54 protein-coding genes and 3 pseudogenes (1 of these 57 only partly in view) are annotated in these 55,926 nt (G+C 67.6%); 28 read left to right on the top strand and 29 right to left on the bottom strand.

Features of this window, described 5'->3' with window-relative positions; translation table 11 throughout:
- The 13 genes from AAG565_RS12085 to hyfB all read right to left on the bottom strand — a co-directional run.
- Positions 1 to 867: the 5' portion of a sensor domain-containing diguanylate cyclase gene (locus AAG565_RS12085; protein WP_348819846.1), read on the bottom strand. 168 nt of this gene lie to the left of the window's left edge; the window shows 867 of its 1,035 coding nt (coding positions 1-867); it begins with the start codon at positions 865 to 867; its stop codon lies beyond the left edge, outside the window.
- A gap of 72 nt (positions 868 to 939) precedes the next feature.
- Positions 940 to 1,197, bottom strand: a complete 258-nt coding sequence (locus AAG565_RS12080; RefSeq protein WP_348819845.1) for a phosphopantetheine-binding protein — start codon at positions 1,195 to 1,197, stop codon at positions 940 to 942.
- Positions 1,194 to 2,384 (bottom strand): dihydrolipoamide acetyltransferase family protein, encoded by a 1,191-nt coding sequence (locus AAG565_RS12075; RefSeq protein ID WP_348819844.1) that lies wholly within the window; start codon positions 2,382 to 2,384, stop codon positions 1,194 to 1,196. The genes AAG565_RS12080 and AAG565_RS12075 overlap by 4 nt, the downstream gene beginning before the upstream one ends.
- The gene (locus AAG565_RS12070) at positions 2,377 to 3,306 is read right to left on the bottom strand and encodes an alpha-ketoacid dehydrogenase subunit beta (protein ID WP_348819862.1); all 930 of its coding nucleotides are present in this window, start codon (positions 3,304 to 3,306) and stop codon (positions 2,377 to 2,379) included. Before AAG565_RS12070 ends, AAG565_RS12075 begins: the two co-directional genes overlap by 8 nt.
- 58 nt (positions 3,307 to 3,364) lie before the next feature.
- The gene (gene pdhA, locus AAG565_RS12065) at positions 3,365 to 4,300 is read right to left on the bottom strand and encodes a pyruvate dehydrogenase (acetyl-transferring) E1 component subunit alpha (RefSeq protein ID WP_348819861.1); all 936 of its coding nucleotides are present in this window, start codon (positions 4,298 to 4,300) and stop codon (positions 3,365 to 3,367) included.
- Positions 4,301 to 4,350: 50 nt separating this feature from the next.
- Positions 4,351 to 6,123: an acetate--CoA ligase gene (acsA, locus tag AAG565_RS12060; RefSeq protein WP_348819843.1), complete on the bottom strand. Its 1,773-nt coding sequence runs from the start codon at positions 6,121 to 6,123 to the stop codon at positions 4,351 to 4,353.
- Positions 6,124 to 6,232: 109 nt separating this feature from the next.
- Positions 6,233 to 7,105: a spermidine synthase gene (locus AAG565_RS12055; RefSeq protein ID WP_348819842.1), complete on the bottom strand. Its 873-nt coding sequence runs from the start codon at positions 7,103 to 7,105 to the stop codon at positions 6,233 to 6,235.
- Entirely contained in the window at positions 7,102 to 7,611 is a 510-nt protein-coding gene (locus AAG565_RS12050; protein ID WP_348819841.1) for a formate hydrogenlyase, read from the bottom strand. Before AAG565_RS12050 ends, AAG565_RS12055 begins: the two co-directional genes overlap by 4 nt.
- Before the next feature lie 55 nt (positions 7,612 to 7,666).
- Positions 7,667 to 9,178 carry an NADH-quinone oxidoreductase subunit C gene (locus tag AAG565_RS12045; protein WP_348819840.1) on the bottom strand — a complete coding sequence of 504 codons (1,512 nt, stop codon included), beginning with the start codon at positions 9,176 to 9,178 and terminating at the stop codon, positions 7,667 to 7,669.
- Complete coding sequence (locus AAG565_RS12040; protein WP_348819839.1) at positions 9,175 to 10,626, bottom strand: hydrogenase 4 subunit F; 1,452 nt, start codon at positions 10,624 to 10,626, stop codon at positions 9,175 to 9,177. The genes AAG565_RS12045 and AAG565_RS12040 overlap by 4 nt, the downstream gene beginning before the upstream one ends.
- Positions 10,627 to 11,289, bottom strand: a complete 663-nt coding sequence (locus tag AAG565_RS12035; RefSeq protein WP_348819838.1) for a formate hydrogenlyase — start codon at positions 11,287 to 11,289, stop codon at positions 10,627 to 10,629.
- Positions 11,286 to 12,242 carry an NADH-quinone oxidoreductase subunit H gene (locus AAG565_RS12030; protein ID WP_348819837.1) on the bottom strand — a complete coding sequence of 319 codons (957 nt, stop codon included), beginning with the start codon at positions 12,240 to 12,242 and terminating at the stop codon, positions 11,286 to 11,288. The genes AAG565_RS12035 and AAG565_RS12030 overlap by 4 nt, the downstream gene beginning before the upstream one ends.
- Complete coding sequence (gene hyfB, locus AAG565_RS12025) at positions 12,239 to 14,221, bottom strand: hydrogenase 4 subunit B (protein ID WP_348819860.1); 1,983 nt, start codon at positions 14,219 to 14,221, stop codon at positions 12,239 to 12,241. Before hyfB ends, AAG565_RS12030 begins: the two co-directional genes overlap by 4 nt.
- Before the next feature lie 170 nt (positions 14,222 to 14,391).
- Between hyfB and AAG565_RS12020 the strand changes: the two genes are divergently transcribed.
- The 3 genes from AAG565_RS12020 to AAG565_RS12010 all read left to right on the top strand — a co-directional run bounded on the left by AAG565_RS12020 (position 14,392) and on the right by AAG565_RS12010 (position 16,028).
- Entirely contained in the window at positions 14,392 to 14,607 is a 216-nt protein-coding gene (locus AAG565_RS12020; protein ID WP_348819836.1) for a ribbon-helix-helix protein, CopG family, read from the top strand.
- Between the two features lie 209 nt (positions 14,608 to 14,816).
- Positions 14,817 to 15,041 (top strand): hypothetical protein, encoded by a 225-nt coding sequence (locus AAG565_RS12015; protein WP_348819835.1) that lies wholly within the window; start codon positions 14,817 to 14,819, stop codon positions 15,039 to 15,041.
- A gap of 15 nt (positions 15,042 to 15,056) precedes the next feature.
- Positions 15,057 to 16,028, top strand: a complete 972-nt coding sequence (locus tag AAG565_RS12010; protein WP_348819834.1) for a CorA family divalent cation transporter — start codon at positions 15,057 to 15,059, stop codon at positions 16,026 to 16,028.
- Positions 16,029 to 16,046: 18 nt separating this feature from the next.
- Here AAG565_RS12010 and AAG565_RS12005 read toward each other — a convergent pair whose 3' ends face one another.
- The 4 genes from AAG565_RS12005 to AAG565_RS11990 form a co-directional block, all read right to left on the bottom strand.
- Positions 16,047 to 17,591 carry a mechanosensitive ion channel family protein gene (locus AAG565_RS12005; protein WP_348819833.1) on the bottom strand — a complete coding sequence of 515 codons (1,545 nt, stop codon included), beginning with the start codon at positions 17,589 to 17,591 and terminating at the stop codon, positions 16,047 to 16,049.
- Between the two features lie 18 nt (positions 17,592 to 17,609).
- Complete coding sequence (pap, locus tag AAG565_RS12000; RefSeq protein ID WP_348819832.1) at positions 17,610 to 19,097, bottom strand: polyphosphate:AMP phosphotransferase; 1,488 nt, start codon at positions 19,095 to 19,097, stop codon at positions 17,610 to 17,612.
- 414 nt (positions 19,098 to 19,511) lie between these two features.
- Positions 19,512 to 20,438, bottom strand: a complete 927-nt coding sequence (locus AAG565_RS11995) for an IS5 family transposase (RefSeq protein WP_348819831.1) — start codon at positions 20,436 to 20,438, stop codon at positions 19,512 to 19,514.
- Between the two features lie 134 nt (positions 20,439 to 20,572).
- Positions 20,573 to 21,478 carry an AraC family transcriptional regulator gene (locus AAG565_RS11990; protein WP_348819830.1) on the bottom strand — a complete coding sequence of 302 codons (906 nt, stop codon included), beginning with the start codon at positions 21,476 to 21,478 and terminating at the stop codon, positions 20,573 to 20,575.
- 85 nt (positions 21,479 to 21,563) lie between these two features.
- Here AAG565_RS11990 and AAG565_RS11985 point away from each other — a divergent pair, with 85 nt between their 5' ends.
- From AAG565_RS11985 to AAG565_RS11915, 15 genes and pseudogenes are all read left to right on the top strand, one after another.
- Positions 21,564 to 22,613 (top strand): methyltransferase domain-containing protein, encoded by a 1,050-nt coding sequence (locus AAG565_RS11985; protein WP_348819829.1) that lies wholly within the window; start codon positions 21,564 to 21,566, stop codon positions 22,611 to 22,613.
- 2 nt (positions 22,614 to 22,615) lie between these two features.
- Positions 22,616 to 23,644: an arsenosugar biosynthesis radical SAM (seleno)protein ArsS gene (arsS, locus tag AAG565_RS11980; RefSeq protein ID WP_348819828.1), complete on the top strand. Its 1,029-nt coding sequence runs from the start codon at positions 22,616 to 22,618 to the stop codon at positions 23,642 to 23,644.
- 10 nt (positions 23,645 to 23,654) lie between these two features.
- A complete protein-coding gene (locus tag AAG565_RS11975; RefSeq protein ID WP_348819827.1) occupies positions 23,655 to 24,491 on the top strand; it encodes a peroxiredoxin-like family protein in 837 nt (278 codons plus the stop codon).
- A gap of 7 nt (positions 24,492 to 24,498) precedes the next feature.
- Positions 24,499 to 26,655, top strand: coding sequence for an FAD-dependent oxidoreductase (locus AAG565_RS11970; RefSeq protein WP_348819826.1), 2,157 nt, complete (start codon positions 24,499 to 24,501; stop codon positions 26,653 to 26,655).
- 30 nt (positions 26,656 to 26,685) lie between these two features.
- Positions 26,686 to 27,462 carry a DUF547 domain-containing protein gene (locus AAG565_RS11965; protein WP_348819825.1) on the top strand — a complete coding sequence of 259 codons (777 nt, stop codon included), beginning with the start codon at positions 26,686 to 26,688 and terminating at the stop codon, positions 27,460 to 27,462.
- 9 nt (positions 27,463 to 27,471) lie between these two features.
- Positions 27,472 to 28,152 (top strand): TIGR04282 family arsenosugar biosynthesis glycosyltransferase, encoded by a 681-nt coding sequence (locus AAG565_RS11960; RefSeq protein WP_348819824.1) that lies wholly within the window; start codon positions 27,472 to 27,474, stop codon positions 28,150 to 28,152.
- 1 nt (position 28,153) lies between these two features.
- Positions 28,154 to 28,711: a CBS domain-containing protein gene (locus AAG565_RS11955; protein WP_348819823.1), complete on the top strand. Its 558-nt coding sequence runs from the start codon at positions 28,154 to 28,156 to the stop codon at positions 28,709 to 28,711.
- The gene (locus AAG565_RS11950) at positions 28,708 to 29,544 is read left to right on the top strand and encodes a methyltransferase (protein ID WP_348819822.1); all 837 of its coding nucleotides are present in this window, start codon (positions 28,708 to 28,710) and stop codon (positions 29,542 to 29,544) included. The genes AAG565_RS11955 and AAG565_RS11950 overlap by 4 nt, the downstream gene beginning before the upstream one ends.
- 6 nt (positions 29,545 to 29,550) lie before the next feature.
- Positions 29,551 to 30,402 (top strand): phosphate ABC transporter substrate-binding protein, encoded by an 852-nt coding sequence (locus tag AAG565_RS11945; RefSeq protein WP_348819821.1) that lies wholly within the window; start codon positions 29,551 to 29,553, stop codon positions 30,400 to 30,402.
- Positions 30,383 to 31,252 (top strand): phosphate ABC transporter permease subunit PstC, encoded by an 870-nt coding sequence (gene pstC / locus AAG565_RS11940; protein WP_348819820.1) that lies wholly within the window; start codon positions 30,383 to 30,385, stop codon positions 31,250 to 31,252. The genes AAG565_RS11945 and pstC overlap by 20 nt, the downstream gene beginning before the upstream one ends.
- Entirely contained in the window at positions 31,245 to 32,075 is an 831-nt protein-coding gene (gene pstA, locus AAG565_RS11935; RefSeq protein ID WP_348819819.1) for a phosphate ABC transporter permease PstA, read from the top strand. Before pstC ends, pstA begins: the two co-directional genes overlap by 8 nt.
- A 59-nt stretch (positions 32,076 to 32,134) precedes the next feature.
- Positions 32,135 to 32,890, top strand: a complete 756-nt coding sequence (locus AAG565_RS11930; protein ID WP_348819818.1) for a phosphate ABC transporter ATP-binding protein — start codon at positions 32,135 to 32,137, stop codon at positions 32,888 to 32,890.
- On the top strand, positions 32,887 to 33,138 hold the full coding sequence (locus AAG565_RS11925; protein WP_348819817.1) for a hypothetical protein: 252 nt from the start codon (positions 32,887 to 32,889) through the stop codon (positions 33,136 to 33,138). Before AAG565_RS11930 ends, AAG565_RS11925 begins: the two co-directional genes overlap by 4 nt.
- A gap of 112 nt (positions 33,139 to 33,250) precedes the next feature.
- Positions 33,251 to 33,916 (top strand): annotated as a pseudogene (locus AAG565_RS11920) (IS1595 family transposase); the annotation flags it as partial.
- Positions 33,913 to 34,205: pseudogene (locus AAG565_RS11915) on the top strand (IS701 family transposase); the annotation flags it as partial. The pseudogenes AAG565_RS11920 and AAG565_RS11915, both read left to right, overlap by 4 nt.
- On the opposite strand, the gene merR reads toward AAG565_RS11915, so the two are convergent.
- A complete protein-coding gene (gene merR / locus AAG565_RS11910) occupies positions 34,202 to 34,612 on the bottom strand; it encodes an Hg(II)-responsive transcriptional regulator (protein WP_348819816.1) in 411 nt (136 codons plus the stop codon). The pseudogene AAG565_RS11915 and the gene merR overlap by 4 nt on opposite strands.
- An 86-nt stretch (positions 34,613 to 34,698) precedes the next feature.
- On the opposite strand from merR, the gene merC reads away from it, so the two are divergent.
- The 3 genes from merC (at position 34,699) to AAG565_RS11895 (ending at position 36,257) form a co-directional block, all read left to right on the top strand.
- A complete protein-coding gene (gene merC / locus AAG565_RS11905) occupies positions 34,699 to 35,115 on the top strand; it encodes an organomercurial transporter MerC (protein ID WP_348819859.1) in 417 nt (138 codons plus the stop codon).
- Positions 35,112 to 35,348, top strand: a complete 237-nt coding sequence (locus tag AAG565_RS11900) for a GDCCVxC domain-containing (seleno)protein (RefSeq protein ID WP_348819815.1) — start codon at positions 35,112 to 35,114, stop codon at positions 35,346 to 35,348. The genes merC and AAG565_RS11900 overlap by 4 nt, the downstream gene beginning before the upstream one ends.
- 108 nt (positions 35,349 to 35,456) lie before the next feature.
- Positions 35,457 to 36,257: an alpha/beta fold hydrolase gene (locus AAG565_RS11895; protein ID WP_348819814.1), complete on the top strand. Its 801-nt coding sequence runs from the start codon at positions 35,457 to 35,459 to the stop codon at positions 36,255 to 36,257.
- Positions 36,258 to 36,293: 36 nt separating this feature from the next.
- Here the strand turns inward: AAG565_RS11895 and AAG565_RS11890 are convergent, their stop codons facing one another.
- Positions 36,294 to 36,863, bottom strand: coding sequence for a carboxymuconolactone decarboxylase family protein (locus tag AAG565_RS11890; RefSeq protein ID WP_348819813.1), 570 nt, complete (start codon positions 36,861 to 36,863; stop codon positions 36,294 to 36,296).
- A gap of 134 nt (positions 36,864 to 36,997) precedes the next feature.
- Positions 36,998 to 37,636, bottom strand: a complete 639-nt coding sequence (locus AAG565_RS11885) for an ABC transporter substrate-binding protein (RefSeq protein ID WP_348819812.1) — start codon at positions 37,634 to 37,636, stop codon at positions 36,998 to 37,000.
- A 253-nt stretch (positions 37,637 to 37,889) separates the two neighbouring features.
- Between AAG565_RS11885 and AAG565_RS11880 the strand changes: the two genes are divergently transcribed.
- The 5 genes and pseudogenes from AAG565_RS11880 to AAG565_RS11860 all read left to right on the top strand — a co-directional run.
- Complete coding sequence (locus AAG565_RS11880) at positions 37,890 to 38,546, top strand: DoxX family protein (protein WP_348819811.1); 657 nt, start codon at positions 37,890 to 37,892, stop codon at positions 38,544 to 38,546.
- Positions 38,543 to 38,887 carry a hypothetical protein gene (locus AAG565_RS11875; RefSeq protein ID WP_348819810.1) on the top strand — a complete coding sequence of 115 codons (345 nt, stop codon included), beginning with the start codon at positions 38,543 to 38,545 and terminating at the stop codon, positions 38,885 to 38,887. Before AAG565_RS11880 ends, AAG565_RS11875 begins: the two co-directional genes overlap by 4 nt.
- Before the next feature lie 165 nt (positions 38,888 to 39,052).
- Positions 39,053 to 39,652, top strand: a complete 600-nt coding sequence (locus AAG565_RS11870; protein ID WP_348819809.1) for a peroxidase-related enzyme — start codon at positions 39,053 to 39,055, stop codon at positions 39,650 to 39,652.
- Between the two features lie 2 nt (positions 39,653 to 39,654).
- Positions 39,655 to 40,515 (top strand): patatin-like phospholipase family protein, encoded by an 861-nt coding sequence (locus tag AAG565_RS11865; protein WP_348819858.1) that lies wholly within the window; start codon positions 39,655 to 39,657, stop codon positions 40,513 to 40,515.
- Between the two features lie 109 nt (positions 40,516 to 40,624).
- A pseudogene (locus AAG565_RS11860) lies at positions 40,625 to 41,223 on the top strand (transposase); the annotation flags it as partial.
- A gap of 9 nt (positions 41,224 to 41,232) precedes the next feature.
- Here AAG565_RS11860 and AAG565_RS11855 read toward each other — a convergent pair.
- On the bottom strand, positions 41,233 to 42,429 hold the full coding sequence (locus AAG565_RS11855; protein WP_348819808.1) for a ribonucleotide-diphosphate reductase subunit beta: 1,197 nt from the start codon (positions 42,427 to 42,429) through the stop codon (positions 41,233 to 41,235).
- 353 nt (positions 42,430 to 42,782) lie between these two features.
- The gene (locus AAG565_RS11850; RefSeq protein ID WP_348819807.1) at positions 42,783 to 45,761 is read right to left on the bottom strand and encodes a ribonucleoside-diphosphate reductase subunit alpha; all 2,979 of its coding nucleotides are present in this window, start codon (positions 45,759 to 45,761) and stop codon (positions 42,783 to 42,785) included.
- Positions 45,762 to 46,135: 374 nt separating this feature from the next.
- On the opposite strand from AAG565_RS11850, the gene AAG565_RS11845 reads away from it, so the two are divergent.
- Positions 46,136 to 48,157 (top strand): site-specific recombinase, encoded by a 2,022-nt coding sequence (locus AAG565_RS11845; RefSeq protein ID WP_348819806.1) that lies wholly within the window; start codon positions 46,136 to 46,138, stop codon positions 48,155 to 48,157.
- Between the two features lie 9 nt (positions 48,158 to 48,166).
- Here AAG565_RS11845 and AAG565_RS11840 read toward each other — a convergent pair whose 3' ends face one another.
- On the bottom strand, positions 48,167 to 49,111 hold the full coding sequence (locus tag AAG565_RS11840; RefSeq protein ID WP_348819805.1) for a DUF1338 family protein: 945 nt from the start codon (positions 49,109 to 49,111) through the stop codon (positions 48,167 to 48,169).
- A 13-nt stretch (positions 49,112 to 49,124) separates the two neighbouring features.
- Complete coding sequence (locus AAG565_RS11835; RefSeq protein WP_348819804.1) at positions 49,125 to 50,054, bottom strand: FHA domain-containing protein; 930 nt, start codon at positions 50,052 to 50,054, stop codon at positions 49,125 to 49,127.
- A 118-nt stretch (positions 50,055 to 50,172) separates the two neighbouring features.
- Between AAG565_RS11835 and AAG565_RS11830 the strand changes: the two genes are divergently transcribed.
- Positions 50,173 to 51,354 (top strand): serine/threonine-protein kinase, encoded by a 1,182-nt coding sequence (locus AAG565_RS11830; RefSeq protein WP_348819803.1) that lies wholly within the window; start codon positions 50,173 to 50,175, stop codon positions 51,352 to 51,354.
- Position 51,355: 1 nt separating this feature from the next.
- On the opposite strand, the gene AAG565_RS11825 is transcribed toward AAG565_RS11830, so the two are convergent.
- From AAG565_RS11825 to AAG565_RS11805, 5 genes are read right to left on the bottom strand one after another with little or no spacing between them, the layout of a single operon-like run.
- Positions 51,356 to 52,552 carry an ABC transporter permease gene (locus tag AAG565_RS11825; protein ID WP_348819802.1) on the bottom strand — a complete coding sequence of 399 codons (1,197 nt, stop codon included), beginning with the start codon at positions 52,550 to 52,552 and terminating at the stop codon, positions 51,356 to 51,358.
- Positions 52,549 to 52,671, bottom strand: a complete 123-nt coding sequence (locus AAG565_RS11820) for a hypothetical protein (protein WP_348819801.1) — start codon at positions 52,669 to 52,671, stop codon at positions 52,549 to 52,551. Before AAG565_RS11820 ends, AAG565_RS11825 begins: the two co-directional genes overlap by 4 nt.
- Before the next feature lie 8 nt (positions 52,672 to 52,679).
- Positions 52,680 to 53,837 carry an ABC transporter permease gene (locus AAG565_RS11815; protein ID WP_348819800.1) on the bottom strand — a complete coding sequence of 386 codons (1,158 nt, stop codon included), beginning with the start codon at positions 53,835 to 53,837 and terminating at the stop codon, positions 52,680 to 52,682.
- 10 nt (positions 53,838 to 53,847) lie between these two features.
- On the bottom strand, positions 53,848 to 54,537 hold the full coding sequence (locus AAG565_RS11810; RefSeq protein WP_348819799.1) for an ABC transporter ATP-binding protein: 690 nt from the start codon (positions 54,535 to 54,537) through the stop codon (positions 53,848 to 53,850).
- Between the two features lie 32 nt (positions 54,538 to 54,569).
- Positions 54,570 to 55,787, bottom strand: a complete 1,218-nt coding sequence (locus AAG565_RS11805) for an efflux RND transporter periplasmic adaptor subunit (protein ID WP_348819798.1) — start codon at positions 55,785 to 55,787, stop codon at positions 54,570 to 54,572.
- Positions 55,788 to 55,926: the final 139 nt, after the last annotated feature.

Genomic DNA, 55,926 nt, shown 5'->3' with positions numbered 1-55,926 from the left:
ATAGTCGATGACGACCTCGCCGTATTCGAAACGCCCGGTCGTCGCGGCTTCGAGCTGCCGCCGCAGGGCATCGTCGTCGCAGCCGGTGGTGACGACGACGAACTCGTCGCCGCCATTGCGCGCGACGAAGTCACCGGGCTGCATCGTCGCCTGCAGGCGCTTGGCGATGTGGATGAGGAAGCGGTCGCCGACGTCATGGCCGTGGCGGTCGTTGATCGCCTTGAAGCCGTCGAGATCGATGAACGCGACCTGCAGGGTTCTGCCGGCGGGCTGCGCGGCGCCGAGCCTGCGGCGCAGCTCGATTTCCAGCGCGCGCCGGTTGGCGACGCCGGTGAGCGCATCGGTCAGCGCGTGCGCCGTCAGTTCCGCATGGGCCTTGCGCATCTCGCGCACGGCCCGTTCGCGGTCCACCTGGTGGGCGATCAGCTGCGCGAACAGGCCGAGGATCTTCAGGGTGTCCGACCTGATCTCGACCTTGCGCGGGCTGGCCGCGCACAGCGTGCCGTACAGCTGGCCGTCCGCGGTGCGCACCGGCTGGCTCAGGTAGGTCTGAATGCCGAGCGCACGGGCCGCGTCCGAGTCGCCCCAGTGAGCCGCCACGTCCGCGCAGTACGGCAGGTTCTCGTCGAGGGCGCGCTTGCACAGGGTGTCGCCCCAGGGCACCGACAGACCTTCTGGAATCTGCATGCGGCTGGTGTTGCGCGAGAACAGGACGTGCTGCACGCCGGCCGCTTCGTCGATCGTCGTCAGGTAGGTCGATTCCAGTCCGGTGACGGCCTCCAGCAGTTCCAGCAACGGGCGCGTCAATCCCTCCAGCTCCTGGGCATCGGAGACGGACCGGGCCAGCCGCAGCAGGATGTCTTGCATGCGCCCCGATTCTAAGGCCGCCGGTGCACGATGTTGCCCGCGGCGACGAACGCGGCGACGAACGCGGCGGAGTCAGCGGCGAGCGGCGTCCAGCTTGCGCGCGAGGTAGGCGGTCATGGCGTCCAGGGTCTGCATCTGCGCGTAGTCGGCCTCGGGAATGTCGATGCCCAGGCGCTGGTGCAGCGTGGTCAGCAGGTTGAGGAAATCGACCGAGTCGATGTCGAGCTGCTCGCGCAGGCTGCGTTTCGCGTCGAGGGCTGCGGATGCGGCTTCCGGGGCGATGCTGGCCAGCGCGTCGAGCACGGTGGCACGGAGTTCGGATTCGTTCATAGCTTCTCGGGTGTCTGCAGCCAGCGTTCGATCGCGGCGAGGAACAGGCCGCCGCGGTGGCCGTCGCCGACGCGATGATCGGCGGCCAGCGTCGCCTGCACGACCGGATGCGCGGCCAGGCCGCCGTCGGCGGTGACGACGGGCTTTTGTGCGACGCGGCCGAAGCCGACGATGGCGACCTGCGGCGGGTAGATCACCGGGAACACCGCATCGACGCCGCGCTCGCCCAGGCTGGTGACGGTGATCGTCGCGTCGGCCATCTCCGAGGCGCGCAGGTGACCGCTGCGCGTGCGGGTGACGAGGTCCTGGAACGCACGCATCGCGTCGCCGATGCTGCCGCGGTCGGTGTCGTGCAGCGCCGGTGCGACGAGGCCGCCGCCGCGCACGGCGATGGCGACGCCGACGTGGATGCCGTCGGCGGGCACGAAGGCGGCGTCCCTGTAGAAGCCGTTGAAGTCGGGGAACTCGGTCAGCGCCCTGGCGACGGCGCGCACGAACAGCAGGCCCGCGAGCAGGCGTTCGGTCACCGGGCGCTCGCGGTTGTAGTCGCTCATCCAGTCGAGCGCCGCCTTGAGATCGATCGCCGTTGCCAGGTAATAGTGCGGGATCTCGCGCTTGGACCGCGTCATCGCCGCCGCGATGGTGGCGCGCATGTTCGCCGCCGGCGGCGGACTGGCCGGCGGCACCGTGGTCGGTGCCGGCGCGGTCGCGCGCTCGACGTCCTCGACGGTGATGACGCCGTGCGGGCCGCTGCCCCGCACCTGGTCCAGTGCGACGCCGAGTTCGGAGGCGCGCTTGCGCGCGGCAGGCGAGGCGCGGACGTGCCCGGCGTCCGGCTCCGTGCGGGTCGGCGCCGCAGCGCCGGCGGGTGCGATCTCCGGTCCGACCGGTGCGGCGGCGGCCGCGGCTGCCGCCGCTGCCTCAGCGGGCGGGTGCGGTGCGGCGCCCGGCGCGTCCGTCCGGATCTGCGCGAGCGCGGTGCCGACCGGGATGTGTGCGCCGGGTTGCACCAGCAGGGCTTCGACGACACCGGACTCGAAGATCTCGATGTCGATGATGCCCTTGCTCGTCTCCACCGACGCGACGATGTCGCCGCGCTTGACGCGGTCGCCGGGCTTGACGCGCCACTCGACGAAAGTGGCCGCGTCCATGTCGGCGCCGAGCGAGGGCAGACGGTACTCAGCCACGGTTCATCACCGTCTGCGCGGCGCGCACGATCTTGTCGGTCTGCGGCAGCGCGGCTTCTTCGAGATGTTTCGCATAGGGGATCGGTACCTCCTCGCTGCAGACCCGGACCGGCGCGGCATCCAGATCGTAGAACGCGGTTTCGGTGATGCGCGCGATCAGCTCGCCGGCGAGGCTGCCGCTGCGCCAGCCCTCATCGACGACGACGAAGCGGCGTGTGCGTGCCACCGAGGCGAGGAGCGTCTGGTCGTCGAGCGGGCGCAGGCTGCGCAGGTCGATCACCTCGGCGTCGATGCCTGCGGCGGCGAGTTGAGTTGCGGCGTCCATGCACTTGGGCAGGCTGCCGCCGTAGGTGATCAGGGTGAGGTCCTTGCCCGACCGGCGGATCGCCGCGCGCCGCAGATCCACCGCGCCGGCGTCCGCGGGGAGCTCGCCTTCGAGGTTGTACAGCGTCGCATGTTCGAAGATCACCACCGGATCGGGGCAGGTCAGCGCGGTGGTGAGCATGCCGCGTGCGTCCTCGAGCGTGGCGGGTGCGACGACGCGCAGTCCGGGGATGTGCGCATACCAGTTCTCCAGGCTGTGCGAATGCTGCGCGGCGAGCTGGCGGCCGGCGCCGGTGGCCATGCGGATGATCACCGGCACGCTGAACTGCCCGCCGGACATGTGGCGGATCGTCGCCGCGGTGTTGAGGATCTGGTCGAGCGCGAGCAGGCTGAAGTTCACCGTCATGATCTCGACGATCGGCCGCAGACCGTTCAGCGCGGCGCCGATGCCGGCGCCGACGAAGGCGGATTCCGACAGCGGCGTATCGCGTATGCGCTCCGGACCGAACTCCTCCAGCAGGCCGAGACTGACGGCGTAGGCGCCGCCGTAGCGGCCGACGTCCTCGCCCATCAGGAACACGCGCGGGTCGGCCTGCATCGCCTCGCGCAGCGCGCTACGCAGGCATTCGCGGTAGGTGGTCTTCGCCGTTGCCACGTCAGGGTTCCTGCCAGGGCGTATGGACGTCGCGCGTCAGTTCGGCGACCGGTTCCCACTCCGAGGCCTCGGCGAAATCGGCCGAGGCCTGGATCTCGGCGGCCACCGTCCGCTCCAGCGTCTCGATGTCCGGCTCGCCGAACCATCGTTCCTGCTTGCCGCGGGCGATGAAGCGGGTCAACGGTCCGCCCGCCTTCTTGCGCGCCTCGACTTCGGCCTTGTCGCGGTAGCGCTCGGGATCGAACATCGAGTGCGCGCGGAAGCGGTAGGTGCGGATTTCCAGCAGCTGCGGACCGCCGCCACAGCGGATCGCATCGACCGCGCGGCGCACCGCGTCCTCGATCGCCAGCACGTCCATGCCATCGACGACGCTGCCACTCATGCGATAGGCGGCAGCCTTGAGGTGCAGGTCGGTCTCGGCCTCGGAGCGTTCGAGCGCGGTGCCCATCGCATACAGATTGTTCTCGCACAGGAACAGCACCGGCAGCTTCCACAGCGCGGCCAGATTGAGGCTCTCGTGAAACTCGCCCTCCGCCGCCGCGCCTTCGCCGAAGAAGCAGGCGGTGACGCGCGGGCGGTTCTGCATGCGGTCGGCGAGCGCCAGGCCGACAGCCAGCGGCAGGCCGCCGCCGACGATGGCGTTGCCGCCGTAGAAGCGGCGCTGCGCGTCGAACAGGTGCATCGAGCCGCCGCGGCCGCGCGAACAGCCGCTGGCCTTGCCGTACATCTCGGCCATGATCGCGGTCATCGGCAGGCCGCGCGCCAGTGCGTGGCCGTGCTCGCGGTAGGTCGCAACGATGGCGTCGTCGTCGGTCAGGGCGCGCATCGCGCCGACCGCGATCGCCTCCTCGCCGATGTACAGGTGCAAAAAGCCGCGGATCTTCAGCTGGCCGTACAGCTCGGCGCACTTCTCCTCGAAGCGGCGGATGCGCAGCATGCCGTGCAGCAGCTGCAGCGCGTGCTCGCGGTCCGGTGGTGCGGTGTCGCTCACGCGCCGGACTCCAGCGTCGAGGTGTCGCCCTCGGGCAGGCCCAGTTCGCGTGCCTTGAGCAGGCGGCGCATGATCTTGCCGGAGCGCGTGCGCGGCAGGTGCTCGACGAAAGCGATCTCCTTGGGCGCAACGGCCGGGCCGAGGCGCGTGCGGACGAAGCCGAGCAACGCGCGACGCGTGGTCTCGTCGGGTTCATGGCCCTGGCGCAGCTCGACGAAGGCCTTGACCGTCTCGCCGATCACCGGGTCGGGCTTGCCGATCACGCCGGCGCCGGCGACCGCGGGGTGTTCCATCAGCGTGCTTTCGACCTCGAACGGACCGATCAGGTGGCCGGCGGACTTGATCACGTCGTCGGCGCGGCCGACGAACCAGTAGTAGCCGTCGGCGTCGCGGCGCGCCAGATCACCGCTCAGGTACCAGCCATCGACGAAGCACTGGCGGTAGCGTTCCTCGTTGTGCAGGTAGGCGCGGAACATCGATGGCCAGCCGGGACGCAGCGCCAGTTCGCCGTCGGTGTCGGGTGTCGTGACCTCCTCGACATGTCCATCCTCGCGGTGGCGGACGATGCCGGCGTCGATGCCCGGCAGCGGCTTGCCCATCGAGCCGGGAAGCACGTCCATCGACGGGTAGTTGGCGATCATGATCGCGCCGGTCTCGGTCTGCCACCAGTTGTCGTGGAACGGGATGCCGAACATGGTCTGGCCCCAGACCACCGCGTCGGGATTGAGCGGTTCGCCGACGCTGCACAGGTGGCGCAGGCGCGACAGGTCGCAGCCCTGCGCGGCGTCGGCGCCGACCTTCATCAGCATGCGGATCGCGGTCGGCGCGGTGTACCAGACCGTGACCTTCTCGTCCTGCAGGATGCGGTACCAGCGCTGCGCGTCGAACTCCTCGCGATCGACGATCATCGTCACGCCCAGCACCAGCGGCGCGATGATGCCGTAGGAGGTGCCGGTCACCCAGCCCGGATCGGCCGTGCACCAGAAGACGTCGTCGTCGTGCAGGTCGAGCGCGTAGCGCGCGCTGGCGCTGTGCGCGACGACCGCTTCGTGGACGTGCACCACGCCCTTGGGCTTGCCGGTCGTGCCGCTGGTGAAATGCAGCAGCGCCATGTCCTCCGGCGCGGTCGCGGCGATGGCGAAGGCCGGCGCGGCGGCGTCGAGCAGTGGCGCCAGGCGGTGGATGCCGGGCTGCAGCAGCAGGTCCGCCGGATCGCTGCCGTCCTCGGCCAGCAGCACGTAGCGCAGCGTCGGCAGCTCGGCGCGCACCGGCAGGACCTTGCGCCGATACAGCGCGGACGTGGTCACCAGCACCGCGCCTTCGCCGAGGTTCATCCGCGCCTTGATCGGCTCCGGCCCGAAGGCGGAGAACAGCGGGCTGAACACGCAGCCGGCCTTGAGCGTGCCCAGCGCGGCGACATACAGCTCCGGAATCCGTTCCGACAGCACGAACACACGCACACCGCGTTCGACGCCGAGCGTGCGCAGCACGTTGGCGAAGCGGTCGGTCAGTTCGCGCAACTGCGCGTAGCTGATGTCACGCGGCGCGTGGTCGCGTCCGAGGAAGCGCAGCGCGGTCTTGTGCGCGCGTGCTCCGGCCGCATGGCGATCGACGGCCTCGTGGGCGATGTTGAGACTGCCGCCGGGGAGGCCGTCGAGCATGGCCCGTGCATCGGCCCAGCGGAACGTGCGGCGCGCCGCCTCGTAGTCGGCCAGCAGCGGCGCCGGTGCCGATGCGTGCTGCGTCTTGCGGATGGCGTCCCAGCCCATCGATGCGTCCCCTGTATCCCGTAGCGCATGGTGCGGGGACAGCGGACGGATGGCCTTGATGCAGGTCAACGGACCGGCGGCGTCTCCGCGAACGATCAGGATGAGTGGGTCAGTCGTCGCCGGCGTCAGCCGCGACGCGCCGGCAGTTGCGCAAGCGCGCCGCGCAGGCCGCGAAGTCCAGTCCGTACAGCGCTTCCAGCCGCCGCGCGACGCGCTGGATCGCGATCCAGTCGGGCCGGAACGTGGCGTCGCGGAACGCGAACGCGATGCGGTTGCCGCCGTGGTTCATGCGCCGCACCAGCACCGGTCCGGCGAAGACCTCGGCGAGCAGGTTCAGGTGTGCATCGATTTCGCGGCCCGGGCCGATCAGGTTCATCACCAGCACGCCGTGCGGCCGCAGTCGCGCGTGGATGTTGCGGTAGAACTGCGCGTCACGGAAGCCGGCACAGATGCCGCTGCGGTCGCAGCCGTCGATGAGGACGACGTCCATGTCCTCTTCGGTCGTCGCGAAGTGATCGACTGCGTCGGCATGGATCAGCCGCAGGCGCGCGTCGGGTTCCGGGACTTCGAACTGGGTGGCGAAGCCGAGCACGTCGGCGTCGATCTCGATCGTGGTGATGCGCGCCGCCGGCAGCTGGCGGTAGCAGAACTTGGTCAGCGAACCGCCGCCCAGGCCGACCAGCACGACGTGACGCGGCCGGGGGACGAACAGCAGGAAGGCCATCATCTCGCGCGTGTAGGCGAAGTTGAGCGCGTCCGGGTCACGCAGGCTCATCTCGGACTGCACGTAGTCGAGGCTGAAGTGCAGGCGCCGCGATCGGCCGTCATCGACGACGAAGGGTTTTGTGTACTCGTTGGCGCGCAGGCGGCGCACGATGTCCGGGATGTCGGCCGTCATCGGCTCGCGCAGGCGCAGCGTGCCGGGCTCGGCGACCAGCCGGCCGGGCAGTTCGAGCCAGCGGTCGGTGAAGCAGATCGTCATCGCGGCAGCGTCACCGCGCGCAGGATGCCGCGCAGGATCTCGACCGGTGCCGGCGGACAGCCTGGCACGGTCACATCCACCGGGATCACGTTGGCGACGCGACCGCAGCTGGCGTAGGACGCGCCGAAGATGCCGCCGTCGCAGCCGCAGTCGCCGACGGCGACGACGCGCTTCGGCTCGGGCGTCGCGTCGTAAGTGCGTTGCAGCGCGATCTCCATGTGCTTCGACACCGGACCGGTGACCAGCAGCAGGTCGGCGTGGCGCGGGCTGGCGACGAAGCGGATGCCGGCGCCTTCGAGGTTGTAGTAGGGATTGTTGAGCGCGTGGATCTCCAGCTCGCAGCCGTTGCAGGAGCCGGCATCGACCTGGCGGATCGTCAGCGCGCGGCCGAGCACCGCGAAGATCCGGGCCTGCAGATCGTCGGCTTCGGCCTTGAGATCGGCGAGTGTCGGCAGCGGTTCGCTGACGATGCCGGTTGTCGCAATCCGCTTCAGTATGGAAAGCATGGCTTGCTTGCCTTGGGTCCGCGGGCCATGGATGGCCTGCTCTTGAACAGGGCGTTCATAGATCCTGGCCGCTGTACGACAGGTTGAAGGACTTGTTGATCAGCGGGAAGTCCGGGACGATGTTGCCGATCACCGCGTGCTCCAGCAGCGGCCAGTTCTGCCAGGACGGATCGTGCGGATGGCAGCGGCGGACCGATCCGACGGGGCCGGTCTCCAGCGCGACGAGGATCGGTCCGCGCCAGCCTTCGACCAGACCATAGGCAATGCCTGCCGTGGGTTGCGGCAGGTCCACCCGCGCCGCACCGGACGGCAGCGACTGCAGCAGTTCCCAGCACAGGCGCAGCGATTCGAGCGTCTCGTCGAAGCGCACGGCGACGCGCGCGGCGACGTCGCCTTCGCTGCGCATCGCGACCTGCACGCCGAGCCGATCGTAGGGCGAGCAGGGCAGGTCGGCGCGCAGGTCGCGCGCCTGGCCGCTGGCGCGGGCGGCCAGCCCGATCAGGCCGAGCTCGCGCGCCAGCTCGGGCGTGACGATGCCGCAGCTGCGGAAGCGGTCCTGCACGCCGGCGTGGTCGTCGTAGATCGCGCGCAGCGCGCGCACCTCGGCTTCGAGGCTGCGCGTCTGCGCCAGCAAGGTCTCGACCGCCGCGGCATCCAGTTCGCCGCCGACGCCGCCAGGCAGCACGTAGTCCATCAAGTAGCGGGCACCGAATGCGCGTTGATTGACGCGCAGCAGGTCTTCCTTGAGGCGCATGAACTGTGACAGGCCGAAGGCGAAGCCGGCGTCGTTGCCCAGCGCGCCGAGGTCGCCCAGATGATTGGCGATGCGCTCGCGTTCCAGCGCGATGGCGCGCAGCGCCGCGCCGCGTGGCGTGATCGTCGCTCCCGCGAGGGTTTCGAGCGCCTGGCAGTAGGCCCAGGAGTACGCGACGGCGCTGTCACCGGACACGCGCGCGGCGAGGCGGCGACCTTCGATGGCAGACAGCTGTTCAAGGCGCTTCTCGATGCCCTTGTGCACGTAGCCGAGACGCTGCTCCAGCCGCAGCACCTTCTCGCCGACGACCGAGAAGCGGAAATGGCCGGGTTCGATGATGCCGGCATGCACCGGCCCGACCGGGATCTCGTGCACGCCCTCGCCTTCGACGCGCACGAAGGCGTAGTCCTCGGTCTGCGGCGCCACCGATCGCGCGGGATCGAAATCGCGGCGCAGCGGCGATGCGCCATCCGGCCAGGCGGCATGACGCAGCCACGGCCGCGCATCGCCGCCCTCGGCGCGCAGGCCCAGCAGGTCCTGTACCGCACGTTCCATGCGCGCCGCCGACGGGAACATCGGCGCGAGGCTCGGGAAGCCGGCCTCGCGTTCGCCGACCGGTAGTTCCAGCACGCGCAGCCGGTCGGCACGCAGGAAGGCGGCGCGCAGGACGCCGCCGCCGCCGCGGTCGCGCTCGTCGCTGGCCCACAGCGCCAGCAGCACGCCGCCGGCGTCGCGCTCGGCGCGCGCGTGCAGCGTCCACTGGCCGCGCAGCAGGCGTTCGATCTCGATGGGGCGGGAGGCGGGTGCGTTCATCCGATCAGCGCCGCGGCGAGGCGGAACCAGTGCGCCAGGAACGGCGGGATGTAGAGCCCGAGCATCAGCACCAGCGCCAGGTGCACGAACACCGGCACCAGCGCCGGCGGATGCGGCAGCGGTTTCGCGGTGGTCTCGCCGAACACCATCGGCTGCACGCGGCCGAAGATCGCGGCGAAGGCCACGCCCAGCGCCAGCAGCAGGATCGGCGTCGCCCACGGCTGCTCGCGCATCGCCGTGGTCAGGATCAGGAACTCGCTGGCGAACACGCCGAATGGCGGCATGCCCAGGATCGCCAGCGCGCCGAGCATCAGGCCCCAGCCGACGGTGGGGGAGAGCACCAGCAGGCCGCGGATGTCGTCCATCAGCTGCGTGCCGGCCTTTTGCGCGGCGTGGCCGACGGCGAAGAAGATCGCGCTCTTGGTCAGCGAGTGCACGGTCATGTGCAGCAGCGCGCCGAAGTTGGCGACCGGCCCGCCGATGCCGAAGGCAAACGTGATGATGCCCATGTGCTCGATCGACGAGTAGCCGAACAGACGCTTGATGTCACGCTGCCGCCACAGGAAGAACGCGGCGACGACGACAGACATCAGGCCGAATGCCATCAGCATCTGGCCGGGGAGTTCCGAGCGGATCGAGCCCTCGACCAGCACCTTGCAGCGGATCACCGCATACAGCGCGACGTTGAGCAGCAGCCCGGACAGTACCGCCGACACCGGTGTCGGACCTTCCGCGTGCGCGTCCGGCAGCCAGTTGTGCAGCGGCACGAGGCCGACCTTGGTGCCGTAGCCGACCAGCAGGAAGACGAAGGCGATCGCCAACACGGTCGGTTCGAGCTGGCCCTTGACCGCGTCCAGGTGTGTCCACAGCAGCGCACTCATGCCCTCGTGGCCGAGCAGCTTCTCGGCGGCGAAGTACAGCAGGATCGTGCCGAACAAGGCCTGCGCGATGCCGACGCCGCAGAGGATGAAGTACTTCCACGCCGCTTCGAGGCTGGCGTTGCTGCGGTACAGGGATACCAGCAGCACCGTGGACAGCGTCGCCGCCTCCATCGCCACCCACAGGATGCCCATGTTGTTGGTCAGCAGCGCCAGCAGCATCGTGAACATGAACAGCTGGAACATGCTGTGGTACAGGCGCAGGCGGCCGGAATTGACCCTGCCGTGATGCGCCTCGACGCGCATGTATGGCCGCGAGAACAGCGCGGTCGTGAAGCTGACGAACGCGGTCAGCGCGACGAGGAAGACGTTGAACGGATCGATGAAGAACTGCTCGGCGAGCGCGAGCATCGGCCCGTCGGCGATCACGCGCGCGGTCAGCGCGCAGCCGGCGACGAAGGTCAGGAAGCTGATGCCGACGTTCAGCTCCGGTGCCCAGCGGTGCTGACCGAACAGCGCCAGCAGCAGCGCGCCGACGAGCGGAAGTCCGAGGAGGATCAGCAGTTCCACTCATTCCTCCTTCAGCGATTCCAGATGGTGCAGGTCGAGGCTGTCGAACTGCTCGCGGATCTGGAAGAAGAAGATGCCGAGGATGAACACGCCGACCAGCACGTCGAGCGCGATGCCCAGTTCGACCACCATCGGCATGCCGTAGGTCGCGCTGGTCGCGGCGAAGAACAGGCCGTTCTCCATCGCCAGGAAGCCGATCACCTGCGAAACCGCCTTGCGCCGCGTGATCATCATCAGGAAGGCCAGCAGCACGACGGCGATGGCGATGCCCAGCGTGCTGCGTGTGAGCGTGCTGGCCAGCTGCGAGATCGGCTGCGCGAGGCCGAAGGAGAAGATCACGACGAGCAGACCGAGCAGCAGCGTGGTCGGGATGTTGACGAGCGTCTCGGTATCCCACTGCACCTGCAGGCGCCGGATCAGCCGGTGCAGGATGTACGGAAGCAGCAGGACCTTGAGGATCAGTGTCAGACCGGCCGACCAGTAGAGGTGGTGCTGGCCGCTGCTGTACGCGACGACCGCCGTCGACGCGACCAGCATGGCGCCCTGCAGCGCGAACAGGTTGACCAGAGACAGCACGCGGCGCTGTGCCAGCATCGCGAACGACAGCAGCAGCAGCGCGGCCGCGAACAGGTGGATCAACTGCGCGGACAGGGGCAGCGTCATCGGCCGTTCCCTAGCAGCAGGCTGACCAGCAGTCCGAGCATCGCCAGCAGGAAGGCCATCGCCAGGAACTCGGGTGCGCGGAAGATGCGCAGCTTGGCGCTGATCGTCTCCAGCAGCGCGAGCCCCGCACCGGCGAGCAGCAGCTTGACGACGAGCACCGGCAGCGCGAACAGCAGCGGCAGCCAGCCGCCGCCGGTCGGCGCCAGGCCCCATGGCAGGAACAGCGCGAAGCCGATGCAGGCGTAGTTGAACAGCTTGAGCGCGCTGGCCCACTCGATCAGCGCGAGGTGGCGCGCCGAATATTCGAGCACCATCGCTTCGTGGATCATCGTCAGTTCCAGGTGCGTCGCCGGGTTGTCGATCGGGATGCGCGCGTTCTCGGCGAGCAGCACCATGACGAACGCGACCGCGGCGAACGCGAGGCTCGGGTAGATCTGCAGCTCGCGGCCGGCGAGCGTGCCGGCGATCGACGGCAGCGCGGTGCTGCCGCAGATCAGCGAGGCGGTGAACACGACGGTCAGCAGCGCCGGCTCGGCGAGGAAGCCGACCATCATCTCGCGGCGCGCGCCGAGCGTGCCGAAGGCGGTGCCGATGTCCATCGCCGCGAGAGAGACGAACACGCGCGCGGTGGCGAACAGGCCGACCAGCGCGATCGCGTCGGCGGCGCCCGCAAAGGGCATGTCGGTACCGAGCGCCGGCACGATCGCAGCGGCGGTGACCATCGTGCCGAACAGGACGTAGGGGACCATGCGGAACAGCGGCGAGGCGTTCTCGGCGATCACCGCATCCTTGTGCAGCAGCTTGCGGATCATCCGGTACGGCTGCAGCAGCGGTGGCGCGGAGCGGTTCGCCAGCCAGGCGCGGCACTGGTTGATCCAGCCGATGAACAGCGGCGCGATCAGCACGCCGAGTGCGACGTCGAGTAGTTGCGTGATCAGGCCGGCGATGGTCACAGCACGATCACCAGCAGTGCGACGAGGGTCAGGAAGCTGTACAGCAGGTACACCGAGATGCGGCCGCGCTGCAGGCGGCCGACGAAGCCGGCAAGCGCCTTCACGCCGCCGGCGACCGGCAGATACAGCGCGTGCCAGAAACGGTCCTCGACTTCGACGCGGTAGCGCGGTGCGCTGTCCAAGGGCGACGGCAGCTCGCGGCGCATGCGAAAGAACGGATCGAAGATATGGCGGATCGGCTGGCCGAAACCCTCGGCGCTGTCCTGCATGCGCGCAGTCTGCAGCGGAAAGCCGCAGTCCCAGGGCGCCGCGCGGCGGATGCGGCCGTGGTAGAGCCGGCGCACGGCCCAGACGGTGAGCAGCACGCTGCCGCCGATGCCGACGAGGAACAGCAGCGGGCTGTAGCTCGCGCGTTCGGCCGACACGGGCACCAGCAGCCACGATCCGGTGCTCTGCGTGCCCAGGCCGCTGCCGAGCAGCAGCGTGCCGACCGGGTCGAGCGCCTGCAGCATCAGCGCCGGCGTCAGGCCCAGCGCGACGCAGGCCGCGGCGAGCCAGGCCAGGCCGATGCGTTCGAGGATGCCGCAGTCGTGCGCCTGCGCCAGCTGCGGTTCGCGCATCCGGCCGAGGAAGATCACGCCGTAGAACTTCACCATCACGTAGCCGGCCAGCGCCGCGGTCAGCGCCAGCGCCGGCGCGCCGAGCGGGATCAGCATGTTGGCGAACGGCTGCGGAATCTCCGGCGTGAACAGGAAGGCCTGCAGCAGCAGCCACTCGGAGACGAAGCCGTTGAGCGGCGGCAGGCCGGCGATCGCCAGCGTGCCGACCAGCGCCAGCCACGCGACCCAGGGCATGGTGCGAATGAGACCGCCAAGCTTGCCCAGACGGCGCTCGCGCGTCGCGTGCAGTACCGATCCGGTGGCCAGGAACAGCAGGCTCTTGAAGAACGCGTGATTCAGGCAGTGGTAGAGCATCGCCGCGAGTGCCAGCGCGGCGAGCTGCGGCATCGCGAAGCAGTGGAACAGGATCGAAAGGCCGAAGGCGGCAAAGGCGATGCCGATGTTCTCGATCGACGAGTACGCGAGCAGGCGCTTCATGTCGGTCTGCACCGCCGCGAAGACCACGCCGAACAGCGCGCTGAACAGGCCCAGCGCCAGCGCCAGCGCGCCCCACCACCACAGCGGTGCACCCAGCAGGTCGAAGCTGACGCGCAGGATGCCGTACAGCGCGGTCTTGAGCATCACGCCGCTCATCAGCGCCGACACCGGCGAGGGCGCCGCCGGATGCGCCTCCGGCAGCCAGACGTGCAGCGGCACCAGTCCGGCCTTGGCGCCGAAGCCGAACAACGCCAGTCCGAAGGCGATGCTCGACCACAGCGGCGACAGCTCGGCGGCGCGCATCGCGTCGAAGGTGAACTGCCAGCTGCCGCCCTGCAGCACGCCAAAAGCGAGCAGGATGCCGATCGCGCCGACGTGCGCGATCAGCAGGTACAGGAAGCCGGCGCGGCGGATCTCGGGGATGCGGTGCTGCGTCGTCACCAGGAAGTACGAGGACAGCGCCATCGTCTCCCACGCGACCATGAAGGCATAGGCGTCGGCGGCGAGCAGCACGAACACCATGCTGGCGAGGAACACGTGGTACTGCAGGCACAGCAGGCCGGGTGCGGTGCCCTCACCGCTGCGGAAGTAGCCGGCCGCGAACACCGAGATGCCGGCCGACGCGGCGCCGAGCAGCAGCAGGAAGAAGGCGCTGAGCGCGTCGAGGTGCAGGTGAAAGGGCAGGTCGGGCAGGCCGATCGCCAGCGTCATCGATGCCGGCGGTGCGGACAATGCAGCGAGGCCGGTGAGCGCGAGCAGCAGACTCAGCGCGGCGCCGAAAGGGAACAGCACGCGGCCGACGAACTCGACGCTGTGCAGCCGCAGCAGACCGGCGAGGCCCAGGATCAGCCAGCCCAGGGCGAGCAGCGCAGCCGCCGCCAGCGCCGGCTCGGAGTTTGCCCAGAACTCAGCCACGTCCACCCTCTGCGACCACATGCTCCATCAGGCCCGGACTCCGGAATCAGGCGCCGCGGCAGCCCCGCCGGCGCGTTGACTTATGTGAATTATATTATCATAGTAGGCACATAGACTGTAAATACGGTGTTGCCGCAATGGGCGTCGAACAGCGCACCGCGCGACTGACGGTACTGATCGATCCGGACAAGAAGGCGTTGTTCGAGGAACTGTGCGCGCGCGACGACCAGACGCCGTCACAGGTCGTGCGCAGGCTGATCCGCGACTACATCGAGCAGAAGCTGGGGCAGCCGTGGACACCGGGCCAGACCGCGGCAACGGTACTCGGACGCCGGCGCGGCCGGGGCGGCTGATTCCTTCTCGCTGCCGGTCTGCCATCCCGCCGGCCGCTACGAGCACGGCGCGGACATCGCTTGCGTCCGCGACGAAGCGCCGGATGCTGTTACCTCGACCCGACCGTCGGCGATATGCTCGGCCGTGGTTCCGCCAGCCCCCTTCGTCTCGATCGGCCTGGACCTCCGTTTCGATCCCTTCCGCAGACCCTGATGCATCCGGAGACGCCGTGACCCAGAATCCCCGCCGCAAGAAGAGGCGCAGCATGGAAAACGAGGTGATCGTCTCCGTGATCCTGCTCTACCTGTTCATCGCCGTGACCATGCTCGCCGTGCATCATCTGCAGCCGGCGGGACAGGAGACCGTGACTTCGTCGCAGTCGCCCTCCCACGAGCACTTCGCCGCGCCCGCGCTGCAACGGCAGCCGCCGGCACCGGCCACCGCGACCCCCTGACACCCGGACGTCCCCATGATCCGCAACATCACCTTGCACAATGGCCAGATCCTCGTCCGCGACGGCCTGCCGCCGGCGGACGAGGCCACGTCGCCGTTCGTCTGGCTCGACGTCTCGCGCCCCACCGAAGTGGAGCTGGCCGAGATCCGCGGCCGCTACGGCATCAGTCCGCGCAGCGACGCGCCGGGCGTGCTGGAGGAGGGCGACTACCTGTTCGTGCGCACGCTGCTCGCGGCACCCCGCGCCGGCCACGACCCGGACTTCCATCCCGTCACCTTCATTCTCGGCGGGTCGCTGGTCGCCAGCTTCTCTGCCGAACCCTACGCGCCTTTCGAGCTGGCGCTGCAGCGCATGCAGCGCCGCCCGCGCCAGGTGGACGGACCGCGCGACGTGCTGCGGCGGCTGCTGCAGGCCGCCAACGACGCCAGCACGCTGGCGGTCGAGCAGCTGGCCGATGCACTGACCCTGTCGTCGGAGCGCATCACCCAGCTGTCCACGGGCTATAACGAAGCCGGACAGGAGCTCGGCGTCAGCGATCTGACCGACACGATGCTCGAACTCAACGAGCGCGAGGACGTGCTGACGCAGTTCATCGAGGCGCAGCTGACGCTGCATCGTGCCGTGCGCTACCTGAGCGGCGAAGTCGATCACAAGACCGAAGCCGACTTGCAGCAGCTGGTGCATGAACTGCTCGAGGACGTGCGCGGCACCAAGGAGCACGCCGCCTTCGAGCACGAGAAGGTGCGCTACCTGCAGAACGCCGTCACCAACATCCTCAACATCAAGCAGAACCAGATCGTCAAGGTGTTCACGATCATCACCGCCGTGTTCCTGCCGCCGACACTGGTCGGCACGTTCTACGGCATGAACTTCTCGGTCATGCCGGAGCTGTCCTGGGAACACGGCTTTACCTACTCGATGTTGCTGACCCTGCTGTCCGCCGTGCTGCCGCTGATCTACATCAAGCGCCGCGGCTGGCTGCGCTGAAGGGGACCGCGGCGCGCCTCACTTGCCGCCGGGACGGTCGAGTCCGAAGAACGCGCGGATGCGTTCGAGCAGCTTGTCCGGCGCGGCGCGCGGCAGGCTCGCCTGCGCGGCGGCCTCCTCGGCGGCGCGGCTGAGGTCGCCGGCGCGCGCAGCGAGCACACGCGAGACTTCCTCGGCGATCGCCGGACGCGCGCGCAGGATGTGCTCGAAGCCCTTCTTGTCCAGCCGGTAGCATTCGACGTCGGTCTTGGCGGTGACGGTCGCGCGCCGCGGTTCGCCGGTCATCATGCCCATTTCGCCGAACACGGTGCCGGGCGTCAGCGTCGCCAGCAGCTGGCGGCCGTTGTGTCCGGTTTCCAGCCAGACCTCCACGCTGCCGCCGACCAGCAGGTACAGCCAGTGCGCGATGGCACCCTGGCGGGTGATGACCGCGCCCGCGGCGAAGGGCGCATGCACCAGGTAGCCGGCGAGCGCCTCCAGCTCCTCGCGCGTCAGGCTGGCGAACAGTTCGACGCTTTGCAGTGCGTGGATGCGGGCCTCGAGTTCCCGCGCACGCAGCATGCGCTGGTGCGCCTCGTCGTCGGCGACGCGATAGATCACCGACTTGGGCAGGGCCAGCGCGATGCCCGCCCGTTCCAGAGCGGCGCGCAGATGCAGCCGCACGACCGAATCGGTCGCGTCGTCCGGCTGCGGGTCGATCAGCCAGTAGCGCAGCGCATAGCGGTGCTGGCTCGGGCCGAACTCCAGCAGCACGCACTGCGGCGGCGGGTCGGTGGCGACGTTGACGATGTCGGCGTCGCGTACCGCACGCTCGGCGACAGCCAGCACCTGTGCGGGCGGCGTGTCGAAGCCCACCTCGAAGCGCACCCAGCGGCGCCAGCGCACCCGCTCCGTGTCCGGATTGCCGATCACGGTGAAGCGCGACTTCATCAGCGCGCTGTTAGGCACGATCACGGTTTCGCCGTTGCGCGTGCGGATCGCGGTGTGGCGCCAGCGGATGTCGACGACGCGGCCGGACAGGTCGTCGAGCTGGATCCAGTCGCCGACCGTCAGCGAATCGTCCAGTTCGAGGAACAGTCCGCCCAGTACGTTGCCGAGCGTGTCCTGCATCGCGAAGGCCAGCACCGCCGTGATCACGGCCGAGGTCGTCACCAGGCTGCCGAGATCGACGCCGGCCATGCGCAGTCGCACCATGCCCCAGGCCAGCGCGGCGATGACGAGTGCGACGTCTTCGACGATCCGCGGCGTGGTTACGCCGATGCGCGGCAGCAGGGCGCGGAACAGGCCCAGGCCGACCAGCCGGATCAGCGCCAGCCCGGTGGCGAGGATGCCCGCGTTGCGCGTCAGCGGCCCCGCGTGCGGCGCGCCGGCCGCTTCGAGCAGGGCGCCGGCGAGTTCGACCAGCAGGCACAGGCCGAAGAAGATCAGCGCGCCGCGCAGGGACTGGCGATCGGCGGGCGCACCGCGTCGCAGCAGCAGCGCCACGACTGCAGCGACGGCGATCAGGAACGGCAGCTCGGGGCGCGCGAACAGCGCCCAGGCAGCACCCGCGATCGGTGTCATGGACGGTGCAGCCGGCGGTCAGCGCGCGTCGAGCGCGGATTCGATGGCATCCGTCAGGGTCTCCAGCACCTTGATGCGCGCATGGTACTTGTCGTTCGACTCCACCAGCGTCCACGGCGCCTGCGGCGTGCTGGTGCGCTCGATCATGTCGGCGGCGGCGACCTGGTAGGCCTCCCACTTCTCGCGGTTGCGCCAGTCCTCCGGCGTGATCTTGAAGCGCTTGAAGCGCGTCTTCTCGCGCTGGCGGAAGCGCCGCAACTGCTCGGACTTGCTGATCTGCAGCCAGAACTTGGCGACGACCGTGCCGCTGCGCGTCAACTGTTCCTCGAAGTCGTTGATCTCCGAGTACGCGCGCAGCCAGTCGGCCTCGCTGCAGAAGCCTTCGACACGCTCGACGAGCACGCGCCCGTACCAGCTGCGGTCGTAGATGGTGACGCGGCCATGGCGCGGCAGGTGTCGCCAGAAGCGCCACAGGTAGGGTTGCGCGCGCTCCTCGTCGCTGGGTGCGGCGACCGGGATCGTGTGATAGAGCCGCGCGTCGAGCGCCGACGTGATGCGCCGGATCGCGCCGCCCTTGCCGGCGGCGTCCATGCCCTCGAACACGCAGACGACGTTGTGCCCGGAGAAGCGCTTGTGCCGCGTCGCCATCGCCAGGCGGCGCTGCAGCTTGACCAGCCTGCGGCCGTACACCTTCTTGTCCAGCTTCAGGTCCAGATCCATCCGCTGCAGGATGTTCAGGTGATCCGGCGCATGGACGATCGGCGGCGCCTGCGGTCGCGGCCGGCGCCGCTCGACCACCTGCAGGCGCTTGCGCATGGCATCCAAGAGGGCCTGGCCGACGGCGATCGCGCGGTACTCGGGATCCGAGCCCTCGATGACCAGCCACGGCGCATGCGCGCTGCTAGTCTGGCGCAGGGTCTCCTCGCTGATGTTGTAGAAGCGGTCGTAGCGCTTGAGGAAGTCCCAGTCGCGGTCGGTGACGCGCCAGCTCGTCTCGGCGTCCGACTGCAGCGTGCGCAGGCGTTTCTCCTGCTGCTTGCGCGACAGATGGAACCAGAATTTCAGGATCAGGGCGCCCTCGTCGGCGAGCATGCGCTCGAAGCGGTTGATCTCCTCGATCGCACGCACCAGATCGCCGTTACGGTTGCGCTTGAACACGCGGTCGATGATCGGCGCGGTGTACCAGGAGCCGAACAGGATGCCGATGCGTCCCTTCGGCGGCAGCGCGCGCCAGAAGCGCCACATGTACGGCCGCTCGCGCTCCTCGTCGGTCGGCGAGTCGAAGGCGTGAGTGTGGATGTGGCGCGGGTCCATCCACTCGTTGAGCAGATTGACCGTCTCACCCTTGCCGGCACCGCGGACGCCGGATATCAGGACGATGACCGGAAAGCGGCTGTCCTTGAGCAGGTCGTACTGCGCGTCGAGCAGGTCGGCGCGCAGCCCGGGCGCGATGCGCTTGTACTCGCTCTTCGACAGCTTGTGGCCCAGCTCCGCGCTCTCGAACATGCGACCGCCTCCGATGATGCCCCGGCGCGACCGGCCCGTCGCGCGTCCGTCGATTGTGTCGGATGAGGCTTTGCCTTGACCAGGCTGCGGACCTGCTCCGGGGAAAATCCGACCCACCCGATCGAAGCCGTAGTGCGCCAGAAAAAAGTGATAACGAAGGTCACACGAAAACAACAACGTAGCGCGGCGCTCGCCCGATGAGTTGCGTGCAACCAGCCAGAAATGTCGAAACTATGTGACAGTGCTGGTCAGCGGTGCGGATGACGTGAGACCTCTGCACAACCCATCAAATTTTCCGCACCGATGCGAAACGGCGCGCGGAATCGTCGAACTGGGCAGGACGTGACCACGTCACGGCCTTGGCATGGGCGGTTTTCACCGCTTTCGTCCGCGTTTGGCGCATCGCGGACACACCTATCCTGTGGCCGCCAGTGGCGGCGGCATCAGATTGACTGCGCGGCGCAGGTTGTACGCCATCGCCAGCACGTGCGCGTGCACCTGGTTGGCGATCACGCCCAGATACCGGCATCGCGGCATCCGGTTCTTCGCCTTGAACCAGCCTGGCACCCGCTCGATGCCCGCGCGGATCGCCGAGTGCCGCCGGTTGTGCGCGCGATCCGCTTCCGACAGCGGCCGGTTGCGTCGGCCGCGCCTGAGGATGCGATTGTCGATGTCCAGGCTTTCCAGAAAGTCGGCGCGCGCACGGCTGTCGTAGGCTTTGTCGGCATCGACGGCCTGCTCGTCCTGCTGGATCAGGCCGTTCGCCGGTACGCTGTCGTGGACATGCGCCGGCGTGACCGAGACCGCGCGCACCAGGGTGTGCGCTTCATCCGCGGCGATATGCACCTTGAAGCCGTGCACCGGACGATCCTTCATCGCTTGCCAGGTCGCTTCGGGATCGGAGGTGTCGCGCGCGCCCTCCTGCTTCGGCGGGGCTGTGCGCGCGCTCTTGACCACGGTGGCGTCGATCAGTGTGCCGCGCTTGACGATCAGGCCCCGCGCCTCGAACTGCTCGTTGAGCCAGTCCAGCAGGCGCTGCATCAGTCCGGCGTCGGCCAGACGTTGCCGGAAGCGCACCAGGACGGTTTCATCGGGCACGGCATCGGTCAGACTCAGGCCCAGAAAGCGCCGGAACGACAGCCGGTCGCGGCAGGCGTCTTCGCATTGCGGATCGGACAGGCCGTACCACTGCTCCAGCAGCAGCATCTTGAACAGCACCAGCGGCGGGTACGACGGGCGGCCGGTGTGCGCGTACAGCGTGCCCAGCGCCGATTCGATCCGGATCCAGTCCGCCAGACGCTCGACGTCCGCAAGAAAAGCGTTGGAGATCGCCCCAGTCACCGCTTCATCCCCGAACCCAAATTGCCGCCGACGTGTTCCGCGCATCGTTGCCTGTCCTCACTCCCTTACGGTGCACCTTCAGACCAGAGAAATCTTGGCGGGTTTCGCAGCGGGCTCCTACAGTTTCCCGCGAATCAGCTGAGCTTCTCTCGAAACCAGCGTCTAATTGACCCCGGGCCAACACCATGCACGCGCTTGAACGCCTTGCGGAAAGCGGCCTCCGTCTCGTAGCCGACGCGCTCCGCCGCGGTCGCGACCGACATCTGCGGATTGCGCAACAACAGCTCCGCCTGCGTCATCCGCCACCGGGTCAGGTACTCGATTGGTGTCGTGCCGACGAGCTCTGAAAAGCGCTGAGCAAAGCTGGCCCTCGACATTCCACAGATCTGCGCAAGACTCTCTAGTGTCCAGGCGGCGGCGGGTTCGCGATGAATCGCAGCCAGTGCCTTGCGTAGCCGAGCGTCGGCCAGTGCTGCGAGCAGTCCACGCTGATCCGCCAGCTGACCGATGTATTGGCGCACGACCATCACGAACAGCGTGTCGGCCAGCTTGTCGAGCACGGTTCGCGTGCCGATACCTTCGCCCTGCGCTTCCTCCAGTAGCAGCTGACCGATGACTTCGAAATTCCGTCCCGCGGACTCGCGCCGCACGACGATGACCTCCGGCAGTGCGTCGAGGATCGGATTCTTGTCGCCGGCCTGGAACTCGAAGTAACCGCAGACCAGCGTCGTGAACGGGCCTTCGCCGTCCATGGCCATGACGTTCTCTTCGCCGTGCAGCTCCGGCGTGCCCGTCAGCATGTGCCAGGCGTCGTGCGGGAACACGACGAGGTCGCCCCCCTGCAGCGACTCCGGCGCTTTCGTGCCGCGCATGTGGAGCCAACAATTCCCTCGCCCAACGAGGTGGAATGCCGCGCGCTTGTGGCCGGAGGTGCCCATCTGCCAGATCCCGCACAGCTGGGGATGGCCGTAGACGCCGGCACGCAGCTGGTAGGCGTTCAACACGGACGACAACAGGTCGTCCTCTGGACTCTCGGACATAAAACACGGACTCCAAACCGTTCAAGCAGTTGCGCGTGGCGACCTAGTATCGCCGCATTCGACTTGAATGCGAGGTATGGATTCCATGGCGGACGCACACGAATCGCTGGACGCGGTCCGGCACTACTACGGCGAGGTGCTGAGATCGTCTGCGGACCTGCAGACCTCGGCCTGCTGCCTGGCCGACGCGATGCCCCGGCATCTGGCGGCTCTCCTCGGCGACATCCACCCCGAAGTTCGCGACCGCTTCTACGGCTGCGGCTCGCCGCTGCCCTCCGCACTGGACGGCGCGACGGTGCTCGACCTCGGCTGCGGCTCCGGCCGCGACTGCTACCTGCTGTCGCGTCTGGTCGGCGCGCAGGGCCGCGTGATCGGCGTCGACATGACGGACGAGCAACTGGCCGTCGCGCGTCGCCACGTCGGCTATCACGCCGACAAGTACGGCTACGGCAACGTCGACTTCCGCCACGGCTACATCGAGGACCTTGAGGCAGCTGGCATTGCCGACGATTCGGTCGACGTCGTCGTCTCCAACTGCGTGCTGAACCTGTCGCCGGACAAGGCACGCGTATTCCGCGAGATCTTCCGTGTGCTCAAGCCCGGCGGTGAGCTGTACTTCTCCGACGTGTTCGCCGACCGCCGCATCCCGGCGGCGCTGGCCCGCGATCCCCTGTTGCTGGGCGAGTGCCTGGGCGGCGCTCTGTACGTCGAGGACTTCCGCCGGCTGATGGCGCAGGTCGGCTGTCTCGACGCGCGCGTGGTCACCAGCGCGCCGCTGGCGATCAACAATCCGGACATCGAGCGCATGATCGGCTTCGTTCGCTTTCACTCGATGACGATCCGGGCGTTCAAGCTGCCGCTCGAAGACCGCTGCGAGGACTTCGGCGAGGTCGCGACCTATCTGGGCACGCTGCCTGAGCATCCGCACGCCTACGTGCTTGACGATCACCACCGCTTCGAGGCGGGCCGGCCCATGCTGGTCTGCGGCAACACGGCCGACATGCTGCGGCGCAGCCGCTACGCACCGCACTTTCGCGTGACCGGCGACCGGTCCACGCACTTCGGACTGTTCGACTGCAGCACGCCGGCGATCGCACAGACCCCCTCAGTCGGCGCGAAGACCGGCTGCTGCTGATCATGAGTGCTGCATTTCCGCTGGTCGTGGAGACACACGACCCCGTCCCTGCGCGCCACAGCTTCACGCGGACCCTGTGCGAGCGTCGCGTCAACCTGACGCCCCTGAGTATCGACACGCTCCAGGTCAATCTGACCAAGCTGTGCAACCAGGCGTGCCGGCACTGTCACGTCGATGCCTCGCCGGCGCGGACCGAGGCTCTGTCGCGCGAAGGGATCGAGCGCATCGCCGCGATCCTCGCCGCGCATCCGCAGATCCAGACGCTGGACCTGACCGGAGGAGCGCCCGAGCTGCATCCCGACTTCGACTGGCTGGTCGAACGAGCCGCCGCCCTGCACCGCCGGGTGATGGTCCGACACAACCTGACGGTGACCTTCGACGGCCATCCGCAGAGCGGTGCGAGCAAGGCGTATCTGCCCGAGTTCTTTGCGCGCCATCGGGTCGAAGTGGTGTCATCCCTGCCGTACTACCAGGAACTGTTCACGGACAAGCAGCGCGGCAGCGGCGTGTTCGGGAAGAGCATCGACGGTCTCAAGCAGCTCAACGCGCTCGGCTACGGGGCCGAGAACAGCGGCCTGGTCCTCGATCTCGTCTTCAATCCGGTCGGCCCCTACCTGCCGGCGCCCCAGGCGTCGCTCGAAGCCGACTACAAGCGCGTCCTGCTCGCCCAATACGGCGTCGTCTTCAACCGGCTGTTCACGATCACCAACATGCCGATCAATCGCTTTGCCCTGCATCTGCGCAAGGCCGGGCAGTACGACAGCTACATGGACAAGCTGGTCGGCGCCTTCAATCCGTCGGCGGCAGAAAACGCCATGTGCCGCAGCCTGATCAGCGTCGGCCCGGACGGCACGCTGTATGACTGCGACTTCAACCAGCAGCTGGGCATGCCGGTCCAGCGCGACGCCAAACCCCTGACGATTTTCGATTTCGACGCCAAAGAGCTGTTGGCACGCCGCATCCGCGTCGCCAATCACTGCTTCGGCTGCACGGCCGGCGCGGGCTCATCCTGCGGCGGCGCCACCACCTGACGGGATCTCCATGAATCTTCTCAAGTCGATCTTCATCTCCTCGTTCATGACCGCCTTGGTTGCCGCGCTGGGGCTGGCGGCCTGGCGCCTGTTCCAGCTGCCGTCCGACGCGGCGTGGTGGGGCACCGTGATTGCCGCCGGGGTGCCAATGGTCTTCTTCGCGCGCCTGTTTCTCGCGCCGATCGCGCGCACCGAGGCGTCGCTGTGGTGGATGCCCGCGCTGGGCGTGGTCGGGACGCTGGTGGCCGTCGCGCTCGGTGGCTTCGCGCTGCCGGCGGCGATTGCACTGGGCCTTGCCGCGCTGTCGCTGATCTACACGCAGTGGTATTCGCGTTTCGCGCACCGGGAAGCGGGCGTGCTCGCGGTGGGCCGCGGCTTGCCGCCATTCGAGCTGGAGGACATCGAGGGACGCGTTCTGCGATCCGGAGATCTCACCGGCAAGCCGGCGCTGTGGATGTTCTTCCGCGGCAACTGGTGTCCGTTCTGCATGGCGCAGATCCGCGAGGTCGCGGCGCAGTACCGCACGCTGGCGGCCCGCGGTGTCGAGGTCTTCCTGATCAGCCCGCAGCCGCAGGACCACACGGTCGATCTGGCCAAGCGTTTCGATGTGCCGATGCGATTTCTCACCGACCGCGACAACCGCGCCGCCGCCTGCCTGGGCATCCTCGCCGAGAACGGCCTGCCGCTGGGCATGCAGGCGCTGGGCTACGACTCGGACGTGCCGATGCCGACGGTGTTCATCACGTCGAGCGGCGGGCGCGTGGTTTACAGCGACCTGACCGAGAACTACCGCATCCGCCCCGAGCCGGCAGAGTTCCTGGCCGCGCTCGATCGCGCCGGTATCTGAGGCCACGATGGCCAAACGAATCGTCCTGCTGCTTCTGCTCGCCAGCCTCGTCGGTGCCTTCTTCGCGCTCGGGCTGGACCGCTATTTCTCTCTGGAGTACCTGCAGTCCCAGCGCGGTGCGCTGGTTGCGTACCGCGACGCGCAGCCAGTCCTCGTCACCGCGGGCTTCTTCGGCATCTACGTCCTGGTCACGGCGCTGTCGATCCCGGGCGCTGCGGTGCTGACGCTCGCGGCGGGCGCGATCTTCGGTGTCATCTGGGGCACCGTACTGGTGTCGTTCGCGTCGACCGCCGGCGCCACCGGCGCCTTTCTGTTCGCGCGCTACCTGTTCCGTGACGGCATCGAGCGACGCTACGGTGACCGCCTCAAGGCGATCAATGCCGGCATCGCGCGCGACGGCGCTTTCTACCTGTTCACGCTGCGCCTGGTGCCGGCGATCCCGTTCTTCCTGATCAATCTGCTGCTGGGACTGACGCAGATGAGTGCGCGGACCTTCTTCTGGGTCAGCCAGCTCGGCATGCTCGCCGGCACCGTCGTCTATGTGAACGCCGGCACGCAGCTGGCGCAGCTCACGTCGCTGCGCGGCATCCTCTCGCCCGGACTGGTCGGCGCCTTCGTCCTGCTGGGGATCTTCCCGCTGATCGCGCGCAAGCTGGTGGACACGATCAAGGCGCGGCGGGTCTACGCGCCGTATCGCCGGCCCGCGCGTTTCGACCGCAACATGATCGTGATCGGCGGCGGCAGCGGCGGTCTGGTCAGCGCCTACATCGCCGCCACCGTGAAGGCCAAGGTCACGCTGGTCGAAAAGCACAAGATGGGCGGCGACTGCCTGAACACCGGCTGCGTACCCTCGAAAGCGCTGATCCGTTCGGCGAAGTTCGCCAGCCACCTGCAGCGCGCCGGCGAGTTCGGATTCGGGAACGTGTCCGTCAAGCCGGATTTCGCCCGCGTGATGGAACGCGTGCAGTCGGTCGTGCGCACCGTCGAGCCGCACGATTCGGTCGAACGCTTCACCGAGCTGGGGGTCGAAGTGCGCGAAGGCGCCGCGCGACTGGTCGATCCCTGGACGGTCGAGATTGCACTGCATGACGGACGGACCGAGCGTCTGACCGCACGTTCGATTGTCATCGCGGCCGGCGCGCAGCCCTTCGTGCCGCCGATTCCCGGCCTGGCCGAGGCAGGCTACCTGACGTCCGACACGTTGTGGGAACTGCGCGAGCTGCCACGTCGCCTGGTTGTGCTCGGCGGCGGGCCGATCGGCTCGGAGTTGACCCAGGCGTTCGCGCGCCTGGGTGCGCAGGTCACGCAGGTCGAGATGCTGCCGCGCATCCTGCTGCGGGAAGACCCGGAGGTGTCCGAGGCCGTGCGCAGGCGCTTCGTCGCCGAGGGCATCGACGTGCGCGTCGATACCAAGGCCAAGGCGGTCGTCATCGAGAACGGCGAAAAGCTCCTCGTCTGCGAGCATGCCGGAGCGGAAACGCGCATTCCGTTCGACCAGATCATCGTCGCCGTCGGCCGTGTCGCCCGGCTCAAGGGCTACGGACTCGAAGAGCTGGGCGTCAAGACGACGCGCTCGATCGAGGTCAACGAATTCCTGCAGACCAACTTCCCGAACATCTACGCCGTCGGCGATGCCGCCGGTCCTTACCAGTTCACGCACACGGCGTCGCACATGGCCTGGTACGCGGCGGTCAACAGCCTGTTCGAGCCGCTGCTGGCGCTGCGCGGTGGCAAGTTCAAGGTCGACTATTCGGTGATTCCGTGGGCGACGTTCACCGAGCCGGAGGTCGCTCGCGTCGGCCTCAACGAGACCGAGGCGAAGGAACGCAACATCCCGTACGAAGTCACGACGTTCGACATCGAGGAGCTGGATCGGGCGATCGCCGACGGCGAGGCGCACGGCCTGGTCAAGGTGCTCACGGTGCCGGGCAAGGACCGCATCCTCGGCGTGACCCTCGTCGGCGAGCATGCGGGCGACCTGATCGCCGAGTACGTACTGGCGATGCGTCACGGCATCGGCCTGAGCAAGATCCTCGGCACGATTCACATCTACCCGACGCTGGCCGAGTCGAGCAAGTACGTGGCCGGACAATGGAAGGCCGCGCACAAGCCGGAACGCTTGCTCCGCTGGGTAGAGCGCTTCCACGCTTGGCGAAGAGGTTGATCGATGAAGCACTGGATCAGGAGACTGCTGATGATCGCGACCCTCACTGCGGCCGGCGGCGCGTCGGCGCTTGATCACCGCTACGACAGCTACGGTCGTCTGCTCGGTCAGCACGTGCACTGGGTCGCGTCCGGGCACGCCAGCGTCGTCGACTACGACGGCCTGCGCCGTGATCGGGCCGCGCTCACGGCCACGCTGGCCGACTTTTCGAAAGTCACGCAGTCCGAGTTCGACGGCTGGACACGCGCCCGGCAGATGGCCTTCCTGATCAACGCCTACAACGGCTTCACGCTGGACCTGATCCTGAGCAAGTACCCGGACCTGAAGTCGATTCGCGACCTGGGCTCTCTGCTGCGCTCGCCGTGGAAACAGCCGTTCTTCCAGCTGCTCGGCGATACGCGCACGCTCGACTGGGTCGAGCACGACACGCTGCGTCCGCGCTACCGCGATCCGCGCGTGCACTTCGCGGTCAACTGCGCCTCGATCGGCTGCCCGGCGCTGCGCCCGGAACCGTATACGGCCGGGCAACTCGATGCGCAGCTGGACGATCAGCAGCGCCGCTTCCTGTCCGACCGGACGCGAAACCGCTACAACGCCGCGGATGGCGCGCTCTACCTCTCGCAGATCTTCCGTTGGTATGGCGACGACTTCGCCGGGAACGGACAGACGCTGCAGGACTGGCTGTCCAGTCAGGCGACACTGCTCGCCGACAGCGACGCCGACCGGCAGAAGTTGCGCAGCGGCACGTTCCGGATCGAGCATCTGTCCTATGACTGGATGCTCAATGCGAAACCGCGGGGCCGGTAACACAGCCCCATGAGCGCGGCGATCGGCATTCTGGCCAGAGCACCGGTTTCCGGCTTGAGCAAGACGCGGCTGATTCCCGCGATCGGCGCCAGCCGTGCCGCCCGACTGCAGCGCCATCTCATCGACCGCACCCTGTCGACCGCATGCGAAGCGGGCGTCGATCGTGTCGTGCTGTATACGGAGGGAGATTCCGGCGACGGCTTCGGGAACGACCTGCGCCGCCGCTATCCCATCGGCGTTCGGCCCCAGCGTGGTGCCGATCTGGGAGCCCGCATGGCGGATGCGATGTGCGCTCTGCTGGCCGCCCACTCGCGCGCCGTCCTCATCGGCACCGACTGCCTGACGCTGACGCCCCTGGATCTCAGCGACGCTGCGGCGGCTCTGACGCAAACCCGTATGGTGTTTGCGCCTGCCGAAGATGGCGGTTACGTGCTGGTCGGCGCCCGCACGTTCCCCGAATCGGTTTTTCAGAACATCGCCTGGGGCGGGACGACCGTCATGTCCGACACGCGGCGTCGGCTCCGGGATGCCGGCTGGGCATTCGGGCGCGACTGGACCGAACGGGACACGCATTGGGATATCGATCGTCCCGCGGATCTGCGGCGAGCCGTGGCTGCCGGCCTTCTCGATTCCTCATGGGAGATTGGGCGCGACATGCCTGTCTCGCGCGCTCATCCAGTGGAGACTTGATATGCCTTATCACGCCGTTCCCCTTGCATCGATCACTATGCCGGCGCGCCTGCCGCGGCGGATCGTGGTCGACGGGCTGCACCTGACGGATGACGATTCAGCACGGGCCGTGATGACCGACTTTGCTCACGTCCAGCCGGTGGGCGTCGCGCGCGACCGGCATATCGACGACGCGCTGCAGGACATGATCCAGGCCGGCGTGCGCTCGCTACTCGTGATCGCCGAAGGCGTCGTGATTGGACTGATCACGTCTTACGACATCCAGGGCGAAAAGCCGATCCAGTTCCTGCAGGGGACCGACTGCATCCATGAGAGTTGCCTGCACCGCGACGTGCTCGTCGACGACATCATGGTGCGCTGGGAAGCATTGCCGAAACTCTCGCTGGATGCGCTGGGCCGCCAACGGGTCGGCGACCTTCGGCTCACGTTCGCGCAGCATCCCGAGTGGATGCACCTGCTCGTGATCGAGACGCAGGACGACGGGGCCTGTTTCGTACGCGGCATCGTGTCGCGGACACGCCTCGAGCGGCTCACTGACCTTCAGAAGGTGGCGGCATGAGACTTCGAACGATCCGGGCGGTGACCGTTACCGCGGCTGTCCTGTGCTGCGCCCTGTCACTGTCAGCGGCGGCCGAGTCCCCGCTCGAAGCCGCGATCAGCGGAAAGCACCGCACGCTCGACTTCGTGCAGCGCGACGCGGCGCGGCATCCGCTGGAGACACTGACATTCTTCGGCATCGAGCCCGGCATGACCGTGGTCGAGATCTGGCCGGGGGCCTCGGGCTGGTATACGGAGATCCTCGCGCCGCTGCTGCGAACACACGGCCACCTGTACGCGGCGCACTTCAATAGCGATTCGACTTCACAGTTTTACCGCGAAAGCCGTGCGGATTTCGAGGTCAAGCTCACTACGAACCCGGCCGTCTACGACCAGGTCGTCGTCACCAGCTTCAATCCGCCGGCGCATGCCGACATCGCCCCGCCAGGCAGCGCCGATCGGGTGGTGACCTTCCGCAACGTGCACAACTGGTACATGCGCGGCGGCGGCGATGACAGGGTCGTTGCAGCATTCCAGGCGATGTTTCGGGCGTTGAAGCCCGGCGGCGTGCTGGGAGTCGTTGACCATCGCCTGCCGGCGAGTCGTCCGCTCACCGATCAGGAGGACAGCGGCTACATGCGCGAGGACTACGTCATCGCCATGGCGCAGCGCGCCGGCTTCGTGCTGGCCGCAAAGTCCGAGATCAACGCCAACCCGCGGGACACGGCCGACCACCCGAAAGGCGTGTGGACCTTGCCGCCGACCCTGCGTCTGGGCGAGGTCGACCGCGACAAGTACCTGGCGATCGGCGAGAGCGATCGCATGACTCTGAAGTTCGTCAAACCCAAGTCGTAACGCACCATGCCTCGGATGTTCTCCTCGATGCGGCTTGCGCTGGCACTCGTCGGTCTGGCGCTGTCGGCCTGCAGCAAGCCATCCGCACCCGCGTCGTCCGATCCCGACCGCCTTCAGGGCAAGCTCGTCGTCACCGGATCGAGCACGGTCGCGCCGTTGGCAGCGGAGATCGGCAAGCGCTTCGAGTCGCTGCATGCCGGCGTGCGTGTGGACGTGCAGACCGGCGGCTCGTCGCGCGGCATCGCCGACGCGCGTCAGGGGCTCGCCGACATCGGCATGGCCTCGCGCGCGCTCAAGCCCGAGGAGGCAGACCTTCACGGCTTTGCGATCGCGCGCGACGGCATCGCGGTGATTCTCAACGCTGCCAATCCGGTCGCGACACTGACGGACGCGCAGGTCGTTGCGATCTACACCGGTCGCATCGCCCGCTGGACCGAAGTCAGCGGCAATGACGCGCCGATCACGGTGGTCAACAAGGCGGAGGGGCGCTCCACTCTGGAATTGTTCCTGCACTACTTCAAGCTCGAGTCGCCTGCCGTGAAAGCGCACGTGGTCATCGGCGACAACGAGCAGGGCATCAAAACGGTGGCCGGCAATCCGGACGCGATCGGCTATGTCTCGGTCGGCGCCGCCGAATACAGCGCGACCCACGGTGTGCCGGTGAAGCTGCTGCCGATGAAGGGCATCGCCGCGTCCATCGCCACGGTCAAGGACGGCAGCTTTCCGTTGTCGCGACCGCTGAACCTGGTGACGAAGGCCGAGCCCGCGGGGCTGGCCAAAGCGTATATCGACTATGCGCGTTCACCGGCCGTCCACGACCTCGTGGAGAAACTGTACTTTGTTCCGCTGGAACCCTGATCGCGTCCTCGCCGTCGGCCTGCGCCTATGCGCTGCGGGCGCGGCGGCGATCGTGCTGCTGATCGCGGCGTTTGTCGTCGTGGAGTCGTGGCCTGCGCTGCGGCATCTGGGTATCGGACGCTTCGTGACCGACCCCTCCTGGCATCCAACGGCCCGGGCGGCTCAGGGCACATTCGACTTGCTGCCGATGGTCTGGGGAACGCTGTGGGCGACGGCGGGCGCCGTGCTGCTGGCAACGCCGCTGGGCGTGCTGTCGGCGCTCTTCGTTCACCACTACGCCGCACGGCTCGCCGCCCGCGTATACCGGCGGATGATCGAGCTGCTGGCCGGCATCCCGTCGGTCGTCTACGGATTCTGGGGTCTGGTCGTGCTGGTGCCGCTGATTCGCGCCCTGTATCCGCCCGGTCCGAGCCTGCTGGCCGGCATCCTGATTTTGACGCTGATGATTCTGCCGACGATCGCGCTGATGGCGGACGCGGCGATCGCGGCCGTCCCCGCGGCGCAGCTGAGGGCCGCCGCGGCGCTGGGCCTTTCGCGCGGACGCACCGTGGTCGGCGTCGTGCTGCCGGCGGCGCGTTCGGGCCTGCTGACCGGCGTCGTGCTCGGCACCGGCCGCGCGATTGGCGAGACGATGGCGGTGCTGATGGTCTGCGGCAACGTCGTGCAGACGCCGGACTCGCTGTTCGATCCCGTGCGCACGCTGGCGGCCAACATCGCGCTGGAGATGGCCTATGCGCTGGGTGACCACCGATCGGCGCTGTTCGTCAGCGGGCTCGTGCTGCTGGCGTTGATCGCTGCGCTGACCGCCATCGCGGCGCATCTGCGGCCGCAGGCGGTGGCGCATGCCTAGATTCGATGCGCTGCTCGTACACGGTGCCGCGCTGACAGTCGCCGTTTTGTTCTGCTGGCTGCTGGGCGATCTGGCCTGGCATGGACTCGCCCACATCGACTGGGCATTCCTGACCGAACCGCCGCGCGACGCCGGTCGCGCCGGCGGCATCGGTCCGATCCTGGTCTCCACGGGCCTGATCCTCGCGGTCTGCCTTGCGGTCAGCGTGCCGCTGGGTGTCGGAGCCGCGGTCTTCCTGTCCGAGTACACGTCCAGCGCATCGGCGTTCGGCCGCGCGGTCGAGCACAGCCTGGACGTGCTTGCCGGCATTCCGTCGATCGTGTTCGGGCTGTTCGGCAATGCGTTCTTCTGCATCGTCCTGGGGCTGGGCTTTTCGATCCTGTCCGGCGGTCTCACGCTGGCCTGCATGGTGCTGCCGATCCTGATCCGCGCGACCGAAGAAGGCTTGCGCGCGGTGCCGACCGACGTGCGCCACGGCGCCGCCGCGCTGGGGTTGTCGCGGACGCGCACGCTGTTCGGCCTGCTGCTGCCGGCCGCAGCGCCGGGGCTGGTCGTCGGCCTGGTGCTGGGCATCGGCCGCGCCCTCGCGGAGACCGCGGCGCTGATCTTCACCAGCGGCGATGTCGACCGCATGCCTGAGTCGCTGCTGGACTCCGGTCGCGCGCTGTCGCTGCACATCTTCGACCTGTCGATGAACATCAGCGGCGGCAACGCGAACGCCTATGCGTCGGCTGTCGTGCTCGTCGTCCTGCTGCTCGCGATCAATCTGACCGCGTCCTCGCTGGCCGATCGCTGGCTGCACCGCCGGAGTCTTGTCGCATGACTGTCGCCGCTTCGCCGTGCTGCTCCGCGCCTCAGGCGGCGCCTGTCACCCGGCCCGTGATGGAGATCGAGAATCTGGGCCTGGCCTACCAGGGTCGCTGGGCATTTCGTGACGTCTGCCTGCAGATTCCCGCGAACACCGTGACCGCACTGATCGGCCCTTCCGGCTGCGGCAAGACCAGTTTCCTGTCGTGCCTGAACCGGCTCAGCGACCTGATTCCCGGATGCACGACCGAAGGCAGCGTGCGACTGCACGGACGCGATGTCCGCGACAAGGCTGTCGACGTCGTCGCGCTGCGCCGCCAGGTCGGCATGATCTTCCAGAAGCCCAATCCGTTCCCGCTGTCGATCCGCCGCAATATCGAGCTGCCGCTGCTCGAAATCGGCGTCCGTCGACGCAGCGAAGTCGATGCCGTCGTCGAGCGCGCGCTGAGCGAAGTCGGCCTTTGGGACGAGGTCAAGGACCGGCTGCATGCGCCGGCGCAGGCCCTGTCCGGCGGCCAGCAGCAGCGCCTGTGCATCGCCCGTGCACTGACACTGCAACCCGAGCTGCTGCTGATGGACGAGCCCTGCAGCGCGCTCGATCCGATCGCGTCGAGTGTCGTCGAAGATCTGATCGCGCAGTTGAAGCAGCGCTACAGCGTTCTGATCGTGACCCACAACCTCGCGCAGGCCCGGCGCATCTCGGACCGTTGCGGCGTGTTCTGGGTACGCGGCGGCACCGGCGGGTTGGTCGAGTGCGGCGAGACCGGCTGCATCTTCGAATGTCCATCGGATCCAGTCACGGCGGCCTACGTCCAGGGGCGGCGCGGATGAACCGAAATGTTCTGCGAACGGTGCTCGCGCCCGCACACCTGCGCCGCACCGGACTGATCGCGCTGATCGTCGGCAGCTGGCTGACTGCTTTCAATCAGGGCGATGCGCTCCTCGCCGGCGCCTGGAGCGGCCGGCTTGCGCTCAAGGTATTCCTGAACTACCTGACGCCTTTCGTCGTCGCCAACCTGGGTCTGCTGTCGCGGCACGCAACGCCAAGCTCCGATTCCCGCGGAAACGAAGAGCCATAGGCAGCACGGCGCTCAAAGTGCCGCGTGATTATTAACAAACCTCAGCCGAGGCTCGGGAAATGAGCCTGCTGGCTGGGAAGATGGCGCCATGGTTCTGACGGAGATGCCGACCATGGCGATGAATCGAGTGCAGTTTCAACCCGGACTGTCGATGGCGGAGTTCATCCGGCGATACGGCAGCCAGCGCCAGTGCGAGCAGGCGCTGATCGCGGCGCGCTGGCGGGACGGATTTCGCTGCCCGCAGTGCGGGGACAGCCGGTCGAGCACCTTCGAGCGGGATGGCCGGCACTACTGGCAGTGCTGCCGCTGCCGACGCCAGACGACGGCCACGGCCGGCACCATCTTCGCGGCGACCAAGCTGCCGCTGACGACCTGGTTTCTGGCGATGCACCTGCTGACCCAGTCGAAGAACAACGTCTCGGCCCTGGAGCTGCGCCGGCATCTGGGGGTGTCGTATGTCACCGCCCTGATGATCAAGCACAAGCTCATGCAGGTCATGGCTGATCGTGAGCAGGGCCTTGTTCTGACAGGGCGTATCGAGATCGACGACGCCTACCTGGGCGGCGAGCATCCGGGCACGCCGGGGCGTGGATCGCCCAACAAGGTGCCGTTTATCGCCGCCGTCCAGACCAGCCCGGACGGCAAGCCGCAGAAGGTTTGCTTCAAGGCCATGCGCTTCACCAAGGCCGGCATCCAGGACTGGGCGCACCGCGCCATCGATCCCGACGCCGTGGTCGTCAGTGACGCGCTGCCCAGCGTCAAGGCTGGACTCGCTGGCGTGGCTTTCATCACCATGCCAGTCTGAGCATTGCCGCCTACGGCTTCCTGCTCGCCGAACGACTCACCGGATACAAGCCCGGCTCCCAAAAAACCGCATTCGACGTCAAGCGCCTGGCGTACCCGACGATTACGTCCCGCGCGGTGCTGCGCAGAGCACAGCTCCACGTGCCGGACTCGATCCCCACGCTGCGCCATCGGCTCAGCGTCATCCTCGCCGCGCGCGTGCCCCGATGTTTGTGCTGCGGCAGGTGTCGGGTCAATCTACTCTTATGACACAGTACGACTAGGCGTTTTTCGGGGCCGAGTACAGGGAGGTGATCAAGGGACAACGGAGTCGTCCCTTCGTAGACTCGCAGCGAGCCAACAACGCCGCCAGTGCCGACTCGATGCGACGCAGGTCCGCAAGTCTCTGCCGCACATCTGCGAGCCGGCGGTCGCCGAGCTGCCGCGCTTCGCGGCAGTGCGTTCCATCCTCCAGCTTGAGCAGCTCGGCAACCTCGTCGAGCGTAAAACCAAGTGCCTGCGCCTGGCGGATGAAGCGCAGCCGCGCGACGTGATCGTCGTCGTAGCGGCGGATGCTGCGTGCGGGACGCTCCGGCTTGTCAACGAGGCCACGGCGCTGGTAGTAGCGGATCGTCTCCACGTGAACGCCGGAGCGCTGCGCGAGTGCGCCGATCGTGTAGGTCTGCGCCATGTTGACTCCGTAGTCGACTACGGAGATAGGGTAACCTCACCGAATCCCCGGAGACAGCCGCAGTGCCGCCCATCATCAAAGTATCGATAGCATGGATATCGCGTCTCGGCGACAAAGCCGGTGCCATGTCGTCAGTCGTTTCCGCCATGGGTTGTGCGATGTGTTTTCCCGCAATTGCCGGTTTGGGCGCGGCCATCGGCCTGGGCTTCCTGAGTCGCTGGGAAGGCATGCTCATCAACACGCTGCTGCCGCTGTCCGCGTGGCTGGTTCTGGGACTCAACGCGCTGGGCTGGGTTGCGCACCGGCAATGGCATCGCAGCCTGATCGGCATGCTCGGACCAACCCTGTTGCTGCTGTCGCTCTACCCTTGGTTCAAGTACGGCTGGAGCGCAAAGGTCACATACGCCGCGCTCGCCCTCATGGTCGCGGTGTCGGTGTGGGATGTGTGGTCTCCGGCCAGCCGGCACTGCGAGGACAGTCACTGCGGTCGAGCTTCCGCATGACGGCGATCGTGCTTGAGTCCGTGATCACCTGTCCGCACTGCGGGTTCGCGCGGCAGGAAACGATGCCGACTGACGCCTGCCAGTTCTTCTACGAATGCCGTCAGTGCAAGGCGCTGCTGCGCCCAAAGCCGGGCGACTGCTGCGTGTTCTGTTCGTACGGCTCGGTGAAGTGCCCTCCGGTCCAGCAGGCACGAGGGTGCTGCAGCACGCCCGACGCGACACCGGGACGCTGAATCGCGGAACAATCCGCCATCACTGCCGGGGGCCATCTCATGAACACTCAAGACACTGTGACACTCGACCAGTGGCGTGCGCGTGCCTGCACCATCGACATCGACGGCGTGCGCGGCGCGTACTGGGGAAGCGGCGCGGGCGAGCCGGTGCTGTGCTTCCACGGCGTACCGGCGTCGGCCTATCTGTATCGCAAGGTTCTGCCTGCGCTGGCGGAACGCGGCCTGCGCGGCATCGCATTCGATCTGCCGGGACTCGGCCTTTCCGACCGACCAACGTCCTTCGACTATACGTGGACGGGGCTGTCGGCCTGGGCTGATCGCTTCGCCGAAGCCCTGGGTCTCACGCGCTGCCACTTCGTCGTGCACGACATCGGCGGCCCGGTCGGCTTTGACGTGATCCGCCGCCGGCCGGAGCGCGTCGCCTCGCTGACGGTGCTGAACACCGTCCTCGAAGTCTCACGCTTCACGCCCCCTTGGGTCATGCGCCCGTTTCGGTGGGCCGGCATCGGCGAGGCGTACCTGGCGGCGATGACGCCGACGATGCTCGGCGTGCTGATGCGCACACATGGCGTGCTTCGAGGACTTTCGCACGCCGAGGCGACGGCCTATGTGCAGCTCCTCAAGGGCGACGACGGCGGCCGCGCATTCCTGAAGATCATGCGCGGCTTCGAGCTGACGACGGCGTTCGAGTCGCGCATCGCCGCGTCGCTGCGCGCACGGACGTTTCCCGCGCAGATGCTATGGGGCGCACAAGACCCGGCGCTGCCCATGCGCCGCTATGCGCCGGCGATCGCCCGGCTGCTCGGCGTCACCGAAGCGACGCCGCTTCCCGGAAAGCATTTTATCCAGGAGGATTCAGCCGAGCAGATCGCCGACGCGGTCGTAGCGCTGGCAGGTTCGCCGAGGTAAGCCACTCTTTCGGGCGGATCGCCACTCGCACTCTGTTCAAGCGCTCCAGGCGCGCGGCGCGAACACCGCGTCGACCCGCGTATGGAACAGATGGTTGGAGTAATTGCTCAGCGTCTTGACCGCGATCGCGAGAATGATCTCCAGCACGTGTCGCTCGCTGTAACCGGCGCTCAGGAACGCATCGACGTCGCGTCGCGCCGGAAGGCCGCGCGTCGTCACCATCGTGCGTGTGAAGGCACTCAATGCCCCAAGCTTGGCGTCGGGAACTTCCGTGCCACTGCGAATCGCGTCGGTCACCGCCGGCGGTACCTTCGACATCTGGTCTGCGATGAAGCTGTGCGCGGCCACGCAGTATTGACAACCGTTGGTGCGGCTGATGGTCAGGAAAACGACTTCCTGCTCGGCCGGAGTGAAGCCCGACGACTGCCGGAACTGCTGATAGCCGTGCAGATACGTGTCCAGCAGGCCCGGCGAATTCGCCATGCCGGCATACATGTTCGGGACGAAACCCAGACTCTTCTGCGCACCTTCAAGCGCGGCCTTGGCAAGCGGCTCGGCATCGGCCGCAGTGCGGGGGGACAACGTCAGCTTGTACTCGGCAGACATCACGGACTCCAGGTAAGGCGAATGGTGCAACCGAGCATGGGCTGCTCAACTGATGCATGACAGATTGCAGCGTCTGAGAATCATGTCCGACCGTATCGGTGCGCCGGACGCCGGTAACTCGTCGCGGCGGTGGCTCAGCTGCCGGAACCGGCGGGGGCGGCGTCAGAACCCGATGACTCGAGTCTCGCAATCAGAGCATCCAGACCGCCGCGCTTGATTTCGGCGGCGAACTGACCGCGAAAGTTCACGGCGAGGCTGATGCCTTCGATCGCAATATCGTAGATGCGCCATCCAGCCTGCCCGTCGAGGCGCATGGAGAACGCAATGGCCAATGGAGGCTTGCCGGGCTGCTGAACTTCGAGATTGACCGTGGCCGACGATCCGTCGTTACGGACGGTGGCCGCCTTCCAGACCAATCGGGTCGACGGTTCGTAGCCCAGAAACGCGCTGGCATACGTGTTGATCAGCGTATGACGGAACGCATCGAGAAACCGCTGGCGCTGTTCGCCAGACGCAGACTTCCAGTGCTGCGCGAGCACGAGCCGCCCCGTGTAATCGAAGTCGAACACCGGAAGCAAAACGCCGTCGACCATCGCGCGAAAGTCCGCCTGGTTCTGTTCGTAGGCTTTCCTGTTCTTCTGGATCTGCGATAGCAACTGGTCGGTCGCACCTTGCACCACCGTTTGTGGTGTGGACTCTGATGCGGCGGCGTGCGGCGTGAGCAGCACCAAGGCCCAGAGCAGCACTGCGGAGCGAATGATTGCTGCGAACATGATCAACATCCTCAACTACGGTGGCCGCATGCTAGGTCCGCCCTCAGTCCGCCGATACGCTCGACCGTCCGGACTTTGTGCTTGATCGTCGGATGCCCGCGCGCTCTGCCCGCGCGCCCCGCGGGGCGCGGCCCTCGATACACGGCGTAGCCTCCTGCCCAAGACGATCGAACATGAAGTCCCGACGATCGAATGCGGCGCGACTTGCAAGCACTGCCTAGCATGGCCTCGCATATTCAATCGCGAGCATCTCATGAAGTTGTTGGCACGCCTGCATTGCGCGCTCATGTCCTTCGGCGCTGCCGACTTCGTCGCGCCGCTGCTGCTGCGTCTCTACCTCGTCCCGATCTTCTGGATGGCCGGAACGCGAAAGTTGGAAGGCTTCGGCGACACGGTGGCCTGGTTCGGCAATCCGGCTTGGGGGCTGGGTCTGCCGTTTCCCTGGCCGATGGCCCTTTTCGCGACGGCCACGGAAATCGGTGGCGCGATCTCTCTGTTGCTGGTTGTCGCGGTGCGCTGGTTCGCGATCCCTCTGATGTTCACGATGGTGGTGGCCGCCGGCACCGTGCATTGGCAGAACGGCTGGCTTGCGATTGCCGAGGGGTCCGGACCATTCGCAACCGAGCGCACCGTCGAGGCCGCCGAGCGCCTCGCGCGAGCCAAGGAGATTCTGCAGGAGCACGGCAACTACGAGTGGCTGACTGAGCACGGCAGCTTCGTGATCCTCAACAACGGCATCGAGTTTGCCGCGACCTATTTCGTGATGCTGCTGGCGCTCGCGTTCCTCGGCGCGGGGCGTTACGTCAGCGTCGACTACTGGGTATCGGAGTGGCTCAAGCGTCGTGAACGCGCACGTGGCCGACCCGATCCCCTGTCCTGTTCCCCAGTCCCACATGGAGAGTTGTCATGATCATGATCTGTGCAAAGAAGCCCGTTGCCATTGCGCTGGGCGCAGCGGTCGTCGCCGCGTACGGTGGTCTGCATGCCGAGTCCGTGTTCGCCGCCCAGGATCTCGCCGGCGGCTATCAGGTCGCCGCCGCCGAAGACAAGGCAGGTGAAGCGAAATGTGGCGAAGCTAAGTGCGGCGCCGACAAGAAGAGCGCCGGTGCCGATGGCAAGTCGGCGGAAGGCAAGTGCGGTGAGGGCAAGTGCGGCGCCGACAAGTCGAAGGCCGGCGGCGATGGTAAGACCGCAGAAGGTAAGGCTGCTGAAGGCAAATGCGGCGAAGGCAAGTGCGGCGGCAAGAAGTGATTCGCCCGGCGATCGCGCGGCTGACGCCGTCACGGTCGCCCTGACCAGCGACTGCGTCGGACCGGTGGCATGCCCGGCGTAAGGCATCCCCTGGCCGGACCACCAACGGTCCTCCCCAGCCTTGCGGCCACCGGTCCTTCGCAGACTCTGCAGACGAGCACCCGAATGAGCACGAATCCATCTGAAGCGCCGGACCTCGCCGATGTGTTCCGCGCCTATCCGCATGGCGTTCCCGAACTGCTCGCCTACCACGACATCCTGCTGCGTGGAGCGTCGGACCTGAGCGTTGCGCAGCGGGAGTTGATCGCGGCGTATGTGTCCGGCATCAACGCCTGCGGGTTCTGCTTTGGCGCGCACAGCATCATCGCGAGCACGTTCGGAGTCAGCGAAGACCTGATCCGCGCGCTGGTCGACGACCTGGACGCCGCACCGGTCGAACAGCGCCTCAAGTCCTTGCTGTACTACGTCGGCAAGTTGACGCGCACCCCGGCTCGCGTCACCGAACAGGACCGGGCACAGGTGTACGCCGCGGGATGGAGCGCGCGCGCCCTGCACGATGCCGTTGCGACCTGTGCGCTCTTCAACTTCATGAACCGACTCGTTGAAGGGATGGGCGTCAGGACCAGCTCCGCGATACAGGCAGCGCAGCGTGAGCGCCACGGCGCGGCCCCTCAGCAGAATGACCCGTCGCCGTACATGAACTACGGACGACGGATCGGCGTTGTGCCGCCGCTTCCGGACGTTCCGCAGCCGGACGACACGTGACCCTGCACGCTCGCACCGCGTGGATACTGGCCGGCGGCGGCAGCCTCGGCGCCGTTCAGGTCGGAAGCCTGCAAGCGCTCATCGCGGCCGGCCTGTGCCCAGACCTCGTCGTCGGCGCGTCTGTCGGCGCCATCAACGCCGCGTACCTGGCCGGGCGTCCAGACTCTGCCGGGATGGAGGCGCTTGCGTCGATCTGGCGCGGCTTGCGTCGCCAGGATGTCTTTCCCTTGAGCTGGATCGACGGGCTACGCACAGCCCTCGGACGGCGCAGCTATCTCATCTCGCCCAGCGCGTTGGGCCGCGTCATCGACGCCGCGCTGCCGTACGCGCGCCTCGAAAAGGCGGCGATTCCCATTCACGTCGTCGCCACCGACCTTCTGACCGGTGAAGCGGTGAGCCTGTCCGAGGGGTCCGCAAGAACGGCATTGCTGGCCAGCGCCGCCATTCCGTCGGTGTTTCCGGCGGTCACGCATCAGGGCCGCACGCTGATTGACGGCGGGGTGACGAGCAACACACCCATTGCCGAGGCAATCGCGCTGGGTGCTGAGCGTCTGATCGTTCTGCCGACCGGGTTTTCGTGTGCGTCGGACGATCGTCCGCAAAGCGCCTGGGCGATGGCGCTGCATGCCATCAATCTGCTGATCATGCGTCAGCTCGTTCGGGATGTGGCGCTGCACGGGCAGCGCGCCGAGATCGTCATCGTGCCGCCGCTGTGCCCGCTGGCCGTGAACGTGTTCGACTTCGACCACGGCGCCGAGTTGATCGACCGCGCCCGCGATGCCACGGCGCAGTGGCTGGATCATGGGGGCATCGCCAGGCCCGGCGTTCCCGACAGCTTGCGACCTCACCACCATGGGTCATGACGGTATCGGGTCGTGTCCCACGACGTGGTGTAGGTTCTGAAGGTCATCGGTGGCAACTGGTTTAGGTTTGGGTTTGCGAAGACTCAACCCTGAACACAAGGAACCACCGATGACCGATGAGATGATAAACTTGCGTGCGCTGCTGGAGAAGAGCCCGGACGCAGACCTGCTGCGCGAGATGATCGGCTTTGCCAGGTAAGCGGCTGATGGAGCTGGAGGTCGGGGCGCTGACCGGCGCAGCGTATGGCGAGAAGAGCGCCGAGCGCTTGGTCCAGCGCAACGGCTACCGCGAGCGCGACTGGCAGACGCGGGCCGGTACGGTCGAGCTGCGCATCCCCAAGCTACGCAAGAGCAGCTACTTCCCGGGCTTTCTGGAGCCGCGCCGGATGGCCGAGAGTGAGGCGGATCAGCAAACGATCCGGTGAATCGTTTGCCCGCCGAACACTGACGGCGGTGATCCAGGAGGCGTACATCCAGGGCATCTCGACGCGCTCGGTGGACGATCTGGTGCAGGCCATGGGCGGCAGCGGGATCTCCAAGAGTCAGGTTTCCCGGCTGTGCGAGGAAATCGACGAGCGCGTCCATGCCTTTCTGGACCGGCCGATCGAAGGCGACTGGCCGTACCTGTGGATCGACGCGACCTACGTGAAGACCCGTCAGGCCGGCCGGATCGTGTCGGTGGCAGTGATCGTTGCCGTCGGCGTGAATGCCGGCGGGTCAATCCCAGCTCAGGGCGCCACCCGTCTGATACTCCGTCACGCGCGTCTCGAAGAAGTTCTTCTCCTTCTTGAGGTCCATCACCTCGCTCATCCACGGGAACGGGTTTTCCGCACCGGGGTACAGCGGCTTGAGGCCGATCTGGGCGCAGCGGCGGTTGGCGATGAACTTCATGTATTCGTTGAACATGCTGGCGTTGAGGCCGAGCACGCCGCGCGGCATGGTGTCGTGCGCGTAGCGGATCTCCAGTTCGGTGGCCTCGACGATCATGTGGGCCACTTCCTGCTGGAACTCGGCGGTCCACAGGTGCGGGTTTTCGAGCTTGATCTGGTTGATCACATCGATGCCGAAATTCATGTGCATCGACTCATCGCGCATGATGTACTGGATCTGCTCGGAGGTGCCGACCATCTTGTTGCGGCGGCCGAAGCTGAGCAGCTGCACGAAGCCGACGTAGAAGAAGATGCCTTCGAAGACGACGTAGAACGCAATCAGGTCGCGCAGCAGGCGCTGGTCGGCCTCCTTTGTTCCGGTGTGGAAGTCGGGATCGGCGAGGCTCTGCGTGAACGGCAGGCTCCACGCGGCCTTGTCGTGGATGCTCGGGATCTCGCGGTACATGTTGAACACTTCCGCCTCGTCCAGGCCCAGGCTCTCGATGCAGTACTGGTAGGCGTGCGTGTGGATCGCTTCCTCGAAGGCCTGGCGCAGCAGGTACTGGCGGCACTCGGGGTTGGTGAGGTGGCGATACACCGCGAGCACGAGGTTGTTGGCGACCAGCGAGTCGGCGGTGGAGAAGAAGCCGAGGCTGCGCTTGATGATCGTGCGCTCGTCCTCGGTGAGCCCATTGGGGTCCTGCCACAGGGCGATGTCCGCGGACATGTTGATTTCCTGCGGCATCCAATGGTTGTTGCAGGCGTCGAGGTACTTCTCCCAGGCCCACTTGTACTTGAAGGGCACGAGCTGGTTGAGGTCGGCGCGGCAGTTGATGATCCTCTTGTCGTCCACGCGGATGCGGCGTGCGCCCATCTCGACGTTCTCCAGCCCCGTGGCGCCGGCCGCGGGCGCGTGCGCCGCGTGGCCCGTCGTGTGACCTGACGCGGCCTGCGCGATGACCGCGGGATTCGGTTTGTACGCGGGTGCCGGCGCGGTCGGCGCGGATGGGGTGGCGGTGCTCGGCGTGTCGTCCCAGCTCAGCATGTCGGTGTCCTCATTCTGGTGCCGGACGCGGGTCCGGTGATGGCGTCATTGCGGGGGCGGCGCAGCTCCTGCGAAACGTCTGCGCGCGATGTCCAAGAGTGCGCTCGCGCGCGCGGCCTCGTCAAGGGGTTCACACAATCTGTAGTGATCATGCTGCAGTGCGATCGCAATATATAGTGATCAACACAGCTTGTCCGCTGCTTGCCCACAGGCTGTTCCAGCGCCCGTCCAAGGGTTTTCAGGCGGGTTCTTCCGGGGGGTGTCCAGGGGCTGTGCACAGGCTTGCGCACAGTCGCCGCGGAACAAAAGGCCCCGTGGCGAGCGCCACGGGGCCAGTGCTGCCAGCGCGGGTGTTACTGGCAGGCTTCGCAGTCCGGATCGAGGATCGAGCAGACCTTGGCGCTGCCGACGTCGGTGGCGGCGGCGACAGCCGCCGGCGGGGCAACGATCGGCTCCGGCGCGGCAGCGGGCCTGGCCGGGTGCGCCGCCGCGGCGACCGCGGGCGTGCCCACGCCGCCGACGGCATTGAGCCGGCCGTCGCTGATCGTGGTCTTTTCCGCGTGCGTCGCGCCCATCGTGCGCAGGTAGTAGGTCGTCTTCAGGCCCGACACCCACGCGTGCTTGTAGAGCTCGTCGAGCTTCTTGCCGGACGGCTCGCGCATGTACAGGTTCAGCGACTGCGCCTGGTCGATCCACTTCTGGCGGCGGCTGCCGGCATCGACCAATCTCTTCGGGTCGATCTCGAAGGCGCACTTGTAGATGTCCTTGAGCTCCGGCGGGATGCGGTCGATCTTCTGCACCGAGCCGTCGAAGTACTTCAGGTCATGCGCCATCACCTCGTCCCACAGGCCGAGCTTCTTGAGGTCGTTGACCAGGTACTCGTTGACGACGGTGAACTCGCCGGAAAGGTTCGACTTGACGTAGAGGTTCTGGTAGGTCGGCTCGATCGACTGGGACACGCCGGTGATGTTGGCGATGGTCGCGGTCGGCGCGATCGCCATCGTGTTGGAGTTGCGCATGCCCACGGTCTTCACGCGCTCGCGCAGACCGTTCCAGTCGAAACGGCCGGACACGCTCGTGTCCTGCTTGAGATAGCCGCCGCGCTGCTTGGCGAGGATCTGGATCGAGTCGATCGGCAGTATGCCCTGACTCCACAGCGAGCCCTCGAAGCTCGAATACCTGCCGCGCTCGGCGGCGAGATCGGTCGAGGCCTTGATCGCGTAGTAGCTGATCGCCTCCATCGACTCGTCGGCGAACTGGATCGCGGCGTCGGACTCGTAGGGCAGGCGCAGCTTGTAGAGCGCGTCGTTGAAGCCCATCACGCCCAGGCCGACCGGACGGTGGCGCAGGTTCGAATTGCGCGCCGTGGCCACCGAGTAGTAGTTGTACTCGATGACGTTGTCGAGCATGCGCATCGCGGTGCTGACGGTCTTTTCGAGTTTGGCCAGATCCAGCGTGCCGTCCGCGGTGACGTGCGCCGGCAGGTTCACCGAGCCCAGATTGCAGACCGCGATCTCCTGGCCGGCCTTGGTGTTGAGCGTGATCTCGGTGCACAGGTTGGAGCTGTGCACGACGCCGACGTGCTGCTGCGGTGAGCGCAGATTGCAGGGATCCTTGAACGTGACCCAGGGATGCCCGGTCTCGAACAGCATCGACAGCATCTTGCGCCACAGGTTGAGCGCCGGCATGCGCTTGAAGTTCTTGATGCGGCCCTCGTCGGCGAGCTTCTCGTACTCGCAGTAGCGCTTCTCGAAGGACTCGCCGACCAAGTCGTGCAGGTCCGGGGTTTCCTCGGGCGAGAACAGCGTCCACTGGCCTTCTTCCATCACGCGCTTCATGAACAGGTCGGGCACCCAGTTGGCCGTGTTCATGTCGTGCGTGCGGCGGCGGTCGTCGCCGGTGTTCTTGCGCAGTTCGAGGAACTCCTCGATGTCGCGGTGCCAGGTCTCCAGGTACGCGCACACCGCGCCCTTGCGCTTGCCGCCCTGGTTGACCGCCACGGCCGTGTCGTTGGCGACCTTGAGGAAGGGCACGACGCCGTTGGACTTGCCGTTGGTGCCCTTGATGTAGCCGCCCATGCCGCGCACCGGCGTCCAGTCGTTGCCGAGGCCGCCGGCAAACTTCGACAGCATCGCGTTGTCGTGGATCGCGCCGAAGATGCCGTGCAGGTCGTCCGGCACCTGCGTGAGGTAGCAGCTCGACAGCTGCGGGCGCAGCGTTCCGGAGTTGAACAGCGTCGGCGTGCTCGACATGAAGTCGAAGCTCGACAGCAGCTGGTAGAACTCGATGGCTTTGGCTTCGCGCTCGATCTCGTTGATCGCCAGGCCCATCGCCACGCGCATGAAGAACGCCTGCGGCAGTTCGAAGCGTGTCTTGTGGCTGTGGATGAAGTAGCGGTCGTAGAGCGTCTGCAGGCCGAGGTAGTCGAACTTGCCGTCGCGTTCGGCGATCAGCGCCTTGCCCAGTGCGTCGAGGTCGTAGAGCGCGAGCTTGGGATCGAGCAGCTCCAGCTGCACGGCCTTGTGGATGTATTCGCGGAAGTAGTCCGGGTAGATCGCCCGCATCTCCTCGAAGGTCGGGCGCGACTGGCTCATGCCGAGGAACTTGAGGGCCTCGTGGCGCAGCGCGTCGAGCAGCAGGCGTGCCGACACGTAGGTGTAGTTCGGCTCCTTCTCGATGCGCGCGCGTGCCGCCAGCGTCAGCGCCTGGCTCAGCTCCACTTCCGGCATGCCGTCGTAGAGGTCGCGCAGCGCGGCGTTGACCACTTCCTCGATGTTGACGCCGGTCAGGCCGGTGCAGGCTTCGCGCACCAGGCGTTGCATGCGTTCCTCGTCGAGAGGGACGACCGTGCCGTCGTCGCGCGTGATCGACAGGCGCGGTTTCTCGGCGGCTGGCCGGGTGGCGGCTTCGGCGGCGCGCTTCTTGGCCTGCTCCTCGCGGTACAGCACGTAGGCACGCGCGACCTTGTGCTCGCCGTTGCGCATCAGCGCCAGCTCGACCTGGTCCTGGATGTCCTCGATGTGCAGCGTGCCGCCACCGGAGAGATGGCGCATCAGCGCCAGCTCGACCTGGCGGGTCAGCGCCTCGACCTTCTGGCGCATCGACGCCGACGCCGCCGCGGCCGCGCCGTCGACGGCCAGGAAGGCCTTGGTCATCGCGATCTGGATCTTGGACGCGTCGAAGGCCGTGACCTTGCCGTTGCGGCGGATCACCTTGACCGCGCCGGGCGCGGTGGCGACCAGCTCGGCGGTGGTCGCGGCGGTTGCCGCCGGCACCGGGCGGCGCGAGTCAGATGGCGACGCGGACGGAGCAACCAGGGTTTCGGTCTGCATTGTTCGGGCTCCCCCAACGAGAAAAACACGATTGGATCACTGCTGCGCGGCGCGATTGCGGTGGGCACTCGCGGCAGTGTGCCAACCATATCTTGTGGTTTGAGACAGCGTCAACCCCAACCAATTGTGTTGAACCGGTGCGAAGCCGGTGCATAGTCTGTGCATAAGCCCTGCAGGACCGCCGCGGTCCCCTGCAAAACCAGAGGCTTGCGCGCCACCCCGGCGCGCAGGCCGCATCGCTGCAGGTTTCGCCGTTGAAAAACGTGCATGATCGCGGCTCGGCGGCCGCGCAAGGCTGTGATAAAAACGATGACAAAACGTCAGACACCTCGTGTCATGCACATGGTCCGGAACGGCGGTGGCGAGCGATGCTCGTGAAACCGACGTTCGCGCGCCCGGAGCCGGAGGCTCGTGCCCGGCTCGCCGCACTGCTGCAGCGCCTGCACGGTGCGCAGGGGGAGCAGAAGCTCGACGCTCTGGCGGCCCTGGTCGGATGGATCCGTCCGCGCCGGTCCAGCGATGGCGAGGAAGCGACGCGACGTCTGCGCGAACTCACGCAGCTGCTGCGGGACGAGCCCGGCGGCCGCGCCGCGCTGCGCAGCGCCCTGCACGATCTGATCCTGGACAAGCAGCCGCTGCGGCTGCTCACCGACGTCGGCATCCTGGCCGCCGGCAGCCTCGCCGGTGGCGTGTGGCGGCGGCTGTCGCACCGCTTCCTGCCCGAGGAACTCGATCCCGCGCAGCTCAAGGATGTCATCAGTCTGCTGTTCACGCGACGCGACGACTACCGCTGGGTCGAGGCGATCGCCGATGCCGATTGGGTGGCGATGCTCGACGCGCTCGATTTCGGCGTACTCGACCGCAGTGCCGCGCAGCGCATGCCGGTGCAGATCCTGGAGGCCCTGCTGATCGTGTCGTACCGGATCGCGGCGCTCGGCCTCGAGCCGGAGCTGGTGCGCAACCATCCGTCGATCGAGCGCTATGAGTCGCCATTCCTGATGCAGAACGTCGAGCTGCGCCAGTTCATCGACGAGCGGCAGCGCTCGCGTGCGGAAAAACGCGAGCCGACGATCGACGACAAGCATCTGCTGGTCCTGCTCGGGCAGTGCGAGCAGATCATCGGCAGGGTGCGCAAGCAGGCCGCGCAAACCGGCGCCAGCGTGAGCCTGACGGTGCTGCTGGCGCGGCTCGGGCAGAACCTGGCGCGCTTGCAGCAGCTGCTGCAGCTGCTGGAAACGCGTCCGGTGCACGAGCTCAACGAACTGCGCGTGCAGTTCTTCAAGCAGCTGGTGCGCGCCGAGAACACCCGCGACAGCATCTCCGCGCTATGGGGCCAGACCGTCGAGCTGCTGGCCACGCGCATCACCGAGAACGCCAGCCGGACCGGCGAACACTACGTCACCAGCACGCGCGCCGAGTATCTGCAGATGCTGCGCTCGGCCCTGGGGGCCGGCGTGATCGTGCCATTGATGGCGATGATCAAGATCGGCCTGGCTGCCGAACCGCACTCGCCGCTGGGCGCTGCGGTTGTTTACAGCCTCAACTACGGGCTCGGGTTCGTCCTGATCTACCTGTTGCACTTCACCATCGCGACGAAACAGCCGGCGATGACGGCGTCCTACCTCGCCGCCACGCTGGCGGCCGCGGAGAACCCGCGCGCGCGCATCGCCGTCGGCGCCGACCTCGTCGTGCGCACCCTGCGCAGCCAGTTCATCGCCATCGTCGGCAATGTCCTGCCGGCCTTCCTGCTGCCGGTGCTGATCGCCTACGCGATCCTGTTCAATACCGGCTCCCATTACCTCGATCCGCGGACGGCGACGGCGCTGCTGATGGATCAGCATCCGCTGGCAAGTCTCGCCTGGCTGCACGCGGGCATCGCCGGCGTGTGCCTGTTCCTCGCCGGCCTGATCTCCGGATACTTCGACAACCAGGCGGCTTACAACCGCATCCCGCAACGCCTGCGGCAGCTGCGCTGGCCGCGCCGGCTGTTCGGCGCCGCGCGCGCCGAGCGCATCGCCGTGTACGCCGAGGACAACCTCGGCGCCCTGGCGGGCAACTTCTTCTTCGGCTGCATGCTCGGCTCGGCGGGCACCGTCGGCTTCATCCTCGGCCTGCCGATCGACATCCGGCACGTGACGTTCTCGACCGCCTATCTGGGTTTCGCGCTGCCGGCGCTGGACTGGTCGCTGGCCGCCGGGACCGTGGCACTCGTCGCGCTGGGCGTGCTCGGGATCGGTCTGATCAACTTGCTGGTCAGCTTCAGTCTCGCGCTGTTCGTTGCGCTGCGCGCGCAGCGCGTGACGCTCGACGACCGGCGCGCCTTGATTCGCGCCGTGGTGCGGCGTATCGCGGCCCGGCCGCGCGATCTGGTCTGGCCGCCGCGCGATGCCGGATGAGCGAACGGTTCAGCACAGCCGGGTGGCTGCAGCGTCGAAGATCTTCTCGGCGTTGGCGGCGAGGAAGTTGCGGAAGATCAGCGGCTGGCCATCCTGGCGCCAGAGCTTGCGCCCGTGGTCGTCCACCGCCTGATTGCGCTCGATGATCTCGACGAACTGCTTTTCGGTCTGCGCGATCCCGACCGAGCCGTCGGCTTCCAGGACCGGCGTGTCCATGGTCGCTGCCATCGTCGCGGTCTGCCGCAGCTGCGTGCCGGGCGCGCCCTGGATCTGCGGCAGCATGCGAAAGCCGCGGGCGAGCATCGCCTCGGCCATCGCCTCGATGCCGGAGTAGCCGGCGGCGCGGATGTCGATGGTGACGTGGTTGAAGTCCGGGCCCAGTGCGAGTGCGCTGGCGGCCTCGCCGGAGACGCGCGCGACGGCTTCGAGCGTGCCGCGCCGCAGCGGGGGGCCGTTGCGCGCCATCAGGCGTTCGACGAAATGCGCGACGAAGTTCTCGGCATCGGCGCCGCTCAGGCCGCCATCCGCCTCGAAGCGTTCGATCAGCGCGACGAGAGGCCCGTGATCGACCGCGCGCGCCTGTGCCGCGCAGTCCTCGCGGATCAGTTCGGCGACGTCGGCCGGGAACGCGGCGAGATCGACCTGCGAGACGAAGATCTTGAATTCGCCGGCGTCCTCGCCGATCACCTGCAGGTCGCAGGACACCAGCTTCTTCGCCGGGAACCGGTAGTCGCGTTCGCGGCGCAGGCCCAGCACCTGTGCCGCGCGCAGGAACAGCTGCGTAACGGCCGGGTCGGCGGTGCGGATCGCACCGTGATCGTTGTGGAAGCGGCCGCCGTTGTCGGCGACCAGTTTCTGCAGCGCGACGAAGTCCGGCACGTTGCGCGCGAACTTGGCGGTGGCGCGCTCGACGAAGCGCTGGCGGATCCGTGCGGGGGGCAGTCGCGTGCTCATCTGGATGCGGGCCTCACAGGCGCTTGGTGTCGCCATCCGTGCCGGGCGCGCCGTCCGGCATCGACAGCCGTGTGGTCTGGCACTCGTAGCGCACGACCTCGCCCTTCTGTTGCGACAGGGGTGCGCCCGGACTGATCGCGCCCTGGCCGGTCAGCACGGCCCGGTCCTTGGCCAGCTTGACTTCCTCCCCCGAGCCGATCAGCACCCAGCTGCCGTTGCGGCTGTCATCGACGTAGTAGAACTTGCCGTGCACGTACTCGATGCGGCCATGGATGCGCGAGGCCGTGTCGGAGCTGACGCGCACCGCACAGCGCTCGTCGCGCCCGATCAGGATGGGACAGTCGGCGGCGCGGAACACGCGCGGTACGCCGCGCACGCGCAGCGTGATCGCGGTGAACACGCCGACGTCGGCGACGTCCAGCGGCGAGGCGAGCTGTGTCTCCACCGCTGCCGCGTCGGCGCCCTTCAGCAGATACAGCTCTGCGGCCAGCGTCTGCGGCGCGGCGGGTAGGGTTCCGGCGGGCAGTTGATCGACGAAATTCTTCAGGGCGGCGATACAGTGCACCGGCACGCGCGACACCAGCCCGGACAGCCGGTGCAGCCAGTGGCTGCGCGGGCGCCCGCCGTCGAGCACCATCGGTCCGTGGCCGAGAATCACCCGGGCGCACAGCGAATGTCGCTCCGGATTGCGCGCGCGCAGGCCTTCCATCATGTGCTGCACCGTCTGCGCGAAGCCGAAGGCCGCGTCCGGCTGCTCGAAGCGGACCAGCAGGCGCCGCCCGTCCGCCTCGGCGACCGTGCCGCGCACCGCCGCGGCTTCGAGCGTCAGCTGGCGGATCTCGTCGGGATTGAGGGCCTGGTCGGTGACCAGGGCGCGCCGGGTGTCGCTGAACTCGGCGAGGAGCAGGCTGGCGATGACTTCCTGGGCGGCCTGACTGTTCATGGCATCTCCGTCGGGCAGCGGTACCGGCTGCGCGGGATGGGCGTCAGTTTATTACAAGTAGGTGCATGCCTTACGATCGCCCGGTCCATCGACCGCGCCGCCAGCGGAGTCCGCACGCGTGATCTACCAGAAGCACTGCCCCGGCTGCTTTGTCAGCAAGAGCGGACTGGCGGTCTGTCCGCACTGTGGTTACGACGAGTCGGCGCCGCGCTCGCCGCTGTATCTGCCGCACGGCGCGATCATCGGCGGCGAGTACCGCATCGGCCGCGTGCTCGGCCGGCCCGGCGGCTTCGGCATCACCTACCTGGCCTGGGACGTCCACCTGCAGCAGCGCGTCGCGGTCAAGGAGTACCTGCCCAAGGCCCTGGCGACGCGCAATGCGGAGTCGCTTGACGTGCGCGTGCTGGAGCCCGCCGGCGAGGCGGCCTACCGCGATGGGCTGGAGCATTTCCTGCACGAGGCGCGGGTGGTCGCGCGTTTCAACCATCCCAACATCGTGCGCGTGCGCAGCTTCTTCCGCGCCCATGGCACGGCCTACCTGGTGATGGACTACTACGAGGGCGTGAATCTCGGCGATTACCTGGCCGGACTGGAGCAGGGACGCGTCGATGTGCGGACGGCGGTCGAACTGCTCGGGCCGGTGCTCGAAGGCTTGCAGTTCGTCCACGAGCGCGGCGTGGTGCATCGTGACATCAAGCCGCACAACATCTACCTGACCAGCGCCGGCCGCACCATCCTGCTCGATTTCGGGGCGTCCCTGCTGCATGCCGGCGATGCCACGCAGCAGGGCAAGGCGATTCTGCTGTCCGAGGGCTACGCGCCGCTGGAACAGTACCAGCGCGATGCGCCGCAGGGGGTCGCGGTGGACATCTACGGCGTGGCGGCGACCCTGTACCGGATGATCACCGGGCATGCGCCGCCGCCGCCGCTGGATCGCATGGGCCACGATGCGCTGGCCGACGAGGACCTGCTCGGTGTGCCCGGCTTCGCCGCCGTACTGCGCAAGGGACTCGCGCTCCAGCCGCAGGACCGTTATGCGCGTGCCGACGAGTTCCGGCGAGCGCTGTTCGACGCGCTCGAACTGCCGGACGGCGTGGCGTCACCGGCGGAGGAGCCGGAGACCCGCGCGTACGCGGCGCATCCGGCGGCAACGGCGAAGTCCCCGGCCGACGCGGTCACGAAGGTCGCGGAGGTCGCGCAGGCTGCGCATGCGGGGCACGGCGCGGTGCTGGTCGCCGCGGCGATTCTGGTGGGCTGCGCGATGATCGCGCTGACCTTGTGGCTGAAGCTGCCGGGCTGACTCAGTTTGCGCGCAAGGCATCGACGATCGGCAGGCGTGCGGCGCGCACCGCCGGGAAGATGCCGCCGATCATGCCGATGAGGACGGCCCAGGTCACGCCCTGCACCAGCAGGTCGGGCGTCACCCGGAACGCGAATGCGGTCTGGCTGAAGGTCTGGAAGTTGAGGGTGGACACCGAGTAGCCGTTGAACAGCAGGTACGCCAGCGCCGCGCCGATCGCGCCGCCGGCCAGTGCCAGCAGCAGCGCCTCGATCAGCACCGAGATCACGACCGGCAGCCCGCCGAAGCCGAGCGCGCGCAGCGTCGCGATCTCGACGCTGCGCGTCGATACCGCCGCGTACATGGTGTTGAGCGCGCCGAACACGGCACCGATCGCCATGATCACGGTGACCGTGTAGCCCAGGCCGTTGATGAAGTTCGACAGCGCCTTCGAGCGCGAGGCATAGAAGTCCGGCTCGCGCTGCACCTGCACGGTCAGGCGCGGGTCGGTGGTGACGCGGTCCTTGAAGGCCTGGAAAGTCTCCGGCCGGTCGTCGTCGAGCTGCGCGGTGACGCCGGTGTAGCCCTGGCGCGGGATCGCGCCGTGCAGCGTATCGACATCGACCCAGATCTCGGATTCATGGGCGCTGCCGTCGGCCTCGAACACGCCGACGACCTGCCAGGGTCCGTCACGCACCTCGACCGGGTCGCCCAGTTCCAGTCCCGCGAACTGCGCCTGGGCGGCGCGGCCGACCAGCACCTCGCGGCGGCCCGGCTGCAGGTCGCGGCCGGCGACGATGCTCGCTTCCGGGCGCACCTGCCAGACGTTGCGCGCGACGCCGCGCACGATCACGTTGCTGGCGCCGCCGCTGGATTTCTTGACGACGTCGGTGAGCATGTACAGCTCGGCGGACGCGAGCGGCTTGCCGTCCGCGCCCCTGCGGATGCCGGGCAGGTCCACGACGATCTGGCCCTGGTCGCGGTACAGCACGCTGGACAGTTCGTCGGTCGCACCGCCACGCAGCACGATGACGCGGTCCGGTCGTCCGGTCGAGGCCAGCGTCGCCTGGAAGCCGGCCGCCATCGACAGCAGCGCGGTCATCACGCCGACGACGCCGGCGATGCCGATGACGATGACCAGGGAGGTGCCGAGCCGGCTCGGGATGCTGCGGACGTTCATCGCGGTGACCGCGGCGATCTGGCGCAGGAAGGGGGTCATGGCTTCGTCACGATAAGCTTTCGGATGTTCGTCATTCTCGCGAAAGCGGGAATCCACTCGCGCTCATCAGGATTCTGGATGCCCGCCTGCGCGGGCATGACGGTGGAGAAGGCGTTCATTGCCACGTTCATCGTCCCGCCAGCGCATCGACGATCGACAGGCGCGCGGCGCGCAGCGCCGGCGGCAGGCCGACGGCCAGTGCGAGCAGCGCGGCGAGCGCCACGCCGATCGCGAAGGTTTGCGCATCCACGCCCATGCCGGCGAAACCCGGCAGCTTGGCGGCGATCGGCGGCAGCAGCACGGTGGCGATGCCCAGACCGAGCAGCGCGGCGAGCACGCACAGCACGGCGGATTCGGCGAGCACCAGCACCAGCACGCGCGTGTTGCCGAAGCCCAGGGTCTTGAGCACGGCCAGCTCCGGAACGCGCTCGCGCACCGACTGCATCATCGTGTTGCCGGTCAGGAACAGCAGCGTGAAGAACACCGCGCCGAGGATCGACTTCACGATCAGGCCGATGTCGCCCATCTGCTTGATGAACGACTGGTTGAAGGCTTTCTCGGAATCGGTCTTGGTCGGATTGGTCGAGTTGCGGAAGCGCTCGTCGATCGCCTTGGCGACCGTCGCGTTCTGCTCCGGATCGCGCGTGCGCACGATGTACCAGCCGACGATGCCTTGGCCGAACACGCGTGCTTCGTCGAAGTACTCGTGGTTGAACAGCATCATCTCGTACTGGCCGCGCGCCGAGGGGTCGGCGGTGTCGAAGATGCCGACCAGATCGAATTCCCAGGTGTTGCCGGTCTTGGCGGGCCAGATCGTCGCCTGGATCGGGATCCTGTCGCCGATCTTCCAGCCGAAGCGGTCGGCCAGTGTCTTGGCGACGATCGCGCCGGTGCGCGTGCGCAGGAACGCATCCTTCTGCTCCGCCGGCAGCACGATCTCCGGGTACATCTCCAGGTAGCTCGCGGCGTCCACCGGGAACTGCGCGAAGAAATTGCGCTCGTCCTGATAGATGCCGCCGAACCACGACGCCCAGGTCACCGCGGCGACGCCGTCGATGCCGCGGATCTCGTTGAGGAAGCTGTACGGCAGCGGCTGCGTCAGCGAGTACTTGGAGATGACCACGAGACGGTCGGCGCCGGCGACCTCGACGCCCTTGTTGAAGGCGTTGTTGACCGCATAGAGCAGGCCATAGAGCAGGAACGCGACGGCGATCGAGGCCATCGTGAAGATCGTGCGCGGGCGCTTGCGCCACAGCGCTGACCAGACCAGGGGAAGGTATTTCATCGCCAGCGCCTCAGTGCACAGCCGTTTCCGCTAGCTGGCCCTTGTCCAGAAAGACGCGATGCGACGCGTACTCCGCGGCCTTGGGATCGTGCGTGACCATGACGATGGTCTTGCCGTGCTCGCGATTGAGCGTCTGCAGCAGCGTCAGCACCTCGTCCGCGGTCCTGCGGTCGAGATCGCCGGTGGGCTCGTCGCAGACCAGCAGCGTCGGATCGGCGACGATCGCGCGCGCGATGGCGACGCGCTGCGCCTGGCCGCCGGACAATTCGCTGGGCTTATGCTTCGCGCGTTCCGCGAGGCCCACGACCTGCAGCGCGATGCCGACTCGCTTCATGCGTTCGGCCTTGGACAGGTGGGTCAACAGCAGCGGCAGTTCGACGTTGCGCTCGGCGCTGAGCATCGGCAGCAGGTTGTAGAACTGGAACACGAAGCCGACGTGCGTCGCGCGCCACTGCGCGAGAGCGCCGGAACCGAGCTGGTCGATGCGTGCACCGTCCACCGAAACCGATCCGGCGCTGGGCCGGTCGAGTCCGCCGATCAGGTTCAGCAGCGTGGTCTTGCCCGATCCGCTCGGGCCCATCAACGCGATGAACTCGCCGGCCTGGATGTCCAGCGACAGGCCGCGTAGCACATCGACGGTTTCGGCGCCGCGGGTGTAGGTCTTGTGCAGATCGCGGATGCTGACCAGAGGGTTTGCCATGTCGAAGTTCCGTTGTTGAACCGGGCGCATGCTCAAGGTTCGACCCGCACGCGCACGCCGTCGCGCAGCCGCGTGAAGTCGCCGACCGCGAGCCGCTCGCCGCCGGTGAGGCCGGCGGCGATGCGCAGCCCGTCCGCCGACCTGCCTTCCACGCGCACCGCGCGCCGCTCCAGCCGCTCGCCGGTGACCACATAGACGACGTCCGCGCCCTGGTCCTGGGTGACCGCTTCCGCCGGCACGACGACGGCCGCCCGGGCTGCGCCGGCCTTGTCCGGCGCGTCCATGAAAGCGACGCGGACGCCCATGTCCGGCAGGATGCGCGCATCCTGGACTTCGAGTCCCACCCGCACGCGCACGGTGGCTTTCGAGCGGTCGGCCGCAGGCACGACGGCGATCACGCGCGCCGGGATGCTCCAGTCCGGATAGGCATTCAGGCGCGCGGTGACCGGCTGGCCGGGGCGGACGCGGTTGATGAAGTTCTCGTTGACATCGACCTCCACCTCCAGCGAGTCCATGTCCACCAGCGTGCCGATACCGGTGCGCGTGCCGGCGCCGCCGGCGGACAGTGGCGAGATCATCTCGCCGGGCTGTGCGTTCTTGACCGTGATCACGCCGTCGAACGGGGCGCGCACGACGGTGTCGTCGAGCAGCTGCTCCTGCACCGCGACGCTGCGCTCGGCGACGGCGACGTTGCGTTCGGTGGTTTCGAGGCGTGCGGCCAGGCCGTCCACCGCCGCCTGCGCGTTGTCGAGGACCTGTTCGGATACCAGCTTGCGGGTCGCCAGCTCGCGCGTGCGCTGCAGCTGCCGGCGCGCCTCGTCGAGCTGCACGCGCACTTCCGCGAGCTGCGCACGCGCGGCGTCGCGCTGCGAGCGCGCGAGTGCGAGCTGGGTGCGCGCGTTGCTGTCGTCGATGCGCGCGAGCACGTCGCCGGCGCGGACCGCCTGGCCCTCCTCGACCATCACGGCGACGACCTTGCCGGTCACCTTCGATGAAACCGTGGCCTGGCGGCGCGCGATCACGTAGCCCGAAGCGTCGAGCACCGATGTCGCAGTGCCAGGGTCGCTGACGGTGCGTGCGGAGACGAGCTTCACCGGCACGACGTCGGGGCGGTGCAGCAGCCAGCCGCCGGTCACGGCGATGGCGGCGGCAAGGGCCAGCAGCCACGCCAGTCGCCGACCGGGATTTGGCGAGGCGGGAGTGCCGCGATCGATCTTCAACTGGCCGAGCAGGCTGGATGTGTCGTTCATGCGCGCGGCAGTGTGCCGGCTTTCGTGGCGCCGATCCAGCGCGAGCCTCTTCCAATGACACATGAGCCTGAAGGGGGTGCGTGATTCCAACGTGAAGTGAGCCTGAAAGGCCGGCGGGGCGGCGGGATCATCGGAGGAT

The organism is Fontimonas sp. SYSU GA230001, assembly GCF_040066175.1.
Classification (GTDB): Bacteria; Pseudomonadota; Gammaproteobacteria; order Nevskiales; family Nevskiaceae; genus Solimonas.
This window is presented reverse-complemented; position numbering and strand designations above follow the sequence as displayed.

Coding starts and splice junctions, on each gene's coding strand:
- AAG565_RS11985 (WP_348819829.1), top strand. CDS start 21,564: ATGGCGGACGCACACGAATCGCTGGACGCGGTCCGGCACTACTACGGC.
- pstA (WP_348819819.1), top strand. CDS start 31,245: ATGCCTAGATTCGATGCGCTGCTCGTACACGGTGCCGCGCTGACAGTC.
- AAG565_RS11850 (WP_348819807.1), bottom strand. CDS start 45,761: ATGCAGACCGAAACCCTGGTTGCTCCGTCCGCGTCGCCATCTGACTCG.
- merR (WP_348819816.1), bottom strand. CDS start 34,612: ATGGCGCAGACCTACACGATCGGCGCACTCGCGCAGCGCTCCGGCGTT.
- AAG565_RS11955 (WP_348819823.1), top strand. CDS start 28,154: ATGCCTTATCACGCCGTTCCCCTTGCATCGATCACTATGCCGGCGCGC.
- AAG565_RS11890 (WP_348819813.1), bottom strand. CDS start 36,863: ATGTCTGCCGAGTACAAGCTGACGTTGTCCCCCCGCACTGCGGCCGAT.
- AAG565_RS12035 (WP_348819838.1), bottom strand. CDS start 11,289: ATGACGCTGCCCCTGTCCGCGCAGTTGATCCACCTGTTCGCGGCCGCG.
- pap (WP_348819832.1), bottom strand. CDS start 19,097: ATGTTCGAGAGCGCGGAGCTGGGCCACAAGCTGTCGAAGAGCGAGTAC.
- AAG565_RS11880 (WP_348819811.1), top strand. CDS start 37,890: ATGAAGTTGTTGGCACGCCTGCATTGCGCGCTCATGTCCTTCGGCGCT.
- arsS (WP_348819828.1), top strand. CDS start 22,616: ATGAGTGCTGCATTTCCGCTGGTCGTGGAGACACACGACCCCGTCCCT.
- AAG565_RS12045 (WP_348819840.1), bottom strand. CDS start 9,178: ATGAACGCACCCGCCTCCCGCCCCATCGAGATCGAACGCCTGCTGCGC.
- AAG565_RS11815 (WP_348819800.1), bottom strand. CDS start 53,837: ATGAAATACCTTCCCCTGGTCTGGTCAGCGCTGTGGCGCAAGCGCCCG.
- AAG565_RS12020 (WP_348819836.1), top strand. CDS start 14,392: ATGGGCGTCGAACAGCGCACCGCGCGACTGACGGTACTGATCGATCCG.
- AAG565_RS12080 (WP_348819845.1), bottom strand. CDS start 1,197: ATGAACGAATCCGAACTCCGTGCCACCGTGCTCGACGCGCTGGCCAGC.
- AAG565_RS11870 (WP_348819809.1), top strand. CDS start 39,053: ATGAGCACGAATCCATCTGAAGCGCCGGACCTCGCCGATGTGTTCCGC.
- AAG565_RS12005 (WP_348819833.1), bottom strand. CDS start 17,591: ATGACACCGATCGCGGGTGCTGCCTGGGCGCTGTTCGCGCGCCCCGAG.
- AAG565_RS11965 (WP_348819825.1), top strand. CDS start 26,686: ATGATCGCGACCCTCACTGCGGCCGGCGGCGCGTCGGCGCTTGATCAC.
- AAG565_RS11900 (WP_348819815.1), top strand. CDS start 35,112: ATGACGGCGATCGTGCTTGAGTCCGTGATCACCTGTCCGCACTGCGGG.
- pdhA (WP_348819861.1), bottom strand. CDS start 4,300: ATGCTGCGCATCCGCCGCTTCGAGGAGAAGTGCGCCGAGCTGTACGGC.
- AAG565_RS11930 (WP_348819818.1), top strand. CDS start 32,135: ATGGAGATCGAGAATCTGGGCCTGGCCTACCAGGGTCGCTGGGCATTT.
- AAG565_RS12055 (WP_348819842.1), bottom strand. CDS start 7,105: ATGACGATCTGCTTCACCGACCGCTGGCTCGAACTGCCCGGCCGGCTG.
- AAG565_RS11840 (WP_348819805.1), bottom strand. CDS start 49,111: ATGAGCACGCGACTGCCCCCCGCACGGATCCGCCAGCGCTTCGTCGAG.
- AAG565_RS11810 (WP_348819799.1), bottom strand. CDS start 54,537: ATGGCAAACCCTCTGGTCAGCATCCGCGATCTGCACAAGACCTACACC.
- AAG565_RS11970 (WP_348819826.1), top strand. CDS start 24,499: ATGGCCAAACGAATCGTCCTGCTGCTTCTGCTCGCCAGCCTCGTCGGT.
- AAG565_RS11835 (WP_348819804.1), bottom strand. CDS start 50,054: ATGAACAGTCAGGCCGCCCAGGAAGTCATCGCCAGCCTGCTCCTCGCC.
- AAG565_RS11855 (WP_348819808.1), bottom strand. CDS start 42,429: ATGCTGAGCTGGGACGACACGCCGAGCACCGCCACCCCATCCGCGCCG.
- AAG565_RS11925 (WP_348819817.1), top strand. CDS start 32,887: ATGAACCGAAATGTTCTGCGAACGGTGCTCGCGCCCGCACACCTGCGC.
- AAG565_RS11825 (WP_348819802.1), bottom strand. CDS start 52,552: ATGACCCCCTTCCTGCGCCAGATCGCCGCGGTCACCGCGATGAACGTC.
- AAG565_RS12050 (WP_348819841.1), bottom strand. CDS start 7,611: ATGCTTTCCATACTGAAGCGGATTGCGACAACCGGCATCGTCAGCGAA.
- AAG565_RS11875 (WP_348819810.1), top strand. CDS start 38,543: ATGATCATGATCTGTGCAAAGAAGCCCGTTGCCATTGCGCTGGGCGCA.
- AAG565_RS11990 (WP_348819830.1), bottom strand. CDS start 21,478: ATGTCCGAGAGTCCAGAGGACGACCTGTTGTCGTCCGTGTTGAACGCC.
- acsA (WP_348819843.1), bottom strand. CDS start 6,123: ATGGGCTGGGACGCCATCCGCAAGACGCAGCACGCATCGGCACCGGCG.
- AAG565_RS12070 (WP_348819862.1), bottom strand. CDS start 3,306: ATGCAGGCCGACCCGCGCGTGTTCCTGATGGGCGAGGACGTCGGCCGC.
- AAG565_RS11975 (WP_348819827.1), top strand. CDS start 23,655: ATGAATCTTCTCAAGTCGATCTTCATCTCCTCGTTCATGACCGCCTTG.
- AAG565_RS11945 (WP_348819821.1), top strand. CDS start 29,551: ATGCCTCGGATGTTCTCCTCGATGCGGCTTGCGCTGGCACTCGTCGGT.
- AAG565_RS11950 (WP_348819822.1), top strand. CDS start 28,708: ATGAGACTTCGAACGATCCGGGCGGTGACCGTTACCGCGGCTGTCCTG.
- AAG565_RS11885 (WP_348819812.1), bottom strand. CDS start 37,636: ATGTTCGCAGCAATCATTCGCTCCGCAGTGCTGCTCTGGGCCTTGGTG.
- AAG565_RS11960 (WP_348819824.1), top strand. CDS start 27,472: ATGAGCGCGGCGATCGGCATTCTGGCCAGAGCACCGGTTTCCGGCTTG.
- AAG565_RS11820 (WP_348819801.1), bottom strand. CDS start 52,671: ATGAACGCCTTCTCCACCGTCATGCCCGCGCAGGCGGGCATCCAGAAT.
- AAG565_RS11805 (WP_348819798.1), bottom strand. CDS start 55,787: ATGAACGACACATCCAGCCTGCTCGGCCAGTTGAAGATCGATCGCGGC.
- AAG565_RS12010 (WP_348819834.1), top strand. CDS start 15,057: ATGATCCGCAACATCACCTTGCACAATGGCCAGATCCTCGTCCGCGAC.